Here is a 57,671-nt window from a genome sequence, read left to right on the forward strand (position 1 = left end):
GTCCTCGGCGCTCCAGCCCTTGAGGGCGGCGCGGATCTGGCCGAGCACGAAGTCGACGTGGGTGCCCGCCTTGCGGATCTCGAGGTCCTCGCCGCAGCAGAGGATCGGGGTCATGCCGGCGTCGAGGACCTTGCGGGCCTTCTCGCCGACGAGCTCGTCGGACTCGTTGTGGTACTCGCGGCGCTCGGAGTGGCCCATGACGACGTAGGTGCAGCCGAGCTTGGTGAGCATCTCGGTGGAGATCTCGCCGGTGTAGGCGCCGTTGTCGTGCACGGAGACGTCCTGGGCGCCGTACTTGATGTCGAGGTCGTCGGCGTCGACGATCGTCTGGACGGTGCGGATGTCGGTGAACGGCGGGATGACGAGGACCTCGCACTTGGCGTAGTCGTGGTCGGCGTCCTTGAGGGCCATCGCGAGGCCCTGGACGAGGTGGTTGGCCTCGAGGTGGTCGAGGTTCATCTTCCAGTTGCCCGCCATGAGCGGGATGCGGTTCGACATGGGAACTCCTTGTGGTCTGTGGTGTGGTGACGTGCGGGCGCCCGGCCGCTGCGAGGGCGGCCGGGCGGGTCCGGTCTCAGTCGGCGAGGACGGCGATGCCCGGGAGGGTCTTGCCCTCGAGGAGCTCGAGGGAGGCGCCGCCACCGGTGGAGATGTGGGAGAAGGTGGACTCGTCGAAGCCGAGCGTGCGCACGGCCGCGGCGGAGTCGCCGCCGCCGATGACGCTGAAGGCCTCGGAGTCGGAGATCGCCTGGGCGACGGCCTTGGTGCCGGCGGCGAAGGCGGGGAACTCGAAGACGCCCATGGGGCCGTTCCAGACGACGGTCTTGGAGGAGGCGATGGCGTCCGCGTAGAGCTTCTGCGTCTTCGGGCCGACGTCGAGGCCCATCTGGTCGGCCGGGATGGCGTCCGCGTCCACCGTGGTGGCGGGGGCGTCGGCCTTGAACTCGGGGGCGACGACGACGTCGACGGGGACGAGGAGCTCGACGCCCTTCTCCTTCGCGGTCTCCAGGTAGCCCTTGACCGTGTCGATCTGGTCCTTCTCGAGGAGGGAGGTGCCGACCTCGTAGCCCTGGGCGGCGAGGAAGGTGAAGGCCATGCCGCCGCCGATGAGGAGGCGGTCGGCCTTGCCGAGGAGGTTGGCGATGACGCCGAGCTTGTCGGAGACCTTGGAGCCCCCGAGGACGACGGTGTAGGGGCGCTCGGGGTCGTTGACGGCCTTGGAGAGGGACTCGATCTCCTTGCCGACGAGGAGGCCGGCGGCGGCGGGCAGGATCTGCGCGACGTCGTAGACGGAGGCCTGCTTGCGGTGGACGACGCCGAAGCCGTCGGAGACGAAGACGTCGGCGAGGGAGGCGAGCTCCTTGGCGAAGGCGGCGCGCTCGGCGTCGTCCTTGCTGGTCTCGGCGGCGTTGAAGCGGACGTTCTCGAGGAGGACGATCTCGCCGTCGGCGAGCTCGGAGACGGCCTTCTTGGCGGACTCGCCGACGGTGTCCTCGGCGAGGGTGACCTTCACGCCGGTGACCTCGGCGAGGCGCTCGGCGACGGGGGCCAGCGAGTAGTCGGGGTTGACCTGGCCCTTGGGACGGCCCAAGTGCGCGACGATGATGATCTTGGCGCCGGCGCCGATGAGCTTCTTCAGCGTCGGGAGGGCGGCCTGGATGCGGCCGTCGTCGGTGATGTTCTTCTCGGCGTCGAGCGGGACGTTGAAGTCGGAGCGGACCAGGACGCGCTTGCCCTTGAGGTCGCCCAGGGACTCGATGGTCTTCATGAAACCTCTCATCGGTGGTGGTGGATGCTGCTGCGGGACGGGGCGTGACCGCGGCGTGGCGCCGTGCTGACGGGGCCCCGTGACGACTGACGCCCGCGCACGCAGTGGCGTGCGCGGGCGTCGGTCTCGTCAGGTGCTCGCGGCGGAGTCGCTCACGGGAGTGCCGGGGGCTCTCTGCGCGCGGGCCTCAGGACGGGCTCAGGCCAGCTTGGAGCCGACGAGCGCGGTGAGGCGGACGAGGGAGTTGGAGTAGCCCCACTCGTTGTCGTACCAGGAGACGACCTTGACCTGGTCACCGGTGATCTTGGTGAGCTTGGAGTCGAAGATCGAGGTGTGGGGGTCGCCGACGATGTCGGTGGAGACGAGGTCCTCCTCGGAGTACTCCAGGACGCCCTCGAGCTCGCCCTCAGCGGCGGCCTTCATGGCGGCGTTGATCTCCTCGACCGTGGCCGGCTTCTCCGGGATGAAGGTGAGGTCGACGACGGAGCCGGTCGGGACCGGGACGCGCATGGCGTAGCCGTCGAGCTTGCCCTTGAGCTCGGGGAGGACCAGGGACACGGCGCGGGCGGCGCCGGTGGAGGTCGGGACGATGTTGAGGGCCGCGGCGCGGGCGCGACGGAGGTCCTTGTGCGGGGCGTCGTGGATGCGCTGGTCGCCGGTGTAGGCGTGGACCGTCACCATGAGACCGGACTTGATGCCGAAGTTGTCCTGCAGGACCTTGGCGAACGGCGCGAGGCAGTTCGTGGTGCAGGAGGCGTTCGAGATGATGTTGTGCTTGGCCGGGTCGTAGTCCTTGTCGTTGACGCCCATGACGAAGGTGGCGTCCTCGTTCTTCGCGGGGGCGGAGATGACGACCTTCTTGGCGCCGGCGTCGATGTGGGCCTTGGCCTTGGTGGCGTCGGTGAAGAAGCCGGTGGACTCGACGACGATGTCGACGTCGAGGTCGCCCCAGGGGAGGTTGCCCGGCTCGCGCTCGGCGAGGACGCGGACCTTCTTGCCGTCGACGATGATGTTCTCCTCGTCGTAGGAGACCTCGGCGTCAAGGCGGCCCGTGATGGAGTCGAACTTGAGGAGGTGGGCGAGGGTCTTGATGTCGGTCAGGTCGTTGACGGCGACGATCTCGAAGTCCGCGCCCTGCTTGCGGGCGGCGCGGAAGAAGTTGCGGCCGATGCGGCCGAAGCCGTTGATACCAACGCGGGTGGTCACTTTGTGTCCTCCTAGTGCGCCGGGAACGGCGCACGTATTCGTAGCTCTGTGCACACGAGGTGTGCCCCGGAGCGGACGCGGATCGTGGAGTGCCTCGTTGCCGGGAACCACTCGGACCCTGTCCTCTCCGACACCCCGAGTCTAGCGTCACGTCGCGGCCCGGTGCGAGCCGCGAGCACGCCACGGGCGAACAGAGCGGGGGCGTGCGGGCCCGCAGCGCGGTGCGTGTGGCCGACGCTGCCACACCATCGGGACCGTGGTCCCACGGCCGGGCTCGCGACGGCGCCGCCCGGGAGGCCCGTCGACCCCGGGGGCGTTCCGCCGCGGGCCGGGACCGGGCCCGGGAGGGGCGTCCCGGCGGGCTCGGGCGGAGTCCCCCGCCGGCCGTCGCCCGGCGGGCTCAGAGGTCGAGCATGTCCTGGGTGAGGACGGACTCGGTGTCCGGGACGCCCGTCTCGTGCGCCTTCTTGTCCGCCATCGCCAGGAGCCGGCGGATGCGGCCGGCGACGGCGTCCTTGGTGAGCTGGGGGTCGGAGAGCTGGCCGAGCTCCTCGAGGCTCGCCTGCTTGTGCTCGATGCGCAGCCGGCCCGCCTGGACGAGGTGCTCGGGGACCTCGCCGCCGAGGATCTCGAAGGCGCGCTCGACGCGCGCCCCCGACGCCACCGCGGCGCGCGCCGAGCGGCGCAGGTTGGCGTCGTCGAAGTTGGCGAGGCGGTTCGCGGTGCCGCGGGACTCACGGCGCGAGCGGCGCTCGCCCCAGAGCTTCTGGGCCTCGGTGGCGCCCATCCTCTCGAGGAGGACGCCGATGGCCTCGCCGTCGCGCACGACGACGCGGTCGGCACCGCGGACCTCCCGTGCCTTGGCGGTGATGTCGAAGGTGCGCGCGCGGCCGACGAGGGCGAGGGCCGCCTCGGAGCCGGGGCAGGTGACCTCGAGGGAGGAGGAGCGTCCGGGCTCGGTGAGGGAGCCGCGCGCGAGAAAGGCACCGCGCCAGGCGGAGGCGGCCACGTTGCGGCCGCCCTGGACGACGGAGACCGGCATGCCGCGCACGGGGCGCCCGCGCCCGTCGACGAGGCCGACGAGACGCGCGAGGTCCTGGCCGCGGTCGCCCACGCGCAGGACGTAGCGGTTGCCGCGGTGCAGGGAACCGCCCTGGACGACCATGACCTCGGGCTCCATCCCGTAGAGGTCTTTGAGCTCGCGGTGCAGGCGCCGGACGGCGCCGCCGTGGTCGAGCTCGGCCTCGACGACGATGCGCCCGGAGACGATGTGGAGGCCCCCGGCGAAGCGCAGCATCGTCGCGACCTCCGCGCGGCGCTGGGCCGCGTTCTCGGTGCTCACGCGCGCGAGCTCGTCCTTGACGGTGACCGTCAGCGACATGTCCTGGTCTCCTTGCACTTCCTGGCTGGTGGGTCGCCCGTCAGGGGCGGGCGTCCGCGGGGGCGTCCTCGTCCACGTCCCCGACGACGCCCTCGAGGGCGTCGCGGAAGGCGGCGGCGAGTCGCAACGGGTCATGGTGGCACAGCCCGTCCCCCGTGCGCACCTGCCGCAGGAGGACGACCGCGCCCATCGAGGCGGCGACGGCCTCGAGGTCGTCGACGTCCTCGACCGTGGACGGGTCGGCGATGACGACGTCGAGGCGCAGGTCGGGGGCGTACTCGCGCAGCACGCGCAGGTGGTCGGCGGCCGTCATGCCGTCGGTCTCGCCGTCCTGCCGGTCCAGGTTGAGGACGACGGCCTTCCGGGCGCTCGTGGAGACGAGGGCCCGCTGCATGGACGGGAGGATGAGGTGGGGCAGCACCGAGGTGTACCAGGAGCCGGGGCCGAGGACGACCCAGTCGGCGTCGTCGATGGCGCGCAGCGCCTCGGGGTGGGCGTCGGCCTCGGCGGGGACGATCCCGACGTTCTCCATGCGCCCGTGGGTCATGGCGACGGCCACCTGCCCGGTGACGCGCTCGCGTCCGTCGCCGTCGACGATGTCGGCCTCGATGACGAGGGGCTCGGCGCTCATGGGCAGGACGCGGCCGTGGATGGACAGGAGACGGCCCACCCAGTCCAGGCCCTCGACCTCGTCGCCGAGGAGCTGCCACAGGGCGAGGATGAGCAGGTTGCCGAGGGCGTGGTTGTCGAGCTCGCCCTCGCCGTCGAAGCGGTGCTGGAGCACGTCGCGCCAGGTGAGGCCCCACTCGGAGTCGTCCGTGAGGGCGGCGAGCGCCATGCGCAGGTCGCCGGGCGGGAGGCAGTCGAACTCGCGGCGCAGACGGCCGGAGGAGCCGCCGTCGTCGGCGACGGTGACGACGGCGGTGATGCGGTGGGTGACGTGGCGCAGGGCCTGGAGGCTGGCGGCGAGGCCGTGCCCGCCGCCGAGGGCCACGACGGCGGGGCCCTCCTCTCCGCGGCGGGGCCAGCCGGAGGCGTCGAGCGTCGTCGCTCGGGGTGCGGTCATGGGGCGTGTCACTCCCGTCCGAGGTCGCGGTGCTGGGTGGAGACCTTGAAGCCGGCCTCGCGGAGCCGCGCGGAGATGCGTTCGGCGGAGGCGACCGAGCGGTGCTTGCCGCCGGTGCAGCCCACGGCGATGGTGACGTTGGGCTTCAGCTCGTCGATGTAGCGCGGCAGGATCGGGATGAGGAGGTCCGCGTAGGAGTCGACGAACCTCGCGGCGCCCTCCTGCCGGAAGACGTACTCGGCGACGGGCGCGTCGCGGCCGGTGAGGTGGCGCAGCTCGGTGACCCAGTAGGGGTTCGGGATGAAGCGGACGTCGAGGACGTCGTCGGCGTCCATCGGCAGGCCGTACTTGAAGCCGAAGGACATGACCGTGATGCGCAGGGCGAGCTCGGACTCGGTGGCGACGAGCTCGCGGACGCGACGGGCGAGGTCGTGGACCGAGTAGTCGCTCGTGTCGATGATGTCGTCGGCGGTGCCGCGCAGGCCGGCGAGCAGGGTGCGCTCGTGCTCGATGCCGTCGAGGATCGAGCCGGTGCCCTGGAGGGGGTGCGGACGGCGTGAGGACTCGAAGCGGCGGACGAGGGCCTGGTCGGAGGCGTCCAGGAAGATGAGGCGGACGTTCGTGCCGGCCTCGCGCACCTCGGTGAGGTAGCGCATGAAGTGGCTGAAGAACTCGCGGCTGCGCACGTCGACGACGGCGGCGAGCCGGTGGACGCCGGCGCCGACCGTCGTCATCATGCCGGCCAGGGCCGGGAGGAGCTGCGGGGGGAGGTTGTCGACGACGTACCAGTCGAGGTCCTCCAGGGCCATCGCGGCGCGGGAGCGCCCGGCTCCGGACATGCCCGTGACGATGATCATCTCGGGGCGCTGGGCCGGCGGGACCGGCGGGGTGGCCTCGTCGATGGCGGGGATACCGAAGGGCACGGTGTCCGTGCGCGGCCCGTCGTCGTCGGGAGAGGAGGCCCCGGAGCGGTCCGCGAGCCGGTCCTGGATGCTGCGTCGTGCGGGTGCGTGGTCCTGGGCGTCCATGGGCCAAGCATGTCACGGCATCGGACGGGGCACGGCGCTCTGGTCGCTAGCCTGGGGCCGTGAGCACCGCGACGCCCTCCGTCCCTGTTCCCTCCTCCCCCGTGCCGGCCGTCTCCCCTGGCACCCCCTGGACCTCCTCCGCGACCCGGGTCGCCCTCCTGGGCTCCGGCGAGATCGGCAAGGAGGTGGCGATCGCCCTCATGCGCCTGGGCGTCGAGGTGACCGCGATCGACCGCTACGACGGGGCCCCCGCCCAGCAGGTCGCACACAACGCCCTCACCGTCGACATGTCCGACACCGTCGCCCTCACCGCGGCGATCCGCTCCACCGGCGCGAGCGTCGTCGTGCCCGAGATCGAGGCCCTGGCCACCGACGCCCTCGTCGCCCTCGAGGAGGCCGGCGAGGTCCGCTGCGTGCCCACCGCCCGGGCCGCCCGCCTCACGATGGACCGCGAGGGGATTCGTCGCCTCGCCGCGGAGGAGGTGGGCGTGCCGACGAGCCCCTACGTCTTCGCCTCGAGCCTGGAGGAGCTGTGCGCCGGCGTCGAGCAGGTGGGCGTCCCCTGCGTGGTCAAGCCGGTCATGTCCTCCTCCGGCCACGGCCAGTCCGTCGTGCGCAGCCCCGACGACGTCGAGCGCGCCTGGACCTGCGCCGCCGAGGACGGCCGCGTCGACCGGGGACGCGTCATCGTCGAGGGCTTCGTCGACTTCGACACCGAGATCACGCTCCTCACGGTCCGCTCCCGCGACCCCGAGACCGGGGAGACGGTGACGAGCTTCTGCGAGCCGATCGGGCACCAGCAGGTCGACGGCGACTACGTCGAGTCCTGGCAGCCCCAGGCGCTCCCGCCGGCCGCCCTCGAGCGGGCGCGCGAGGTCGCCGGCGCCGTGACGGAGGCCCTCGGCGGCTGGGGGATCTTCGGCGTCGAGCTCTTCATCGTCGGCGAGGACGTTCTCTTCTCCGAGGTCTCCCCCAGACCCCACGACACCGGACTCGTCACGCTCGCGAGCCAGCAGCTCTCCGAGTTCGAGCTCCACGCCCGCGCGCTCCTGGGCCTGCCGGTGGACACGGCGCTGCGCAGCCCCGGTGCTTCCGCCGTCATCAAGTCCGTGGTCGAGTCCGCGCCGGGCGAGGGCGTCGTCTACGAGGGCGTCGCCGAGGCGCTGGCGGTGCCCTCCTCGGACCTGCGCATCTTCGGCAAGCCCGTCGCCCACGTGGGCCGGCGCATGGGCGTGGCCGTCGCGACCGCCGACGACGTCGAGACCGCCCGTGAGCGTGCCCGGACCGCGGCGGGTGCCGTCCGGGTCGTCAGGGCCTGAGCGCAGCCGGATTCAGATCGGGCCGGGACCGCGAGAGGCGGTCCCGGCCCGACCAGCCTCCGGCGTCCCGCGCGCCGATCAACGGCTCAGCGTCGCTCCGCGCGAGGCGATGACGTCCCGGTACCAGCCGAAGGACTTCTTGCGGTACCGGGCCAGGGTGCCGGAGCCGTCGTCGTTCCTGTCGACGTAGACGAGCCCGTAGCGCTTCGACATCTGCGAGGTCGACATGGAGACCTCGTCGAGGCAGCCCCAGGCGGTGTAGCCGAGGACCTCGACGCCGTCCTCGATCGCCTCGGCGACCTGGACGAGGTGGTCGTTCATGTAGCCGATGCGGTAGTCGTCCTCGACCGTCGGCTCGCCGTCCGTTCCGGTGACGAGGACGTCCCGGGCGCCCAGACCGTTCTCGACGACGAAGAGCGGCTTGCCCCAGCGCTCCCAGTACTGGTCGAGGACGAGTCGCAGGCCCACGGGGTCGATCTGCCAGCCCCACTCGGAGGCCTCGAGCGTCGGGTTCGGGACGCCGCCGATGAGATTGCCCTCCCCCGCTGCCACGTCCTGCGTCACGGTGGCGCAGGCGGACATGTAGTAGCTGAAGGAGACGAAGTCGACGGTGTTCTCCGCGAGGAGACGGCGGTCCTCCTCGGTGACGTCGAGCGCGACGCCCTTCTCGCGCAGGGAGCGCAGGAAGTAGCCGGGGTAGGCGCCGCGCACGTGGACGTCGCCGAAGGCGAGGTTCTGCTGCTCGGCGGCGCGGGCGGCGAGGACGTCGCGCGGCTCCGGGGTGAGCGGGTAGAAGGGCACCGCGAGGATCATGCAGCCGACCCGGATTCCCGGGTCGATCTCGTGGGCGGCGCGGGTGGCGGCGGCGGAGGCGACGAGCTCGTGGTGCATCGCCTGGTAGAGGTCCTTCTCGGAGAGCTCGGCGAGGGGCGTGTTGACGCCGCCGGACATGAAGGGGAAGTGCAGGAGCGAGTTGATCTCGTTGAAGGTGAGCCAGTAGCGGACGCCATGCCCGTAGCGCTCGAGGACCGTGCGTGCGTAGCGCTCGTAGAAGCCGATGAGGCGGCGGTCGGTCCAGCCGTCGTAGGCCTCGGCGAGGTGCAGCGGGGTCTCGTAGTGGCTGAGCGTGACGACCGGTTCGATGCCGTGCTTCTCGAGCTCGTCGAGGACGCGGTCGTAGAAGGCGAGGCCCTCCTCGTTGGGCTCGGCCTCGTCCCCGTCGGGGAAGATCCGGGACCAGGCGATGGAGAGGCGGAAGGCCTTGAAGCCCATCTCCGCGAGCAGCGCGATGTCCTCGGCGTAGCGGTGGTAGAAGTCGATGCCCTCCAGCTTGAGGTTCTCGGGCGTGGGGCCGTCGACGCGGGGGCTGGTGCCGCCATCGGGCAGGACGTCCTGGACGGACAGGCCCTTGCCGCCCTCGGCGTAGGCGCCCTCGATCTGGTTGGCGGCGGTGGCGCCGCCCCAGAGGAAGCCCTCGGGGAAGCGCGGACCGGTGGGCGGTGTCGTGGTCATGAGGTCCTCTCCTCGTCGCCGGGGGCGTCGTGCGTGGCGGGTTCGGGGTGGTCGACGGCGATGACGGCCTCGCCGGCAGCCAGCGTCCCGGGATCGCGGATGACGGAGACGCCGTCGACGTGCTCCCGGCTGATGACGAGGATGGCGGTGGCGGTCGAGAGCCCGGCGGGTGGCGCAGTGCTCGAGGGAGCGGACGTTGTCGGCTCCCCCCCCGACCGCGCGCAGGAGGGCGTCGGCGGTCGCGTCCGCGCGCGGCTGCTCGCCGCGGCCGCTCAGCCCTGCCAACGCCCTCCTCCGTTCCGCCGCGGGGTCAGTCCTCGACGCCGACCATGACGGCGGAGGCCTTGATGACCGCGGAGGCCTTGGCGCCCTCGACGAGGCCGAGCTCCTCGATCGAGGCGTTCGTGATGGAGGAGGTGATGACGACGCCCGGGGCGACCTCGATCTTGACGACACCGTTGACGGCGCCCTTCTCGACGGCGACGACGGTGCCGGGGAGCTGGTTGCGTGCGGAGAGCCTCATGCTTCTTATCGATTCTCGTCGGCGCGCTCGGCGCCGGCCGACGTCGTGGGGTTGAGGTGCTCGTGGATGGTACCGGCCAGCGCGGGACCGATGCCCTTGACGGCGGCGATGTCCTCGACGCTCGCCGCGCGGATCCGCTTGACGGAGCCGAGCTCCTTGAGGAGCGCGGCCTGCCGGGCGGGCCCGAGGCCCGGGATCTCGTCGAGGACGGAGCGGGTCATGCCCTGCGAGCGCTTCTTGCGGTGGTGCGTGATGGCGAAGCGGTGGGACTCGTCACGCAGGTGCTGGAGGAGGTAGAGCGCCGGCGAGGTGCGCGGCAGGACGACGGGGAACTCGTCCCCCGGGACCCAGACCTCCTCGAGGCGCTTGGCCAGGCCCACGAGGGGCACGTCGACGCCGAGCTCGTCGAGGACGGCGCGGGCGGCGTTGACCTGGGGCAGGCCGCCGTCGACGACGACGAGGCTCGGCGCGTAGGAGAAGCGCTTGGCGCGACCGGTGGTCGGGTCGACCGGGCCGGAGACGATGGGGACGCCGTCGTCGTCGACCGGGCCGGAGGCGGGCACTCCCCCGGCGAGGATCGCCTCGGCGGCCTCGCGCCCCGCCTCGCCGGCCTCGGCGCCCTGCTCGGCGAGGAGGCGCTTGAAGCGGCGGGTGAGGACCTCGTGCATCGCGGCGGTGTCGTCGGTGGCGCCCTCGCCGTTCTCGCCGCGGACGATGAAGTGGCGGTAGTCGGACTTCTTCGGGGTGCCGTCCTCGAAGACGACCATGGATCCGACCTGGTAGGTGCCCTGGGTGTGGGAGATGTCGTAGCACTCGACGCGCAGGGGCGCCTCGGGCAGGTCCAGGGCCTCGGCGAGCTCGTCGAGGGCCTGGGAGCGCTGGGTGAGGTCGCCGGCGCGGCGCGTCTTGTGGAGGCGCAGGGCCTCCTCGGCGTTCTTGCGGACGGTGGCCATGAGAGCGGCCTTGTCCCCGCGCAGGGGTACGCGGAGGTCGACCTTGGCGCCGCGCAGGCCGGTGAGCCAGGCGGCGACGGCAGGGGCGTCGTCGGGCATGACGGGCACCAGGATCTCTCGTGGGACCGCCGTGGTGGCGGTGTGGGCGACGTCGTCGACGCTCGTGGCGCCGCTGGAGTGGTCGGCGCGGTGACGCCCGTCCGCCCCGGCCTGGCCGGAGGTGCGGGCGAGCGGGGCCGAGGGGGCACGGCCACCGACCCCGAGGGAGGTCGTGGGGCCGGAGCGTTCGGGGGCGCCGACGGCGGCGGGGGCCTGGCCGGCGCCGGTGTCGCGGGCGGACTCCTCGCCGGACGGGTCGAGGAGGTCGGCGTAGACCTGCTGGAGGAGGCGCTCGACGAGGTCGGCGTCCGTCGTGTCCTCGGGGGTGTCGACGACCCAGCCGCGCTGGCCCCGCACGCGCCCGCCGCGGACGTGGAAGACCTGGACGGCGGCGGTGAGCTCGTCGCGGGCGAGGGCGAAGACGTCCGCGTCGGTGGCGTCGTCGAGCACGACGGCGTTCTGCTCGATGACCTTCTTGAGGGCCGCTGCGTCGTCGCGCAGGCGGGCCGCCTTCTCGAAGTCGAGGGCACCGGCGGCAGCCTTCATCTCGGACTCGACCTCGCGCAGGTAGGGACCGGTGCGGCCGGCCATGAAGGCGCAGAGGTCTTCGGCGAGGACGCGGTGGTCCTGGGGGCTGATGCGGCCGACGCAGGGGGCGGAGCACTTGTCGATGTAGCCGAGGAGGCAGGGGCGTCCCGAGGCGTGGGCTCGCTTGAAGACGCCGGAGGAGCAGGAGCGCACGGGGAAGACGCGCAGGAGCTGGTCGAGGGTCTCGCGGATGGACCAGACCTGGACGAAGGGGCCGAAGTAACGCACGCCGGGCTTGCGGGCGCCGCGGACCACCTGGGCGCGCGGGTAGGTCTCGTTCATGGTGACCGCCAGGTACGGATAGGACTTGTCGTCCTTGTACATGACGTTGAAGCGCGGGTTGAACTCCTTGATCCAGGAGTACTCCAGCGCGAGGGACTCGACCTCGGTGGCGACGACGGTCCACTCGACCGCGCAGGCCGTGGTCACCATCCTCTGGGTGCGCGGGTGGAGAGCCGCGAGGTCCTGGAAGTAGTTGGACAGCCGCTGGCGCAGGTTCTTGGCCTTGCCGACGTAGATGACGCGGCCCTCGCCATCGATGAAGCGGTAGACACCGGGCGAGGTGGGGATCTCCCCGGGCGCGGGGCGGTACGTCGAGGGATCGGCCATGGGGCGAGAGTAGGGCGAGGCCCGGGCGGCGGGCACATCCGGTCGCCGATGGCGGACGGGAGGACGTGCGCTTCGTCGTCGCCTCGGGCAACCAGGAGGCTCAGCTCCTCAGCTTCTTCGAGAACGAGGAGGACGGGGTGGCGTTGGCGCCCGACGCGGTGCAGTCCGAGAACGGATCGATCGTGGGGGTGGGCGACGAGCGTCTCCTCGAGTCCTCGGTGGACGGGTCGACGCTCGCGCACCTCATCGGGGTCCTCGAGGACGCCGACGCGCGCGGCGGCGCATCCTGGGTCGCCTCCGGACCGGACGGCGCCTTCATCCGGTCCTGCGAGCCGGCGGAGATGCGCGACTACCTCGCCTTCTACTTCCCGCAGTACGAGGCCGTCGGCTCGGCCTCGGACCTGGCCGGGCGGCGCGTTGACAAGGTCTCCATAGTCCAGCGCGAGGGTATCGACCCGGCGCTCGTCGAGGAGCTCGTCACCGCGCCGGGCGGTGCGATGGTGCCGGTGACCTCGGGGCACGACTCGGTGGACGTCATCATGCCCGGGCGGCACAAGGCCTTCGGTCTCGACGTGCTCCTCGAGCACAGGGGGCTGGGCCGCGAGCAGGCCGCGGTCTTCGGGGACTCGGCCAACGACGTCGAGATGCTGCGTGCCGCGGGCACGGGCGTGGCCATGGCGAACGCCTCCCAGCCCGCGCTCGAGGCGGCGGACCTGCTGGCGCCGTCGAACGCCGAGGACGGCGTGCTCGCCGTCCTCGAGCACTGGCTCGGCTGAGCGCGGCGCCCGGACACCGGAGCACGAGGCTCCAGCGGTCTCAGCGCCGACGGAGGCTCAGTAGCCCTCCTCGTCCTCGAGGCGCTCCGCGTCCATGCCGGGCACCTCCTCGACGGGGCGCTCGATGCGCTCGCCGTTCCGGGTGCTCGGGACGAGGTCGGTGAGGAACATGAACCGGGTGAAGGGCGTGCCGTCCTCGGCGGTCTCCAGCGCCTCGAAGGACGCCTCCCGCATCTCCTTCGCAAGGGCGGAGAACCGTTCCACGAACTTTCCCGCCACGTCTCGCGGGAGCCAGAGCAGGCCGTCGATGTGCATCTGAGGGGACAGCTCGGCGTGCTGGGCCGCGAAGACAGTCTCCGCGTGCTGGGCATAGCTCGTGCGCGTGACTGCGGCCGCCGCCGCGGCGAGGGAACCCGTCTCGCTCTCCGTCCGGATCCCGCGCTGAGGCGCCGCGTACCAGTGATCACGCGCCGTCGAGCCCTCCGGCCCGTCGACGTCGACGACGTATCCGGCGTCGCGGAGCTTGCGGACGTGATAGCTGATCGAGTTGGCCGGCTGCTCGAGGATCTCGGCGAGGTCCGCCGCACGGAGCGGGCGGTTCGCGTCCCACATCTCGTCGAGGATCTGGAGCCGGAGGGGGTGCGCCACCGCGCGCATGACGGCGGGGTCGGAGACGTGGCGTGCCATGCCGTGAGTGTAGGGACCATTGACACGGCCCGCCAAGACACGCTGCGCGACTGCTGTTGCGCAATGCCTGTAGCGGGTGCACGATGCTGCCCATGGATGACACCGCCCCGGCACCTGCCGTCGACCCTCCCGCGACACCACCCAGCCTGTGGCGGTCGAGGACCTACCGGACCTGGCTCGTGGCGACGACGGCGGACCGCTACGGCGGTGCGGTCCAGGCACTCGGGCTCACCCTGCTGACCTACTCCCTCACCGGATCGACGACGCTGGCGGGCACGCTCGGGACCATCAAGATGGTCATCGCCTACGGCTTCGCCCTTTTCGGTGGTCTCATCACGGACCGTGCCGACCGGCGCACGCTCATGGTCCTGCGGGCGGTCCTCAACGGAACCGTCTGGGCCGCTTTCGCCGTCCTCGTCGCGATCGACCGCATGACGTTCCCGCTCCTCGTCGTCTTCACCGTCGTCGGCACGACGCTCGGTGCGCTCATCGGCGGCGCCGGCGAGGCGGCTCTCCGGTCGCTCGTCACCGTCCAGCAGTACCCGCGCGCCTCCGCCGTCAACCAGGCGCGGGACGCCTCCGCGGACGTCCTCGGAGGGCCGCTGTCCGGCGCGCTCTTCGCGGCCGGCCACGCCCTCCCCTGGGTCGTGGGCTCGTTCGGTTACCTCGTCCTCGGCCTCGCCGCGTGGCGACTGCCGCCCCTGAAGCCCGCAGCTCCGCCCGAGGACGGCGTGGGCGCCCACGGTGGTTCGGAGCGGCCGCAGGTTTCGGGGATCCGGTGGCGAGGCCTCCGCGTCCTTCCGGTGCTCCGCGACGCCACCGAGGGATTCCGGTGGGTCCTCGACCGTCCACGCATGACGGCGCTCGTCGTCATCTCGCTCATCAACAACGTCGGCACCTTCCTCGTCTTCACCACCTTCGAGCTCGGCCTCCTTGCCGAAGGTGCCTCGTCCGCGCAGGTCGGTCTCCTCTCGACGGCAGAGGCCATCGGCATCCTCATCGGCTCCCCCGTCGCAGGACGGCTCACGGACCGGGTCGCGACCGGCCGACTCGTCGTGCTCAGCCAGGCGTGGATCGTGGCCTCGTACTCCGTCGCGCTCGTCAACCAGTCCTTCGCGGTCGTCCTCGCGGCATGCTTCCTTGAGACCCTCATCCTGCCGACCAACGGTGCGGCGACGAGCGGCTTCATCTTCGCCATGGTCCCGCCTGACCTCCAGGGGCGAGTCGACTCGGCCCAGGTGCTGCTCGTCGGGGTCCCCGTCGCCTTCACATCGGTCGCCGCCGGAGCGCTGGTCGCAGGTCCAGGCATCGCAGTGGGGATCGCCGTCGGCGTCGGGCTGTGCGCACTCTCCCTCGCCGTCGCCCTGTTCTCCCGAACCGTGCGCAGGATCCCGGTTCCGGCGCAGTGGACGTCGCTCGTCGAGGACCGGGTGGAGCACCATGAGTAGCAGCTCGCGCCCCCAAGTGCCCGAGACCTCGCCCTGCTCCCGGCGGCCGTCGTCGTCGACCGGTTCCCCCGCAAGGACCTCCTCGTCCGGTGCTCGACATCCCGCGGACGTCATCGAACGGGTGAGCTCGGCACTCCAGCTCATCAATATCGGGCCCGCCGCCCTCGCCCCTCTGCTCGCCACGACAGGGCTCGAGCGCCTCGGCGCGACGGGAGCGCTCGCCGTCACCGCGGCGACCGCCGCCGCTGGCGTCGTCGTGCTGGGGACCGCCCCACGGCTTCGCCGGCTCGGGATGCCGACGGAGTGGTGACCATCGGTGGTGGAGCACCGTGGCCCGAGCACGACGAAGGGCACGGCTCCACGGAGCCGCGCCCTTCGTTTTGGTGGGCGATACTGGGATCGAACCAGTGACCTCTTCCGTGTCAGGGAAGCGCGCTCCCGCTGCGCCAATCGCCCGAGGTGGGTACCGGATTCGAACCGGTGTAAACGGCTTTGCAGGCCGGTGCCTAACCTCTCGGCCAACCCACCAGTGAGACGACCGGGAAGCTGGGAGGCCCCGGCCCCTCGGAGCGGATGACGGGACTCGAACCCGCGACCCTCACCTTGGCAAGGTGATGCTCTACCAACTGAGCCACATCCGCATGCGTTCCAAGTGATTCATCCGAACCGCTCGGTGCTGGGAAACAATAACACCCGTGTCACCCGGCGCCGCAAATCAGCCTCCGGTGATCCACCTCACCGGGTCCTCATTTGCCGGATGCCGAGGGCCCTGGATAGCCTGTCCCCCGCACCGGGCGATTGGCTCAGGGGTTAGAGCGCCTCGTTCACACCGAGGAGGTCACTGGTTCGATTCCAGTATCGCCCACCTGGTGAGAAGGCCGGGACCACGTGGTCCCGGCCCTTTCTCGTGCCCGTGAGCCGGCACGGCCCGACGAGTCCGGCTCAGAGCCGTGTGCCGTCCGGGATCTCGCCCGGGGCGCCCTCGGTGGTCACGTGCGCGTCACCGGTGGCGACGACGTCGGCGCCGAAGGTCCAGTCGCCCTCGACGGTGAGGCTCGTGGCGTCCTTGACGGACGGCGCGCCCTTCGGGAAGCGGGCCTCGAAGTCCTTGATCTTCTTGTAGGCGGACGGGTCGAGGCTCACCGTGCAGGCCTTCTCCGGGACCATCTGGAGCAGGCCGTCCTCGTCCACCTCGTAGGTGTCCGAACGGAGCAGCAGCAGGTCGTTCGTCGTCTTGACGGGGAGGAAGCGGCTGCGCGGCACCTCGACGGCCGTGGCGCCCTCGAAGGCCTCGACGGCGGCGCCCATCGCCGTCTCGAGCTGGAGGACCGGCGTCGAGGAGGAGTCCGCCGGGTCGACCGTCTTGGCGTTCTTGATGAGCGGCAGGCCGAGGATGCCCTTGCGCTCGATGAGCGTGTCGCGCAGGACGACCAGGTCGAACCAGAGGTTGTTCGTGTGGAAGAACGGGTGGCGGAACTGGTCGGTGAAGTAGTGCATCTCGTCGGCCGGGGTCTGCGCCGTGTCGCGCAGGATGATGCGGCTGTCGGACTTGCGCACCGCGAGGTGGCCGCCCTTGACGTCCGCCGGGGTGCGGCGGCACATCTCCGGGGCGTACGGGGCTCCGGACGCCGCGAACCAGCCGGCCAGACGCGCCGAGGGGGCGGCCCCCAGGTTGTCCGAGTTCGAGGTCATCGCGTAGCGGAAGCCGCGCTCGATGAGGGCGTCGAGGACGCCGGAGGCGACGAGCGCCGTGTAGATGTCGCCGTGGCCCGGCGGGCACCACTCGAGCGACGGGTCCGCCTCCCATGTCACGGGGGTGAGGTCGTCGGCGCGGAGCTTGGGCTCGCGGTTCTGGAGGAAGTCGAGCGGGAGGCCGTCCACCGCGATACCCGGGTGCCCGGCGAGGGCCGCGAGGGTGTCCTCGCGGGTGCGGAAGGAGTTCATGAAGATGAGTGGGAGCTCGACGCCGTAGCGCTTGCGGGCTGCCATCACCTGGTCGACGAGGAGGTCGAGGAAGGACTTGCCGTCGCGGACCGGCAGGAGGGACTTGGCCCTGTCCATGCCCATCGAGGTGCCCAGTCCCCCGTTCAGCTTGATGAGGACGGTCTTGGACAGGGCCTCGCGGGCCTGCTCGTCGCTGATCTCGACGTCGTCGATGGAGTCGACCTCGGTGAGGGGCTCGATCGTGTCCTCGGGGATGAGGCCGGTCGCGCCGTCCTCGAGGGCCTTGTAGTAGTGGCTGAAGACGTCGATGGCCTGCTCGGCGACGCCGGCGTCGCGCATTTTGCTCTGGGCGGCAGTGAGTCCGTTCTCGCTCATGGCCACAGGGTACGTGCTCCGGCTGTTCGCCCGCTGAGACCCGACGACGTCGGCGGCCCCCCCTGAGCCGGGCTCCCCAGGGGCCGTGACCGGACTGTTGTCCACACGGGGCGTTCTCCCCCTGTCCGGCGGCGACGGCTCCCCGTAGCCTCCCGGCAAGGACGCACCCCACGCCCAAGGAGCCCACGATGACCCCGAGTCCCGCCTCCCCCGCGACCGGAGACCTCGACGAGATCCTGAGCCGCCTCTCGGTCATGGAGCAGAAGATCGACTGGATCGCCCACCGAGTCGCGCGCCCGGCCGCCGCCGACGCCGAGCACGAGGTCTCATGGCGTCCCCTCGCCACCGCCGTGGACCGTCCCGGTGAGGAGCCCACGCCGGCTGTTGGGCCGACGGGCCGTCGGGTCGCGCCCTCCCCGCGGCCCGCGGCGGCCTCCCAGCGCGCGCCGCAGTCGCTGGCCGCCCCGGCCCCGTACACCGGCGCGGAGGTCGCCCCGGCCCCGTACACCGGCGCGGAGGTCGCCCCGGACACCCGGAGCACCGTCCGGCAGGCCTACGCCGCCGCGCTCGCGCCGGGCGCGCAGACACCCCGTCCCGCAGCTCCCGCTGCAGTCCGCCTTGCCCCGGCCACTGCAGGCGCCGGCGCCCCCGTCGCGCGGCCCACCGCGTCGGGCCCGGAGTGGTGGGAGCGTGCCCGCCGCGAGGGGAACGTCGGCCGCTACCTCCTCTCGGGCGCCGCGGCGCTCCTCGTCCTCCTCGCCGCCGTCACCCTCCTGGCCCTCGTGTGGTCCTCGATTCCCGACGTCGTCAAGGTCGGCTCCCTCGAGCTCGTCGCCATCGGCCTGGTCGTCGGCGGCACGGTGCTCTCCTCGCGCCGTCCCGGCCAGCGCGTCGCCGCCGCCACGCTCACCGGCACCGGCGGGGCTCTCGGCTACGTCGCCGTCATCGGCGCCGTCCTCCTCCCTCTCGGCGTGCCCGTGCTCGCGGCCTTCGCGCTCCTGGCGGTGTGGGGCGCGATCCTCCTGGTCATCGCCCAGCGCTCCGAGCAGGCCCTCACCGCCGCGATCTCGAGCGTCGGCGCGATGGTCACCACCGGCTTCGCCTCCTGGTTCGTCGACGCGCGCGGCGGCGACGCCGTCGGCACCTGGGCGGCGGTCGTCGTCTACCTCGTCGTGCTCGCGGTCCTCGGCAGCGTGCTCACCCGCCGCTCGGGCCCCCGCCCCTCCGAGGGCGCACCGGCCCTCGCGGCGATGGCGGCCACCTGCTTCACCGCCCTCGTCGTGCCGGGCCACGTCCTGCGCACCGAGCCCGGGTGGCTCGGCCTCCTCCTCGCGCTCCTGCCCGTGGTGCTCGTGCACGCCCAGGTCCTCGAGGCTGCCCCCTCCCTGCGCGCCAGGGGCATCGCCTTCGCCGGGGTCCTCGACCTCGCGGTCAGCGGCTGCGCCCTCCTCATGGTCGCCGTGCGCGCCATCGGCGGCGGGCACGACCCCATGACCGTGCTCGGTGCCGGGCTCGCCCTGCTGCTGGCGGTCGGTGCGGCGCTGCTCCTCCCCCGCGGCACGGCGGGGCTGCGTCGCAGCGCGGGCCTGACCGCCCTCGTCGTCACCGGCCTCGTGGGGCTGTGCGCGACCGCGCTCGAGCCGAGACTCGTCCTCCTCGCGCTCGCCGCCTTGGTCCCGACGACGCTCGTGCTCGCCCGACTCGGTTCAGCGGTCAGCGTCGTCGTCGGCCCCGTGTGGGGCGCCGGTCTGCTCCTCACGCCGCACACGAGCACGACCGGCGACGTCCTCGTCCTCGTGAGCGCGCTGCTGAGCCTCGTCCTGGCGGTCGTCGCAGAGCACGAGCTCGCACCGCTCCCCGACGGGCCCGCCCGCGCACGTCCCGACGGGCAGCCGGCGACGACCGGTGCCGGGAACGCTCCCGCCACGGGGACGGCGTCTCCCGCGGCACTCCGCGCCGGGACGCTCACCGCGGCCGCCTGGCTGGCTGCTGTCACGATCGTCCTCACCGTGCCCGTCAGCCTCACCGTCATGCTCGACCGCGCCGGCGTCCTGGGAGAGGACGACGCCGCCCCGCTGGCGGTCCTGCTCATCAGCCTCGCCACCGCCGGCGTCCTCGCCCTCGGCCTCCTCTCAGGCGGGGCGAGCCCCATGGGCCTCCTCACCGGTGTCCTCGCCGGCACCCGCCCCGGCGTCCGCGTCGTCGACGGTCGTGCCCTCGCGGCTCCCCAGGTCCCTGCGACCGGCGTCGTCGGAGCCCTCGCGCTCGGCGCGCTGGCCCTCACCGACCTCGCCGTCGCGGACGCGGGGGACGACCTCGTCTGGTCGGCGCTCCTCGTCGTCGTCGCCGCCGGGCTCACCGCGATGGCGGCCCGCTTCCTCATCCCGTGGGCCGACGAGGGCGCCGTCACGCTGGCGCTGGCCGGGCTCGCCTCCGTCGTCCTGTGGTGGTCCGTCTGCCTGCTCACCGGGCAGAGCCTCACGAGCGTGCTGCTCACCATCGTCATCCTGCTCACCGGCGCCGTCTGCGTCGTGGGCGGCTTCCGGGTCCGCGCGACGCTGCTGCGCCACTACGGCCTCGTCCTCGTCCTGCTCGCCGTCCTCAAGCTGGCCCTCCTCGACGTCGGAGCGCAGTCCTCCATGAGCCGTGTCGTCGCGCTCCTCGTCGCCGGCCTCATCTGCTTCGGCCTGTCGCTGGCCTACAACAAGGCCGCCGGGGACCTCGTCGGACCTCAGCAGTCCCAGACCCCTCTGAGCGCCGGGCGGGCGAGCGCCGACGCCGCAGGAGCGCCCGGGCCCGTTGCCGCCCCCGGATACCCGCAGGCGCCCACCGCGCAGGCCCCGCCGGCCTGGCGGCTGCCGAGCACCGGCACCGGTCAGGGCGACGAGCGCTTCCAACCGCCGAACCGCTAACCGGTCCAACACCCGGACCACGGGCACCCGCCACCGCGTGCCCCTGGCCAGGAACGGCGAGCCGCCCGGTGGAGGGATGGGACTCCTCCCGCCACAGGGCGGTTCCCCGGCTGCGTGACTGGGCGCCTCAGCGGCCGGCGCGCTGCCTGGCCCGCTCGAGGACGGGCGCGAGAAACTGCCCGGTGTACGACTCGGGCACGGCCGCGACCTGCTCCGGCGTGCCGGTGGCGACGACGGTGCCGCCGCCCTTGCCGCCCTCGGGGCCCATGTCGATGACGTAGTCGGCGTTGGCGATGACGTCGAGGTTGTGCTCGATGACGACGACGGAGTTGCCCTTGTCGACGAGGCCCTGGAGGACGTCGAGGAGCTTGCGGATGTCCTCGAAGTGCAGGCCCGTCGTCGGCTCGTCCAGGACGTAGATCGTGCGCCCCGTGGAGCGGCGCTGGAGCTCGGTGGCGAGCTTGACGCGCTGCGCCTCACCTCCGGAGAGCGTCGTCGCGGACTGGCCGAGTCGGACGTAGCCGAGACCCACCTCGACGAGGGTGTTGAGGTGGCGGGCGATGATCGGCGTCGCCGCGAAGAAGTCGGCGGCCTCGTTGATCGTCATGTCGAGGACGTCGGCGACCGTCTTGTCCTTGTAGCGGATCTCGAGGGTCTCGCGGTTGTAGCGCGCCCCGTTGCAGACCTCGCAGGGGACGTAGACGTCCGGAAGGAAGTTCATCTCGATCTTGAGCGTGCCGTCGCCCTTGCAGGCCTCGCAGCGCCCACCCTTGACGTTGAAGGAGAAGCGCCCGGGGCCGTAGCCGCGGACCTTCGATTCCGGCACGGAGGCGAAGATCTTGCGGACGTGGTCCCACACGCCCGTGTAGGTCGCCGGGTTCGAGCGCGGGGTGCGTCCGATGGGCGACTGGTCGACGTGGACGACCTTGTCGAGGTTGTCCAGGCCCTTGACGGTCTTGTGGCGGCCGGGGACGCCGCGGGCGCGGTTGAGGCGGTTGGCGAGGACCTGGTAGAGGATCGAGTTGACGAGGGAGGACTTACCGGAGCCGGACACGCCGGTGACGGCGGTGAGAACGCCGAGGGGGAAGGTGACGGTGACGTCCTTGAGGTTGTTCTCGCGGGCACCGACGACGGTCACCTCGCGGCCCTTCTCGCGCTTGCGGCGCGTCGCGGGCACGGTGATCTCGCGCCGGCCGGCGAGGTAGTCGCCCGTGAAGGAGCCCGCGGCGTCGAGCAGGCCGGCGACGTCGCCCGCGTAGACGACCTCGCCGCCCTTCTCCCCCGCGCCGGGGCCGATGTCGACGACGTAGTCAGCGGAGCGGATCGTGTCCTCGTCGTGCTCGACGACGATGAGGGTGTTGCCGAGGTCGCGGAGCTTCTCGAGGGTCTCGATGAGGCGCGCGTTGTCCCGCTGGTGCAGGCCGATGCTCGGCTCGTCGAGGACGTAGAGGACGCCGACCAGGCCCGAGCCGATCTGGGTGGCGAGCCGGATGCGCTGGGCCTCGCCGCCGGAGAGGGTGGCGGCGCCGCGCGAGAGGCTGAGGTAGTCGAGGCCGACGTCGACGAGGAAGCCGAGGCGGGCGTTGATCTCGGTGAGGACGCTGGACGCGATCTTCTTGGCCTGGCCGGTGAGGTCGAGGTCGCGCAGGAAGTCGCGGGACTCGTTGATGGGCAGGTCGGAGAGCTGCGCGATGGACAGGTCGCCGACGCGCACGGCGAGCACCTCGGGCTTGAGACGCGTGCCCTCGCAGGCGGGACACGGGACCTCGCGCATGTAGCCCTCGTAGCGCTCGCGCGAGAGGTCCGACTCGGTCTCGTCGTGCTTGCGCATGACGTAGTCGAGGACGCCCTCGAAGCCGGTGGAGTAGACGCGCTCGCGTCCCCAGCGGTTGCGGTACTTGACCTTGACCTCGTAGTCCTTGCCGCGCAGGATCGCCTCCTTCGCGCGCTCGGGAAGGGCCCGCCACGGGGTGTTGACGTCGAAGGCGAGCTCCTCGCCCAGCGCCTTGAGAGTGCGCGTGAAGTGCTTCTGGTGACCGGTCCACGGGGCGATGGCGCCCTCGGCGAGGGTGAGCTCCTCGTCGGGGACGACGAGCTCGGGGTCGACCTCGAGCCGGGTGCCGATGCCGGTGCAGACGGGGCAGGCGCCGTAGGGCGCGTTGAAGGAGAAGGTGCGGGGCTCGATCTCGTCGAGCTGGAGAGGGTGCTCGTTGGGGCAGGCGCGCTTCTCGGAGTAGCGCTGCTCGCGCTCCGGGTCGTCGGCCTCGAGGTCGACCTTGTCGATGATGATGAGGCCGTCGGCGAGCCCGAGGGCGGTCTCGACCGAGTCGGTGAGGCGCTGGCGGATGTTCTCACGGACGACGAGGCGGTCGACGACGACCTCGATGTCGTGCTTGAGCTTCTTGTTGAGGGCGGGGACCTCGCCGAGCCGGTGGGTCTCGCCGTCGACGCGGACGCGGGAGAAGCCGCGGCCCTGGAGCTCCTCGAAGAGCTCGGTGTACTCGCCCTTGCGGCCGCGCACGACGGGAGCCAGGACCTGGAAGCGGGTGCCCTCCTCCATGGAGCGGACCTGGTCGACGATCTGCTGGGGCGTCTGGGAGGCGATGACGGCGTCGCACACGGGGCAGTGCTGGACGCCGGCGCGCGCGTAGAGGAGACGGAGGTAGTCGTAGACCTCGGTGACCGTGCCGACGGTGGAGCGCGGGTTGCGGGAGGTGGACTTCTGGTCGATGGAGACGGCCGGGGACAGGCCCTCGATGAAGTCGACGTCGGGCTTGTCCATCTGGCCGAGGAACTGCCGGGCGTAGGAGGACAAGGACTCGACGTAACGGCGCTGGCCCTCGGCGAAGATCGTGTCGAAGGCGAGGGAGGACTTGCCGGAGCCGGACAGACCGGTGAAGACGATCATCTCGTCGCGCGGGAGGTCGAGGCTGACGCCCTTGAGGTTGTGCTCGCGGGCGCCGCGGATGATGAGGGAGTCATTCACAACGCGTGAGTCTAGGTGGGCCCCTGGTCCCGGTCATACAGGTGTTCGACGATGGCGGGCGAGTGATTCGCCACGTGCGCGGGCCCGCGCCGATAGGCTGCCGTCATGAGCAAGATCTTCGCTGTCGAGTACCACTACGTCACGGACAAGGACGACGAGATGGCCGTCGTCCGCCCGGCCCACCGCGCCTTCAACGGCGAGCTCGCGGAGGAGGACCGCCTTCTGGCCGCCGGCCCCTACGTGGGCACGCACGACGCGCTCATCATCGTCCGCGCCGAGGACGCCGAGGGCGCCCTGGCCCTCCTCGACGAGGACCCCTTCCACAAGAACGGTTTCATCGCCGAGCGGATCCCGCACGAGTACAAGCCGGTCATCGGCATCCTCAAGTGAGCCGCTGACGTGCGGTGCTGACGACGACCGTCGGCGCCGCACGAACGGACGGGAGCCCGCCGTCGTCCCCTGAGGACGCCGGCGGGCTCCCGCGCGCTCTGCGGTGGGTGCCAGCCGGACGCTCAGCGCCTGCGGGCGGTCCGCTTCTCCTCGTGCTCACCGACGCGGTCCTCGAGACGCAGGACCCATCGTGCGACGGCGAGGGCCTGGATGCCGGCGACGGCGGCCCCTCCCCCGACGGCGATCGCCGTCCAGGTCCGCCACGTCGGCCAGGCGAGGAGGAAGAACTCACGGACGACGGGGATGAGGACGCCGAGGACCGCGGCCCCGGCCATGAGGAGGATGAGACCGAGCCTCCAGCCCAGGAGCGGCTTCGCGGTGAGGGTGAGGAGCCACAGGCCCGCGATGACGAGGACGAGCGTGGCGCCCGTCGTCACCTGCTCGTCGGCGGCGCCGGTGATCTCGAGCCACTGGCGCGTCGCCAGCGTGGCGGCTCCCGCCACGAGCCCGGCGGGCACGGCCAGACCGAGCACGCGCGGCAGGAAGCCGGCGCGGTAGCGCTGCGAGTTGGGCGCGAGAGCGAGGACGAAGGCCGGGATGCCGATCGTCAGCGAGGACACGATGGTGAGCTGGCGGGGCTGGAAGGGGTAGCTGATGGCGGTGATGGCGACGACGACGGCGATGAGGCTCGCGTAGACGGTCTTGGCGAGGAAGAGGCTCGCGATGCGCTCGGTGTTCGCCATGACGCGGCGTCCCTCGGCGACGACGCCGGGCAGGGCGGAGAACTCGCCGGACAGGAGCACCATGCGGGCGACGGCCTTCGTGGCGGGGGCGCCGTTGCCCATGGCGATGCCGAGGTCGGCCTCCTTGAGGGCGAGGGAGTCGTTGACGCCGTCGCCGGTCATGGCGACGGTGCGTGACCGGTGGTGGAGGGCCTGGACGACGGCCTTCTTCTGCTCGGGGGTGACGCGTCCGAGGACCTGGGCGCCGTCGAGGGCGGCGGCGAGGCGCTCGAGCTGCTCGGGGTCGGAGACCTCGGTGGGCAGCTCGCGGGCGTCGAGCGCGACGGGGGCGGCGCCGTCGGGGCCCTGGACGCCGGCGCGGCGGGCGACGGCGGCGACGGTGACGGGGTTGTCGCCGGAGATGACCTTGACCATGACGCCCTGCTCGCGGAAGTACGCGAGGGTCTGCTCGGCGTCGGGGCGGACCTCCTCCGTGAGCTCGACGAGCCCGGCGGCGGTGAGCCCGCCGGGCAGGGCGGCGTCGCCGTCGGGGGCGGTGCCGAAGGAGGTGCCGCCGTGGGCCAGGGCGACGACGCGGACGCCGTCCTCGGACAGGGCGCGGGCGCGGTCCAGCAGCACGTCAGCACCGTCGGCGGCGTCGAGCACGATCTCGGGGGCGCCCATGACCCAGGCCTCGCCGTCGAGGACGGTCCCGGACCACTTGCGGCGCGAGGAGAAGGCGACGGCGGAGTGCGTGCGGGGCAGGACGGCGGAGACGCCGGGCAGGAGGCGGAGCTCGGTGGATCCGGTGACCTCGGTGCCGGTGAGGGCGGTGAGGACGGCCTCGGCGGTGGCGTTGGGCTCGCTGCCGCCGGTGAGGGCGAGGAGGGGCTCGCGCAGGTCGCCGGCGAGCCGGAAGCCCGCGTCGCGCTGCTCGTCCTGCTCTCCCGGGCCCGGGCCCAGGGGCTCGCCGTCGGCTCCGAGGACCCCGCGCAAGGTGATGCGTCCGGTGGTGAGGGTGCCGGTCTTGTCGAGGCAGAGGGTGTCCACGCGGGCCAGGACCTCGACGGCGGGCAGCTCCTGGACGAGCACGTCCTGGCGCGCGAGCTTGAGGGAGGCGGTCGCGAAGTTGACGCTCGTGAGGAGCACGAGGCCCTGCGGCACCATGCCGACGACACTGGCGACGGCGGCAACGAGCGCGACCCGCCACTCCCCTGAGGACAGTGACTGCGAGACCGAGCCGTTCAGGCGCATCTGGGACCACAGGACGAGCAGCCCGACGGGCACGATGACCCAGGAGATCCAGGTGAGGATGCGGTTCGTCCCCTCCTGGAGCTCGGAGCGGACCACGGAGTAGCGGCGGGCCTCCGTGGCCAGCCGGTGGGCGTAGGCGTCGGCGCCGACGGCGGTGGCGCGCACGAGGGCGCTGCCGGAGGTGACGGTCGTGCCGGACATGACGGTGGCGCCGACCTCGGGGCGCACGGAGTCGGACTCGCCGGTGAGGATCGACTCGTCGACCTCGAGGCCGTCGACCTGGAGCACCGCGGCGTCGGCGGGCACCTGTTCCCCCGCCTTGAGGCGGAGGACGTCGTCGAGGACGACGGCGCCCACCTCGACGTTGCACTCCTCTCCGTCGCGGATGACGTGGGCCACGGGGGCGTCGAGCACGGAGAGGCGATCCAGGGCGCGCTTGGCGCGGATCTCCGCGAGGGTGCCGGTGGCCGTGTTGAGGACGAGGACGAAGCCGAAGAGCGCGTCGGCCCAGTGCCCGAAGACGAGGGTGAGGACGAGGGCCGTCGTGATGATGGCGTTGAAGATCGTGAAGACGTTGGCCCGCAGGATCTGGCCGCCGGAGCGGGACGTGCGGGTGCGGAACTCGTTGGTGCGCCCCTCGCGGACGCGCTCGGCGACCTCCGCGCTGCTCAGACCCGACGTCGGGCGCCCGTGCGTCACTCGCTCCTCCTCGTGTGGATGCCGCTCGTCACGGCGACGAGCACCAGCGTCACGATGATGACCCCGAGGGACACGGTTGTCGAGGGCTCCGGGATCGCGAGGATCGGCTCGCCGCCGTTGAGCCAGGAGAAGTCATTCTCATGGAGGGCGTGGTTGATGAGCTTGAAGCCGATGAAGCCGAGGATGACGGCCAGGCCGTAGGGCAGGTAGACGAGGCGCTCGAGGAGCCCGTCGATGAGGAAGAAGAGCTGCCGCAGGCCCAGCAGGGAGAAGGCCGTGGCGCTGAAGACGAGGAAGGGCTCCTGGGTGAGGCCGAAGATCGCGGGGATCGAGTCGAAGGCGAACATGAGGTCCGCGGTGCCGAGCGCGATGACGCAGATGAACAGGGGCGTGATGCGGGTGCGGCCGGCGTGGCGGTGGACGAGGCGGTTGCCGACGAAGCCGTCGGTGACGGGGACGACCTTGCGGATGAGACGGGTGACGCCGTTGTCGACGTACTCCATGCCGTCGTCGGGCTCGTCCTCCTCGTGCACGGCGTCGATGATCTGCTTGACGGCCGTGTACAGCAGGAACGCGCCGAAGAGGTAGAAGATCCAGGTGAAGCGCTCGATGAGGGCGGCGCCGAGAAGGATGAAGACGAGGCGCAGCACGAGCGCGATGACGATGCCGAGGAGCAGCACCTTCTGCTGGTAGTCCCGAGGCACGCGGAAGGCGCTCATGATGAGGATGAAGACGAAGAGGTTGTCGACGCTGAGCGACCACTCGGTGAGCCACCCGGCGAAGAACTCCTGCCCGGGGACCGCGCCGTAGATCGCCCAGATGACGACGCCGTAGGCGGCCGCGAGGCCCATGTAGCCCAGCGTCCACAGCGTCGCCTCCTTCATGGTGGGCGGGTGCGGGTTGCGGGCGTGCCCGAGGAAGTCGACGGTGAGGAGCCCGAGGACGATGGCGGCGAGGCTGATCCAGGCGATGGGGTGGACGATCATGGGTGCTCCTGACGGAGGCGGGGCGCCGGTGGCGTCAGGTTGCTCCAGGGACGGGTGGTGGTGGCTGGCGGGGCTCTGCGCCACCACCGGGTACGCGGCCCGGCGGTGGCGCCCGCCTCAGCCGGTGGGCTCGGCCTCGGTGCCGACCGTCCGGCGGGCGGGTGCCGGCCGGGAGGAGAGCAGCGAGGCGATGACGGTGATGACGATGGTGAGGACGATGAAGCCGAGCGAGACGGCGATGGAGGGCTCGGGGACGAGGTCGACGTGCCGGCCGCCGTTGATGAAGGGCAGCTCGTTGGTGTGCAGGGCGTGGTTGACGAGCTTGAGACCGATGAAGCCGAGGATCGCCGCGAGCCCGTAGTGGAGGTAGACGAGGCGGTCGAGCAGACCGTCGATGAGGAAGTAGAGCTGACGCAGGCCGAGCAGGGAGAAGGCGTTGGCGGCGAAGACGAGGTACGGCTCGGCGGTGAGCGAGTAGATCGCGGGGATGGAGTCGACGGCGAACATGACGTCGGCGGTGCCGATGGCGATGATGCACAGGAGCATCGGGGTGATCATGGTGCGGCCGGCGTGGCGGTGGATGACCTTGCCGCCGACGAAGCCGTCGGTGATGGGGACGACGCGGGAGATGAGCCGGACGAAGGCGGAGGGCTCGTAGTCGTCGGCCTCGTGCTCGTCGGGGGTCTCGACGCCCTCACGGGCCTGGGAGATCGCGGTCCACAGGAGCCAGGCGCCGAAGAGGTAGAAGACCCAGGAGAAGTTCTCGATGAGGGCGGCGCCGACGAGGATGAAGACCAGGCGCAGGACCAGGGCGATGACGATCCCCGCCAGGAGGACCTCCTGCTGGTACTTCCTGGGCACCTTGAAGGCGGAGATCATGATGACGAAGACGAAGAGGTTGTCGACGCTGAGCGCCTTCTCGGTGATGTAGCCGGCGAAGTACTCCTGGCCGAACTGCCCGCCCCACACGGCCCAGACGATGCCGCCGAAGACGACGGCCATGGCGATGTAGGCGATCGACCACCAGGCCGCCTCCTTCATCGTGGGCTCGTGGGGTGTGCGCACGTGGCCGACGACGTCGACGGTGATCATGGTGAGGATGATCGCGGCGAGCGCGATCCATCCGAGGGCGTGCACGTCCATGCGGGTGCTCCTCCGGTACGGGTCGGGTACCGAAGGTCTCCTCCCGCCATGCCCGCACCGTCTGCGCGGTGCCGATCTGGCCTGCGACGCCGGGGGCCTGCGCGCCGGGCCGGTGCCGGGTGCCAGGTCCGCCGTGATGACGACGTCGCCGTTGGTGGGAGTACTCCCCTCCGAGTGGTCGCCCTGAGTCTAACGTCCCAGGGCGACCTGTCGAGTCGGCGGGTCGGATGGTGCCCGGGCCGGTGTCCCTGCCGCGGGGAGCGCCGGGAGCCTCACGACGTCGCGCGCATGTCGCGCAGCTCCTTCTTGAGGTCCTGGATCTCGTCGCGCAGGCGGGCCGCGAGCTCGAACTGGAGGTCCTCGGCGGCCTGGTGCATCTGGTCGGTGAGGTCACCGATGAGCTGGACGAGGTCCGACTCGGCGGCGCCGGCGAGCTTCTCGCGGACGGTCGTCTCCGCGGCCTTCTTGCGGCGGGACCTGACGGCGCTCTCCTCGTGGCCTCGGTAGCCGCCGGCGAGGAGCTCCTCGGTGTCGACGTCCTCTCGGGCGAGCATGTCGGTGACGTCGGCGATCTTCTTGCGCAGCGGCTGCGGGTCGATGCCGTGCTCGGTGTTGTAGGCGAGCTGCTTGGTGCGGCGCCGCTCGGTCTCCTCAATGGCCTCCGCCATCGCCGGCGTGACCTTGTCCGCGTACATGTGGACCTCGCCCGAGACGTTGCGGGCGGCGCGGCCGATCGTCTGGATGAGGGAGCGGGTGGAGCGCAGGAAGCCCTCCTTGTCCGCGTCGAGGATGGAGACGAGGGAGACCTCCGGAAGGTCGAGGCCCTCGCGCAGGAGGTTGATGCCGACGAGGACGTCGAACTGGCCCAGGCGCAGCTCGCGCAGCAGCTCGACGCGGCGCAGGGTGTCGACGTCGGAGTGGAGGTACTCGACGCGCACGCCGCGGTCTGCGAGGTAGGTCGTGAGGTCCTCGGCCATGCGCTTGGTGAGGGTCGTCACCAGCACGCGCTCGTCCTTGTCGGTGCGGCGGCGGACCTCCTCGAGGAGGTCGTCGATCTGCCCCTCGGTGGGCTTGACGACGATCTTGGGGTCGACGAGGCCGGTGGGACGGATGATCTGCTCGACGACGCCGTCGGACAGGTTCATCTCGTAGTCGCCCGGGGTGGCGGACAGGTAGACGGTCTGGCCGATGCGGTCCTCGAACTCGCCGAAGGTGAGGGGGCGGTTGTCCAGGGCCGAGGGCAGGCGGAAGCCGTGGTCGACGAGCGTGCGCTTGCGGGAGGCGTCGCCCTCGTGCATGGCGCCGATCTGCGGGACGGTCACGTGCGACTCGTCGATGACGAGCAGGAAGTCCTCGGGGAAGTAGTCCAGGAGCGTGTTCGGCGGGGTGCCCGGGGATCGTCCGTCGATGTGCATCGAGTAGTTCTCGACGCCGGAGCAGGTGCCGATCTGCTTGAGCATCTCCAGGTCGTAGGTGGTGCGCATGCGCAGGCGCTGCGCCTCGAGGAGCTTGCCGTCGCGCTCGAGGACCTGGAGGCGGTCGGCGAGCTCGTCCTCGATGCCCTCGATGGCGCGGCCGAGGCGCTCGGGGCCGGCGACGTAGTGGGAGGCGGGGAAGATGAAGACCTGGTCCACCTGGGCGATGACGTCCCCGGTCACCGGGTGGAGGGTGGCGAGGGACTCGACCTCGTCGCCGAAGAACTCGATGCGGATCGCGAGCTCCTCGTACATGGGGATGATCTCGACGGTGTCCCCGCGCACGCGGAAGGTGCCGCGCGTGAAGTCGATGTCGTTGCGCGTGTACTGCATGCCGACGAAGCGGCGCAGGAGGTCGTCGCGGTCGATCTGCTCCCCCACGGACAGCGGCGTCATACGGTCGACGTACTCCTGGGGCGTGCCCAGGCCGTAGATGCAGGACACCGACGACACGACGACGACGTCGCGGCGCGTGAGGAGCGAGTTCGTGGCGCTGTGGCGGAGGCGCTCGACCTCGTCGTTGATGGAGGAGTCCTTCTCGATGAAGGTGTCCGTCTGCGGGACGTAGGCCTCGGGCTGGTAGTAGTCGTAGTAGGAGACGAAGTACTCGACGGCGTTGTTGGGCAGGAGCTCGCGGAACTCCGCGGCCATCTGCGCGGCGAGGGTCTTGTTCGGCTCGAGGATGAGGGTGGGGCGCTGGACCTGCTCGACGAGCCAGGCCGTCGTCGCCGACTTGCCGGTTCCCGTGGCGCCGAGGAGGACGATGTCCTTCTCCCCCGCGCCCAGTCGCTCGGTGAGCTCCTTGACGGCCGTGGGCTGGTCGCCGCTGGGCTGGTAGGGGCTGATGACCTCGAAGGGCTTCTCGGCACGGCGGAGGTCGGTGACGGGGCGCATGGTGTCAGGCTACGCGGCGCCCACGACGCGCTCCCAGGGCGCGCACCACAGGCGGTTGCGCCGTCAGGGAAGGGCCGGGGCGATCCGGTTCTCCCAGACCCAGTCGACGCCGGCGGTGAGGTCGGCCCGGGTGCCGTTGTTGAGGAGGAGGACGTCGGCGAGGGCGCGCCGCTCCTCGTCGCTCGCCTGGTTCTCCATGCGGGCGAGGGCCTCGTCGCGGGCGAGGCCGCGTCCCTCGAGCCGCTCGAGGCGCAGCGGCAGCGGGGTCTCGACGACGATGACGGCGTCGAAGAGGTCGGCGATGCCTCCCTCTGCCAGGAGCGGGACGTCGTAGACGGCGACCTGCCCGGAGGGGACGCGGTCGATGCGCTCGGCGGCGGTCACCGCGATGATCGGCAGGGTGATCGACTCGAGCCTCGCGCGGGCCCCGGGATCGGCGAAGACGATGCCGGCGAGGGCCTGGCGGTCGAGGGCGCCGTCGTCGGTGAGGACGGTCGGGCCGAAGGCCTCGGCGATCGCCGCGAGTCCCGGGGTTCCAGGCTCGACGACCTCGCGGGCGAGGCCGTCGGCGTCGACGACGCTCGCGCCGTGGGCCTCGAGCATCCTGGCGACGGAGGACTTCCCGGAGCCGATGCCGCCGGTGAGGCCCACGCGTAGGGGGCGGTCCGTGCGCGGGACGGCGAGGCGTCCGAGGCCGGTCCGAGCAGCGGCGCGGCGACGGGCCTGGTCGGCGAGCTCGACGACGAGGCGCGTGAGGACCTCGGTCGTCACCTCGACGCCGAGGGTCTCGAGGGAGGGCACGTGGACGAAGCCGACGTACGGGGTGTCGTCGCCGGAGCCCTCGCTGAGTGCCTGGGCGGTCTCGAGGGCCGCGTAGAGGGTGGCGTTGCAGACGTAGCGGCCGGCGTCGTCGGAGGACTCGACCGGGAGGCCGGCGGCTCGCAGCCGGCCCACAAGGGCCTCGGACTGCCAGGTGGAGCGCAGCGTCTCGGCTCCGCCGGGGGTGAGCCGCTCCCCCGCGGGCCGGTGGCCGGCGTTGTCGGGGATGCGGGCGTCGGCGATGTTGCGGGCCGTGGTCTCGAGGCTGACGGCCTCTGCCGCGGCGTTGACGCCGACGTGGAGGACGACGTCGGGGCGCAGGCTCTCGATGAGCTCGCGGGAGCGTGCGGCGGCACCGTCGAAGGTGACGGGCAGCTCCTCGGTCCTGAGCTCGGCGGTGCCTCCCGCCAAGGGGATCCGGGCGGGCAGGCGCTTGACGGCCTCCCAGGAGGCGTTGACGTCGGCGCCGCCGAAGGGCTCGAAACCCGTGACGAGCACGGTCATCCTGTCAGGCACCAACCGGGACTGCGCCGGCGACTGAGACTGCATACCCGGCAGGTTAGTACCGCGTTTTGCCCACCGCGACCCGGTGCGACCGCGCCGGGCCCGCTACTCGGGCGAGCCCTCGACGAGCTTGAGGCCGACGACGCAGCCGACGAGCCCCATGAGCAGAAGGATCTTGATGACGGAGGCGGACTCGGCGCCGGTGGCCATGGCCCAGGTGACCGTGACGGCGGCGCCGACCGCGGTCCAGACGGCGTAGCCGGTCCCGACTGGCACGTCCTTCAGGGCGATGGAGAGCCCGCCCATCGAGATGAGGCAGGCGACGGCGAAGACGATGGTCGGTCCGAGGCGGGTGAAGCCCTCGGAGCGGTCCATGGCGGTGGCCCAGACGGCCTCGAAGAGTCCGGAGCCGATGAGGATGAGCCAGGGCACGACGCCCTCCTTCCACCGGCCCCATCGCCCGGGGCTGGGCGTCGTGGCGGCCGGCACCTGCGGGGCCGTCCCCGCCCGGTTCCCGTGGCCGCGGGTCGTCCCGCGGCGCGCCGATCCTATCCGGGACGCGGCTCGGCCCCGCACCCTCCAGGGGTGCGGGGCCGACCGGTGGGCTCCGGGCGTCGCGGCCGTCGCGCCGCCGAGTAACGCCCGCGAGTCTGGGGGTCAGTCCGACAGGGCGTCCATGACCTGGGCCAGGGTGCCGGTCGGGATCTGGCCGGGTGCTGAGGCGGCGCCCGCGGTCCCGAAGGTGGCCGCCGAGCCGAAGGTCCGGCCGGCGACGCGGGAGACGACGCCCGTGGCGCCCATCGACATGGTGATGATGGGCGTGTCCGGGTTGGCCGCGTGGAAGTCCCACGTGGCGCGCAGGAGGGTGAGGACGTCCGCCGGGTCCTGCGGCATGACCGCGATCTTCGGAACGTCGGCGCCCATGTCGCGCATGCGCTCGAGCCGGCCCACGATCTCCTCCAGCGCCGGGGTGGCGTGGAAGTCGTGGTTGGACGCGATGACGACGGTCGAGGCGGTGTGCGCCGCCTCGATGACGGCGGCCACCTGCTCGGCGTCGCGGAAGGCCTCGACGTCGACGAGGTCGGCGCCGCCCGCGGCCACGACGGCGCTCAGCAGGGCCGCGTAGTCGGCGTCGTCGATGGCGCGCTCGCCGCCCTCGGCGGCGGTGCGGAAGGTGACCAGGAGGGGCAGGCCCCCCTGTCCGTCGGCGGCGAGCTCGTCGAGGGCGCCGCGCAGGCGCTGCGCGCCGTCGATGACGGCGGCCTGGTAGGCGTCGAGGTCGGTGAGGTCCTGGCGGAAGTAGTCGATCCGCCACTCGACGAGGTCGACGTCCTGACCGACGAGGGCGCCGACGGCGTCGAGGGCGCCGTCGAGGTCCTTGGCGGTGATGGGGACGATGATCTTGGGACGGCCCGAGCCGAGCTCGGTGCCGCGCACGGAGATGGTCATGAGGTGCTCCTGGCCCGTCAGCGCGTCGAGGCGGCGGCGCCGCGGAAGACGGCGGCGTGACGGATGTTGACGAGGATGCCGAGGACGAGGCCGAGCACGGTGACGCCCGTGCCCATCCACACCACGGCGAGGATGTTCAGGTTGAGGATGCCGGATAAGAGCGGCAGGAGGAAGGAGGCGAGCGAGCTGGCCGTGAACACCATGCCGGTGGTCTTGCCCTTGCCGCCCGGGAAGAACTCCGCCATGACGTTGATGAGGAGCTGGAGGAGGCCGCCCGAGGCGAAGAAGCCGATGAGGAAGGCGGAGACCTGGAAGGCGCCCGACGTCGAGAAGAAGGCGAGGCCGAGTTGGCCGAGCACCGTGCCCAGGGGGCCGATGACGAGGAAGCACACGGGCTTGATCGCCTTGGCGACGAGGACGGCGGTGACGAACACGCTGATGAGCGAGCCGAGGGCGTAGGTGCTCGTCAGGCCCGCCGCCGCGACGTCGGACATGCCCGCGAGGGACTTGCCGAAGTCGGGCAGCGCGTTCTGGGCGAGCCAGAAGCCGCCGAGGGTCGTGAAGCCCATCGCGATGATGGCGACGCCCTCGACGGCGAGCTTGGACACCGGGGCGGAGGCGGGCTCGTCGGTGGTGGAGCTCGCGGCGTTCTCGGCGGCGAGGCGCTCGAGCTCCGCGGCCTCCTCGGCGGCGATGGCCTTGTAGTCCGGGAAGGGCACGAGCAGCATGAGGACGAACAGCGCCAGTATGATGGCGGCGGCGACGAGCAGGGCGATGTTCCACTGCAGGCTGCGGGTGATGATCATGCCGATGATGACGGGCAGCAGGTACTGGCCGCCGGCGATGAAGGCCTTGACGGCGACGTTGGCCGAGCCGGCGACGCGCGGGAAGACCTCCATGAGGGTCGGGTAGGCGCCGCCGTCGACGACGGAGTTGGCGCAGCCGAACAGGAAGCCCAGGAGCGAGGCGACGATCCAGCTCGGGACGAAGGCGAGCCCGAAGAAGAAGGCCGCGTACATGAGCATCGCGATGATGAGCGAGGGCCGACGGCCGGAGCGGTCCGCCAGCCAGCCGCCCAGGTACTGGGTCAGCAGCTTCCCGAGCCCGATCGCGGAGATCGCGTAGGCGACGCCGGCCCCGGTCTCGTTGCTCCAGTGCTCGAGGAAGAAGGGCTTGTGCTGGGAGATCATGGTCACGGCCATGCCGTGCATGAAGTAGGACAGGTAGACGGCCAGTGCCGTCGACAGGTAGCGCTTGTCTCGCATGTGCGGGGCTCTCGGGTTCGGGGGTGGCGCGGGAGGGGCGCCGGGTCAGCTCTCGTCGGCCATGTGCTCGCGCACGTAGTCGAGGGGCATGTCCTGGCCGGTCCACATCTTGAAGGAGGCGGCGCCCTGGTTGTACATCATGTCCAGACCGTTCATGTACTGGCAGCCGGCGGCCTCGGCCTGCTCGAGGAAGTGGGACTTCTTGGGGGCGTAGACGACGTCGGAGACGAAGAGGTCGGGGCGCAGGACGGAGGTGTCCGGCAGGGCCGAGATCCCCTCGAGCGTGCCCATGCCGACGTTGGTGCCGTTGGCGAGGATGCCGGAGGAGGCGACGGAGGTGCGGAAGGCGTCGAGGTCGTCGAGGTCCTGGATGGAGACGTCGCAGCTCGTGTTCTGCTTGATCGTCTCGATGGTGCGCTCGCCGAGCTCGTAGAAGCGGTCCTTCTTGTGAGGATGCGGATCGCCTTGGCGCCGTCGAGGGCGGACTGGACGGCGATAGCGGTGGTCGCGCCCCCGGCGCCCATGAGGGTGATGGTCTTGCCGGCGACGTCGATGCCGTGGCCCTTGAGGGCGTCAACGGCGCCGGGGAGCTCCTCGTCGTTGACCTCGAAGCACAGGTAGGCGTAGTCGGGCCCGAGCTTGGACAGGGCGAGGTTGTGCATCCGGGGGCTCTTGGAGTGGCGGATCGGGTAGGCGATGAGCCTCAGGAGCTCGGTGTGGCCGGTGATGCGCTGGTGGACTTCCTCAGACACGGCGTCTGCCTTCCTTGGCTACTGCTGGATCCTGCGTGACCGTCCCCATAACGGTTGAGACCAGCACGCGGGCACGGGACCTATGAGCCGCACGGATGAATCGCGTGGCTCACGCTCTAGGTGCTGGTCAGGCCGGGTTCGCGGCGGCACCGGGCGATCCCCGGCGGTCGCGGTCCGGGCTCCACACCACGCACTGCACCCAATCGGAGAGTCTCGTGACCGACTACCCCACCCTGTTCAGTCCCCTCACCGTCAAGACGCTGACGGTCAAGAACCGCTTCGTCATGCCGCCGATGGGCACGAACTTCGCCGACACCGACGGCCAGATGCCCGACGAGCACATCTCCTACTACGAGCAGCGCGCCCGTGGCGGCACCGGCCTCATCACGGTGGAGAACATCAACGTCGACTACCCGATGGGCTCCAACGGCACCACCCAGCTGCGCATCGACCACGACCGATACATCCCGACGCTCTACCGTCTCACCGAGCGCCTCCCCTCCTACGGCCCGATGGTCTCGATCCAGATCAACCACGCGGGCGCCTCCGCCATGGACGAGCGCATCGGCGCCCAGCCGATCTCCGCCTCGCGCATCCCGTCCAAGGTCGGGGCAACCCGCCCCGCCCGGCCACGGTCGAGGAGCTCCACGACATCGTCCGCAAGTTCGGCGCCGCCGCCCGCCGCGTCCAGCAGGCCGGCTTCGACGCGATCGAGGTCCACGCGGGCCACTCCTACTTGCTCAACCAGTTCCTCTCGCCCTACTACAACAAGCGCGAGGACGAGTACGGCGGCTCCCCGGAGAACCCCGCCCGCCTGGCCAAGGAGGTCATCGCCGAGGTCCGCAAGAACGTCGGCCCGAACTCCCCGATCTCCGTGCGCCTTCAAGGAGAAGTTCGGCACGCCGGTCATCACCACCGGCAGCATCCGCCACCCCGAGGTCGCGGAGCGGATCCTCGCCTCCGGCGACGCCGACTTCGTGGGCGTGGGCCGCGGCCTCGTCGGGACCCTCGAGCCGCGAGGTGCGGCCGATGGCGTCAGCCCTCGTGGCGCTCGATGGCGTGGCCGAGGGTGTGCCCGTAGTTGAGGAACTCGCGCAGGCCGGACTCGCGCGGGTCCTGCCCGACGACGTCGGCCTTGACGCGCACGGCCCGCTCGACGACCTCGGCGAACTCCGTGGTCGTCGTGTCGAGCACGCGGGCCGGGTCAGCCTCGATGATCTCGAGGATGCGGGTGTCGGAGATGAGCCCGGCCTTGACGACCTCCGCCAGGCCGGAGGCGACCTCGGCCTCGGGGAGCGCGGTGAGGAGGTCGAGGTCGGCGACGACGGCGCGGGGCGGGTAGAAGGCGCCCGCGAGGTTCTTTCCGGCGCCGGTGTTGATGCTCGTCTTGCCGCCGACGGAGGCGTCGACGACGCCCATGACGGTGGTGGGGACGAGGACGAGCTCGATCCCGCGCTGCCACGTGGCCACGGCGAAGCCCGCGAGGTCGGTGACGGCCCCACCGCCGACGCCGATGATGACGTCGGATCGGGTGAGGCCCTCGGCCCCGAGCTCCTCCCAGCACTCGGAGAGCGCGGCGGCCGTCTTCGCGTCCTCGCCCGCGGGCACCTCGAGGAGCCGCACCGAGCGGCCCGCGTCGGCGACGACCTCGGCGATGCTGCTCGCGACGCCGGCGGTCCCGGGCTCGTGGACGATGAGGGCGCGCTCGGCGCGGTCGGGGAGGACCACGGCGACGCGGCCGAGGATCCCGCGCCCGAGCTCGACGTCGTAGGTGGAGCGCTCGCCGCTCACGCGGATGACGGCGGAGGTCCCGGGGACGGCCGAGCCAACGGCGAGGACCTCCGGGTCCAGCCCGTGGTGGGCGACGAGCTTCTCGGCGAGGGCGTCGGCGATCTCGGAGGGCAGCACGCCGTTGGTGTCGACGTCCCAGGCCGTGACGGCGGCGAAGGCCTCCTGGCGTGCGGCCGTGACGGCGATCCACTTCTCCGTGGCGTCGTCGCCGGCGAGGAGCGGACGCCCCTCTGCCCCGCCGATGCGGTCGCCGATGTGCTCCTTGTCCACCTCGAGGCGGACGACGACGTGGTTGCGGAGGAGCTCGCGGGTGGAGGCGGTCGTGATGGCTCCGCCGCCGAGCGCGAGGACGCCGTTGAAGGCGGACAGGAGGTGGGCGATCGAGCTCGCCTCGACGCTGCGGAAGTGCGGCTCGCCGTAGGTCTCGAGGACGTCGGGGATGGAGAACTGGGTGATGTCCTCGATGAACTCGTCGGCGTCGAGGAAGGGGACGTCGAGGCGCTCGGCGATCTTGCGACCGACGGTCGTCTTGCCGGCGCCCATGGGGCCGACCATGACGGCGAGGGGGCCCGCGCTACGGGTGGCGGCTCGGCGCTCGGTGATGGTGACGGACATCGTCATCCTCCTGCTACGTGCCGCGTCCGGGGACCGGGGACGCGGGGTCGTGCCCACCGGGTCGTCGGTCACGGCTCCACCCTGTCACGTCCCCGGGACCGTCCCGGTCGCGTCTCAGCGGGCGTACGACGGCGCCCCGACCACCGCGGGGTGGTCAGGGCGCCGTCAGGAACGGTTCAGGCTGTCACGCTCAGTTGCCGGTCAGCTTCTCGCGGAGGGCGGCGAGCGCCTCGTCGGAGGCGAGGGTGCCGGTGGCCTCGGCCGGGGCCGAGGAGTACGAGGTGGACTGGGCGGCGCCGGCGTCGCCGGTCTCCGTGTCCTCCTCGAGCGCCTTGGCGACCTGGGCCTTGTGGGCCTCCCAGCGGGCGTGGGCGGCCGCGTAATCGGCCTCCCAGGCCTCGCGCTGGGCGTCGTAGCCCTCGAGCCACTCGTTGGTCTCCGGGTCGAAGCCCTCGGGGTACTTGTAGTTGCCGTTCTCGTCGTACTCCGCGGCCATGCCGTAGAGCGACGGGTCGAAGTCCTCGGAGGCCGGGTCGACGCCCTCGTTGGCCTGCTTGAGGGAGAGCGAGATGCGGCGACGCTCGAGGTCGATGTCGATGACCTTGACGAAGACCTCCTCGCCGACCTTGACGACCTGCTCGGGAACCTCGACGTGGCGCTGGGCCAGCTCGGAGATGTGGACGAGGCCCTCGATGCCGTCCTCGACGCGGACGAAGGCGCCGAAGGGGACGAGCTTGGTGACCTTGCCGGGGACGACCTGGCCGATGGCGTGCGTGCGGGCGAAGGCCTGCCACGGGTCCTCCTGCGTCGCCTTGAGCGACAGGGAGACGCGCTCACGGTCGAAGTCGACGTCGAGGACCTCGACGGTGACCTCCTGACCGACCTCGACGACCTCGGACGGGTGGTCGATGTGCTTCCAGGACAGCTCGGAGACGTGGACGAGGCCGTCGACGCCGCCGAGGTCCACGAAGGCGCCGAAGTTGACGATCGAGGAGACGACGCCGGTGCGGACCTGGCCCTTCTGCAGGGTCTGCAGGAAGTTGGTGCGGACCTCGGACTGGGTCTGCTCGAGCCAGGCGCGGCGGGAGAGGACCACGTTGTTGCGGTTCTTGTCCAGCTCGATGATCTTGGCCTCGAGCTCGCGGCCCACGTAGGGCTGGAGGTCGCGGACGCGACGCATCTCGACGAGGGAGGCGGGGAGGAAGCCGCGCAGGCCGATGTCGAGGATGAGGCCGCCCTTGACGACCTCGATGACGGTGCCCGTGACGACGCCGTCCTCCTCCTTGACGCGCTCGATGGTGCCCCACGCGCGCTCGTACTGGGCGCGCTTCTTGCTCAGGAGCAGACGACCCTCCTTGTCCTCCTTCTGGAGGACCAGGGCCTCGATCTCGTCGCCGACGGAGACGATCTCGTCGGGGTCGACGTCGTGCTTGATGGACAGCTCGCGAGCGAGGATGACGCCCTCGGTCTTGTAGCCGATGTCGAGAAGGACCTCGTCGCGGTCCACCTTGACGACGGTGCCCTCGACGATGTCGCCGTCGTCGAAGTACTTGATGGTCTCGTCGACGGCGGCGAGGATCTCCTCGGTCGAGCCGATGTCGTTGACGGCGACCGGGGCGGGGCTGGGCGTGGTGGTGGTCATTGAGTGGTTGCTCCGAAAGTGGACAGGTGGGTCGGGCGGATAGAGTCCGTGCGTCCCACGCCCCGACGACCAGCCCGGACTGGTCCCCGGCGCGGCGGGTTCGACGACCGGTTCCACCGGAAGGCGGTGCGGCGTCGGTACCCAGAGGCGCACGCCTCGGACTCTACCAGGACGTGCCCAGTTCGTGACCTGTGGGAGGTCACGGAGATCCCGGGACGGAGCCGTGGAATCGCTCACGTCGGCCTCCGGCGCGAACCGGCGCCCGTCCCAGGCCGGCGCTCCCGGCGACGCCCGCAGCGCTTCCCCCGGGGCCTCCCGCTCAGTGCGCGGCGTCGCGCCAGGTGGCGCCGCGGCCGACGGACACGTCGAGGGGGACGGAGAGCTCGGCGGCGGCGCCCATGCGCTCCCGCAGGAGGTCCTCCACGGTGCCGGCCTCGCCGGGTGCGACCTCGACGAGGAGCTCGTCGTGGATCTGGAGGAGGACGCGCGACGCCAGGCCGGTCTCCGCGAGGCCCTCGGCGACGTCGATCATGGCCTTCTTGACGATGTCGGCGGCGCTGCCCTGGATGGGGGCGTTGAGGGCGGCGCGCTCGGCCGTCTCGCGGCGCTGGCGGTTGTCGCTCGTGAGGTCGGGGAGGTAGCGGCGGCGCCCGAACATGGTCTCGGTGTAGCCGTCGCGGCGGGCCTGCTCGACGACGGCCTCGAGGTAGTCGTGGACACGGCCGAAGCGCGAGAAGTAGGCGTCGCGCAGGGCGGCGGCCTCGGCGTTGTCGATGCCGAGCTGCTTGGCCAGGCCGAAGGTGGACAGCCCGTAGGCGAGCCCGTAGCTCATGGCCTTGACGTGGCTGCGCTGCTCGGCGGTGACGTCCTCGACGTCGATGCCGTGGACCAGGGCCGCGACGTAGCGGTGGAGGTCCTCGCCGGAGCGGAAGGCCTCGATGAGGGCCTCGTCGCCGGACAGGTGCGCCATGATGCGCATCTCGATCTGGGAGTAGTCGGCGGTGACGAGGCACTCGTAGCCCTCGCCCACGGTGAAGGCCTCGCGGATGCGTCGGCCCTCCTCGGTGCGGGCGGGGATGTTCTGGAGGTTGGGGTCGATGGAGGACAGGCGGCCGGTGGCGGCGACGGTCTGCTGGAAGGTCGTGCGGATGCGCCCGTCGGGCTGGACGGACTTGCGCAGCCCCTCGACCGTCTGGCGCAGCTTGATGGCGTCGCGGTGCTCGAGGAGGTTCTCGAGGAAGGGGTGCCCGGTCTTGGCGTAGAGGTCGGCGAGCGCCCCGGCGTCGGTCGTGTACCCGGTCTTCGTCTTGCGGGTGCGCGGCATGCCGAGCTCGTCGAAGAGGACGGTCTGGAGCTGCTTGGGGCTGGAGAGGTTGAGCTCGTGGCCGGCGGCGGCGTAGGCGCCCTCGGCGGCGTGGGTGACGCGGGCGTCGAGCTCGGTCTCGCGCTCGCGCAGGACGTCCTCGTCGACGGCGATGCCGGCGTGCTCCATCTCGGCGAGGGTCGCGGCGACGGGCATCTCGAGGTCGGTGAAGAGCTCGGTGGCGCCGCGCTGGTCCATCTGGGCGTCAAGCGCCTCCTGGAGCGGGAGGAGCGCGGCGGCGCGGCGTGCGGAGGCGAGGGCCGCCGTCGGGACGGCCGCCTCTCCCCCGCCGAGGGCGTCGAGATCGAAGGCGGACTGCGCCTCGGAGGGCTCGTCGGTGACCGTGAGGGAGGCGAGGTCGAGGCCCAGCCAGCGGTCCGCGAGGGCGTCGGTGGAGTAGTCGCGCTGCTCGGGGCGGCACAGGTAGCCGGCGAGCGAGGGGTCGGCGACGACGCCGTCGAGGTCGAGGCCGCGTCCGGCGAGGGCGTGCCAGGCGCCCTTGGCGTCGGCGACGACCATGGGACGGGCCGGGTCGGCGAGGAGGGCGGCGAGTGCGGCCTCGTCCTCCGGGGAGACGAGGGCCGTGTCGACGGCGACGGCGTGCTCGCCGTCGGACAGGGACACGAGCTCGGCGGAGCCGCGGCCGGGGCGCAGGTCCCCGGCGACGTCGAGCCCGAGGAGGACGGCGTCCTCGCCCTCGGCCGGTGCGGGCAGGTGCTCCTCGAGCCAGCGGGCGAGGCCACCGGGTGCGAGGCCCAGCTCGCCGGAGCCGCCGAGTACGGCGACGTCGAGGGCCTCGAGGCGGGCCAGGGGCGAGTCGTCGCCGAGCTCGGAGTCCGCGCGGGCCTCGGCGCCCTCGGAGGTGTCGGCGAAGGTGAGCGTGCGCAGGGCCCGCTGGTGGAGGGTTCGGAACTCGAGGGCCTCCATGACGCGGGCCAGCTCGCGGCGGTCCGCGCCGACGAGGCGCAGGTCCCTGGCGGGGTCGACCCCGAGGTCGAGGTCGGTGAGGAGGCGGTTGAGTCGCCGGTTGCGGATGACGTCGTCGAGGTGGTCGCGCAGGGACTGGCCGGCCTTGCCCTTGATCTCGTCGGCGTGGGCGATGACGCCCTCGAGGCCGTCGTAGAGGTTGATCCACTTGGCGGCGGTCTTGGGTCCGACTCCGGGCACGCCGGGAAGGTTGTCGCTCGTCTCGCCGACGAGGGCGGCCAGGTGCGGGTAGCGCTCCGGTGGGATCCCGTAGCGCTCCTGGACCTCCGCGGGTGTCATGCGGCGCAGCGTGGACACGCCCTTGATCGGGTAGAGCACCGTGCAGTGCTCGGTGACGGTCTGGAAGGAGTCGCGGTCCCCGGAGCACACGAGGACCTCCATGCCGGCGTCCTGGCCGCGGCGGGCGAGGGTGGCGAGGATGTCGTCGGCCTCGTAGCCGGGGGCGGTGAGGGTGCGCACGCCCATGGCGGCGAGGAGCTCCTCGATGAGCTCGACCTGCCCGATGAAGGGCCGCGGGGTCTCGTCGCGGGTGCCCTTGTACTCGGCGTACTCCTCAGTGCGGAAGGTGCCGCCGGGCAGGTCGAAGGCGACGGCCACGTGAGTGGGCTCCTCCTGCTCGAGCAACGAGAAGAACATGGAGGTGAAGCCGTGGACTGCGTTCGTGGCCTGCCCGGTCGACGTCGTGAACGAGTCCACGGGGAGCGCGAAGAAGGCGCGGAAGGCCATGGAGTGGCCGTCGATGAGCAGGAGCCGCGGGCCGTCGGCGGCCGCGGCGCCGGAGGCGCTGGCGGACGGGGTGGTGCTGGCGGGGGTGCTGGAATCCGTGGTGCTCACCGTGCCAGCCTACGGGCATGAGCGAGCAGCACCTCCCCGCCACCCCCGACGGCTCCCCCGTTCCCGGGCCGACCGCGCGCACCGCGGACGCGCCCGTCGGCTTCCCGGCGCGCGGCGCGCGTCCCTTCCCGGACACGCACCCGGCCGGCTCGGCGGTCTCCGCGCCCGCTGCTCCCCCGGTGCCCGGCGGGCTCGAGGACTGGGAGCAGGGCACCCTCATGGCGACCCTCGGCATGGAGGTCCTCGAGCGCTCCGCGGACCGCACCGTCGTGACGATGCCCGTCGAGGGCGCCCGCCAGGTCATCGGGATCCTCCACGGCGGCGCCTCCGCGGCGCTCATCGAGACGGCCGCCTCCGTGGCGGCGCGGCAGGCGGCACCCGCAGGGACGGTGTCCGTCGGCGCGGAGCTCCAGGTGAGCCACCTGCGGCCGGCGACGGCGGGACGGGTGACGGCGGTGGCCACCCCCGTCCACCGGGGGCGGCGCACCGCCGTCTACGAGGTGTCGGTCCTCGACGAGGACGGCCGTCGGGTCGCGCGCGGGACGCTGCGCAGCCTGTTCACGGACCGGGGCTGAGCCGCCGGGATCGTCCGCCTCAGCACTGAGGCGGACCGCCCGACCGGAAGCGCGGCGCCCGACCGGAGCGTCAGTCCTCCTTCGTGGAGGTGCCGACCTGCTCGATGACGGCGTCGGCGACCTCGCGCATGGTGAGGCGGCGGTTCATGGAGGTCTTCTGGAGCCAGCGGAACGCCTGCGGCTCGCTCAGGCCCATCTTCTCCATGAGGAGGCCCTTGGCGCGGTCCACGCGCTTGCGGGTCTCGAAGCGCTCCTGGAGGTCGCTGATGTCGTTCTCGAGGGACTGGATCTCCTCGTGGCGGGACAGGGCGATCTCGACGGCGGGGATGAGGTCCGCCGGGGTGAAGGGCTTGACGACGTAGGCCATGGCGCCGGCGGCGCTCGCGCGCTCGACGAGCTCCGTCTGGGAGAAGGCCGTGAGCATGACGACGGCGGCGCCGACCTTGTCGACGATCTGCTCGGCGGCGGTGATGCCGTCCATGACGGGCATCTTGACGTCCATGACGCACAGGTCCGGCTCATGCTCCTCGGCGAGGCGCACGGCCTCCTCGCCGTCGGCGGCCTCGGCGACGACCTCGAAGCCGGCGTCGGTGAGGGTCTCGACGATGTCGAGGCGGATGAGGGTCTCGTCCTCGGCGACGAGGACCCGGCGGGAGGAGGTGGAAGACTCGTTGCTCACGACCCGATCCTAGTATGCTCGGCGCGGTCGCGAGGACCGGGGCGGCGTCGCGAGACTCACGCCCGGGGACCGCGCGATGCACGCCCCCGTAGCCCAACTGGCAGAGGCATCCGACTCAAAATCGGAGTGTTGTGGGTTCGAGTCCCACCGGAGGCACGACGACGCGGAAGGGGCTCCGCACCGGATGGTGCGGAGCCCCTTCGTCGCGTCCCGAGGCTGGACGGGTGCCGACTCAGGCCCTGGTGGCCCGGTAGTCGACCTCCTCGCCGACGGTGTGGACGCGGATCGAGTTGGTCGAGCCCGGCGTGCCCGGCGGCATGCCGGCGACGATGATGACCGAGTCGCCGGGCTGCGCGAGCTGCTTGGCCTGGAGGATCTCGTCCACCTGGGCGACCATCTCGTCCGTGTGACGGACCTCCGGCACGGTGTAGGTGCTCACGCCCCAGGAGACGGCGAGCTGACGGCGGGTCGACTCGAGCGGGGTGAAGGCCAGCAGCGGGATGGGCGAGCGCAGGCGGGACAGGCGGCGGGCCGTGTCACCGGACTGCGTGAAGGTGACGAGGTAGGTCGCGTCGAGCTGCTCGCCCATCTCGGCCGCGGCGCGGGTCAGGGCGCCGCCGCGGGTCTGCGGGTAGGAGCCGAGCTCGGCGATGCGCTCTCCGCCGTTCTCCTCGACGTTCTCGATGATGCGGGCCATGGTGCGCACGCACTCGATCGGGTAGGCGCCGACGGAGGTCTCGCCGGAGAGCATGACCGCGTCCGCGCCGTCGAGGATGGCGTTGGCGCAGTCGGAGGCCTCGGCGCGCGTCGGGCGCGGGTTCTGGATCATCGACTCGAGCACCTGGGTGGCGACGATGACCGGCTTGGCCTGGCGGCGGGCGAGCTCGATGGCGCGCTTCTGAACGAGCGGCACGGACTCAAGGGGCATCTCGACGCCGAGGTCGCCGCGGGCGACCATGATGCCGTCGAAGGCGGAGACGATGTCGAAGAGGTTGTCGACGGCCTGCGGCTTCTCGATCTTCGCGATGACCGGGATGCGCACGCCCTCCTCGTCCATGATCTGGTGGACGTCCTCGATGTCCTTGGAGTCGCGGACGAAGGACAGGGCGATGAGGTCGGCGCCGATGCGGCAGGCCCAGCGCAGGTCCTCGCGGTCCTTCTCCGACAGCGCGGGGACGGAGACGGCGACGCCGGGGAGGTTGAGGCCCTTGTGGTTGGAGACGTAGCCCGGCACCTCGACCTTGGTGATGACGTCGGTGTCGGTGACGGCCGTGACGCGCACGGCCACGTTGCCGTCGTCGATGAGGAGGCGGTCGCCGGGGCGGCAGTCGCCCGGCAGGCCCTTGAAGGTGGTGCCGACGCGCTTGACCGTGCCGAGGACGTCCTCGGTGGTGATGGTGAACTCGTCGCCCTTGTTGAGCATGACCTTCTGGTCGTTGACGAAGTTGCCGAGGCGGATCTTCGGGCCCTGGAGGTCGACGAGGATGGCGACCGGGCGGCCGGAGGCGGCGGAGGCCTCGCGGATGCGGTCGATGACGACCTCCTGGTCCTCGGCGCGCCCGTGGGAACGGTTGATACGGGCCACGTTCATGCCCGCGTCGACCAGCGCCTGAACCTGCTCGGGGGATTCGGTCGCGGGTCCCAGTGTGCAGACGATCTTCGCTCTTCGCATGGGCCAGATCCTACGGGATGGTCCGTCTGCGAACGAGTCCCCACAGTGGTCTCACGCCCTGTTGGGAGGAGGGTCACGCGGTGTTCACCGTCGGCATCGTCCTCCCTCCCGCCGACCGGGCGCCGCTCCCCCACGGATCCATCGGCGCCGCGCGAGTTGCCCCGGGAACGCGCCGTGCGCACGGCGCGGCGGTGGCGCGGGTCGGGAGGGGACGCCTCCCGACCCGGCGGCATCACGGCTGGTAGGAGACCTCGGTCGGGGTGATCGGGCTCGGCAGCTCGGTGGTCCCCCGCAGGTAGCGGTCGACGCTCGCGGCTGCCGAGCGGCCCTCCGCGATGGCCCACACGATGAGGCTCTGGCCGCGGCCGGAGTCGCCGGCGACGAAGACGCCGGGCACGCCCGCGTTCCAGTCCTCATCGCGCTCGATGCGGCCGCGGGCGTCCAGGGTGAGGCCGAGCTGCTCGACGAGGCCGGTCTCGGGGACGCCGGTGAAGCCCATGGCCAGGAGGACGAGCTGAGCCGGGATGACCCGCTCGGTGCCCTCGACGGGGACGGGGCGGCCGCCCTCGAAGGCGACCTCGGTGATGCGCAGCGAGCCGACGCGGCCCTCTCCGTCGTCGAGCATCTCCACGGTCGAGGTGGCCCAGACGCGCTCGCCGCCCTCCTCGTGAGCCGAGGCGACCTTGAACAGGCGCGGGTAGGTCGGCCACGGCTGGTTGGCGGGGCGCTCAGCCGGCGGGGCGGGCATGATCTCGATGGAGGTCACGGACCTGGCGCCCTGGCGGATGGCGGTGCCGAGGCAGTCGGCGCCGGTGTCGCCGCCGCCGATGATGATGACGTCCTTGCCCTCGGCGGAGATGGGCGTCGGGCCCTCGCCGTGGACCTCGCGGGTCGCGGCGGTGAGGTAGTCGAGCGCCTGGTAGGTGCCCTCCAGGTCGCGGCCCGGCACGCGCAGGTCGCGGCGCTTGGGGGTGCCCATGGCGAGCACGACGGCGTCGAAGGACTCGAGCAGCTCCTGGCCGCTCAGCTCGCCGCCGACGACCACCGAGCTGCGGAAGCGGGTTCCCTCGGCCTCCATCTGGGCGAGGCGGCGGTCGAGGACGGACTTCTCGAGCTTGAACTCGGGGATGCCGTAGCGCAGGAGGCCGCCGGGCTTGTCGTCCTTCTCGAAGACGGCGACGGTGTGCCCGGCGCGGGTCAGCTGCTGGGCGGCGGCGAGACCCGCGGGGCCGGAGCCGATGACGGCGACGGTCGAGCCGGTGAGGAAGGCGGGGACCTGCGGCCTGATGAGGTCCTCGTCGAAGCCGGCGTCGGCGATCGAGTGCTCGATGTTCTTGATGGTGATGGCCGGCTGGTTGATGCCGAGCGTGCACGCGTACTCGCAGGGCGCCGGGCACAGCCGCCCGGTGAAGTCCGGGAAGTTGTTCGTGGCGTGGAGGCGCTCGACGGCGCCGGCGGTGTCGCCCTTCCAGGTGAGGTCGTTCCACTCGGGGATGAGGTTCCCGAGCGGGCAGCCCTGGTGGCAGAAGGGGATGCCGCAGTTCATGCAGCGCGAGGCCTGGCGGCGCAGCTGGGCCTCGTCCTGCGTCCTGCGGTCCTCGACCTCCTTGAAGTCGAGGATGCGGACGTCGACGGCACGGTACTTCGGCAGCTCGCGCTCGGTGATCTTCAGGAAGCCGCGGGGGTCAGCCACGGGACACCTCCAGGATGCTGTCCCACACGGTGGGGTCGGACGGGGTCAGGCCGGACGCCGCGGCGTCGGCGAGGATGCGGCGGACGGCCGCGTACTGGCGCGGGAGGACGCGCGTGAAGCGCGACCGGAGCTGATCGGGGTCGTCCAGCAGGCGCTGCGCGACGGCGGAGCCGGTCTCCTCGACGTGCTCGCGCAGGACGGTCGTGAGGACGTCGACGTCGGAGTCGTCGAGCTCGGAGAGCTCGATGGCGCCGGAGGACAGGACCTCGGCGTTCATCTTGGCGCGGTCGAGGTCGAGGACGTAGCCGGTGCCACCGGACATGCCCGCGGCGACGTTGCGGCCGGTGGCGCCGAGGATGACGGCGGTGCCTCCGGTCATGTACTCCAGGGCGTGGTCGCCCGCGCCCTCGGCCACCAGCGTGGCGCCGGAGTTGCGGACGGCGAAGCGCTCGCCGACGCGGCCGCGGATGAAGAGCTCGCCCGCGATGGCGCCGTAGCCGATGACGTTGCCGGCGATGACCTGCTCCTCGGCGACGAAGGACGCGTCCTTGGAGGGGTGGACGGCGACGCGTCCGCCGCACAGGGACTTTCCGACGTAGTCGTTGGCGTCGCCGGTGAGGCGGATCGTCACGCCGTGCGGCAGGAAGGCGCCGAGGGACTGGCCGGCGGAGCCGGAGAGGTTGATCTCGACGGTGCCGTCCGCGAGGCCCTCGTCGCCGTACTTCTTGGCGATCTCGTGACCGAGCATCGTGCCCACCGTGCGGTCCGTGTTCTGGATCGGCTGCGTGATGGAGACGTGCTCGCCCTTGGACAGGGCCGGGGCCGCCAGCTTGATGAGCGTGCGGTCGAGGACGGACTCGAGGCCGTGCTCCTGGCCCTTGACGTGGTGGAGCGAGGAGCCGGGGCTCGGCTGCGCCATCGTGAGGACGGGGCTGAGGTCGAGGCCCTCGGACTTCCAGTGGGAGACGGCCTTCTCGGTGTCGAGCAGGTCGGCGCGGCCCACTGCCTCCTCGATGGAGCGCAGGCCCAGGCTGGCGAGGATCTCGCGGACCTCCTCGGCGATGTACCGGAAGAAGGTCACGATGAACTCGGGGCGGCCCGAGAAGCGCTGACGCAGGACCGGGTTCTGCGTGGCGACGCCGACCGGGCAGGTGTCGAGGTGGCACTTGCGCATCATGATGCAGCCGGAGACCACGAGCGCCGTCGTCGCGAAGCCGAACTCCTCGGCGCCGAGCAGTGCCGCGATGACGACGTCGCGGCCGGTCTTGAGCTGGCCGTCGCACTGGACGACGATGCGGTCGCGCAGGTCGTTGAGGACGAGCGTCTGCTGGGCCTCGGCGAGTCCGATCTCCCACGGGGCGCCCGCGTGCTTGACGCTCGTGAGCGGGGCCGCGCCGGTGCCGCCGTCGAAGCCCGAGATGAGCACGACGTCCGCCTTGGCCTTGGACACGCCCGCGGCGACCGTGCCGACGCCGATCTCGGAGACGAGCTTGACGTGGACGCGGGCCTCCTCGTTGGCGTTCTTGAGGTCGCTGATGAGCTGGGCGAGGTCCTCGATGGAGTAGATGTCGTGGTGGGGCGGCGGGGAGACGAGGCCGACGCCCGGGGTGGACCGGCGGACCTCGGCGACCCACGGGTAGACCTTGTGGGCCGGGAGCTGACCGCCCTCGCCCGGCTTGGCGCCCTGGGCCATCTTGATCTGGATGTCCTCGGCGAAGGTGAGGTACTCGGCGGTGACGCCGAAGCGGCCGGAGGCGACCTGCTTGATCTTGGAGCAGCGCTCGGGGTCGTGGAGTCGCTCGCGCGACTCGCCGCCCTCACCGGTGTTGGACTTCCCGCCGAGGCGGTTCATCGCGATGGCGAGGGTCTCGTGGGCCTCGCGGGAGATGGAGCCGTAGCTCATGGCGCCGGTCGCGAAGCGCTTGACGATCTCCTCGACGCTCTCGACCTCCTCCAGCGGCACGGGCTCGACGTCCTCGGTGCGCATGCGCATGAGGCCGCGCAGCGTCATGAGCTGCTCGGACTGGTCGTTGATCTCGTCGGTGTAGCGGCGGAAGACCTCGCGCTGCTCGGTGCGCGTCGCGTACTGGAGGCGGGAGATCGTCGCGGGGTTGAAGAGGTGGTCCTCGCCCTCGCGGCGCCACTGGTAGTCGCCGCCCGTCTGCAGCGTGCGGTGGGCCGGGGAGATGCCCGACGGCGGGTAGGCCTGGAGATGACGGGCCAGGACCTCCTCGGCGATGACGTCGAGGCCGATGCCGCCCAGCGGCGTGGGCGTGCCCGTGAAGTACTCGTCGACGAGCTCCTGGGACAGGCCCACGGCCTGGAAGACCTGGGCACCGCGGTAGGAGGCGACGGTGGAGATCCCCATCTTGGACATGACCTTGAGGACGCCGTGGCCGAGGGCGTGGACGAGGTTCTCGACGGCCTTGTCCGGCTCGACCTTGATGGCGCCCGAGCGGGCGAGGTCCTCGACGGACTCCATGGCGAGGTACGGGCACACGGCGGCGGCGCCGTAGCCGATGAGGAGGGCGACGTGGTGGACCTCGCGGACGTCGCCGGCCTCGACGACGAGCCCGACCTGGGTGCGCGTGTGCTTGCGCAGGAGGTGGTGGTGGACGGCGCTCGTGAGGAGCAGCGAGGGGATGGGGGCCATCTCCGCCGTCGACTCGCGGTCCGACAGGATGACGAAGCTCGTACCGGCCTCGGCGGCGGCGTCGACCTCGGCGAAGATCTCCTCGAGGCGCTCGCGCAGGGCGGCCTCTCCCCCGCTGACGCGGAACAGGCCCTTGATCTTCGTGGCGGTGAAGCCCTTGGCGGCCTTGGCGCGCCCGATGTGGGTGAGCTGGGCGAGCTGGTCCGAGGTGAGGACCGGGAAGGGGATGACGAGCTTGCGCGCGTGCTCCGGGACGTCCGCGAGGAAGTTCGGCTCGGGGCCGATCGCGGCGGACATCGAGGTGACGAGCTCCTCGCGGTAGGAGTCCAGCGGCGGGTTCGTCACCTGGGCGAAGAGCTGTGTGAAGTAGTCGAAGACGAGGCGCGGGCGGCTGGAGAGCACCGCGATGGGGGTGTCGGTTCCCATGGATCCGATCGCCTCGGCGCCGCCCACGGCCATCGGGGTCAGGAGCGTGGAGAGCTCCTCGTGGGTGTAGCCGAAGGTCTGCTGGCGGCGCAGGACGGAGGAGGCGGAGTGGCCGACGTGCTCGCGGGCCGGGAGGTCCTCGAGGCGGACCATGTTCTCGGCGAGCCACTCGTCGTAGGGGGCCTCGGCGGCGAGACCGGACTTGATCTCGGCGTCGGGGACGATGCGGCCCGAGTCGAGGTCGACGAGGAACATGGTCCCCGGCTCGAGGCGCCCGCGGGCGGCGATGTTGGACTCATCGATGGGCAGGACACCGGTCTCGGAGGCGAGGACCACGGTGCCGTCCTTCGTGGCGGTCCAGCGGCCGGGGCGCAGGCCGTTGCGGTCCATGACGGCGCCGACCTGGCGGCCGTCGGTGAAGACCATGGCGGCTGGCCCGTCCCATGGCTCGACGATGTTGGCGCTGTACTCGTAGAAGGCGCGGACCCTGGGGTCCATCGTCGTGTTCTTCTCCCAGGCCTCGGGCACGAGCATGGCCATGGCGTGGGGCATGGAGCGGCCGGCGAGGGTGAGGAGCTCGAAGACCTCGTCGAAGGAGGCGGAGTCGGAGCCGCCCTGGGTGCACACCGGCAGGAGGGGCTCGAGGTCGCCGAGGAGCTCGGAGCTCATGAGGCCCTCGCGGGCGGCCATCCAGTTGCGGTTGCCGCGCACCGTGTTGATCTCGCCGTTGTGGGCGATCATGCGGAAGGGCTGGGCGAGGGGCCACGACGGGAAGGTGTTCGTGGAGAAGCGCGAGTGGACGAGCGCCACGCGGGTGGCGACGCGCTCGTCGGTGAGGTCCGGGAAGAAAGGGGCGAGCTGCTCGGTGGTGAGCATGCCCTTGTAGACGAGCGTCCTGGAGGACAGGGAGGCCATGTAGACGCCGGCCTCCTTCTGAGCGCGGCGGCGCAGGCGGTAGGCGAGGCGGTCGAGGGCGACGCCGCTGGCGCGTCCGGCCCGGTCGGTGACGACGAGGTGGCGGAACTCCGGCATGGCGCCGCGGGCGGTGGGGCCGATCATGGAGTCGTCGGTGGGGACGTCGCGCCAGCCGACGACGCGCAGGCCCTCCTCGCGCGCGAGGCGCTCGATGGCGGCGACGGCCTGGGAGCGGGCCTGGGCGCCCTCGTGCGGGCCGGGGAGGAAGACGAGACCGACGGCGTAGGCGCCGGCCTTGGGCAGGGAGGCGACCTCCTCGCGGAAGAAGGCGTCCGGCACGGCCATGAGGATGCCGGCGCCGTCGCCGGTGTTCTCCTCGGCGCCGACGGCGCCGCGGTGGTCGAGGCGGGCGAGGACGTGGAGGGCGTCGGAGACGACGGAGTGGGCGGGGGCGCCGTCGAGGCGCGCCACGAAGCCCATGCCGCAGGCGTCGTGCTCATGGACGGGGTCGTAGAGGCCCTGCCTCTGGGGTGCCGCCGTGCCGGCGGCGGACTGAGCGGTCTGCTGCATGGAGCGCGTCCTCTCTCGGTGGGTCGGCGCCCGCGCTCGTGACCGAGATGCGGGACAACCGTGTCTCGTCAGAGCCGACGCTCCCAGCGACGGGTTACGCCTCTATTTCATGATCGGCGCGTTGCGAATCCGCGGGTGCATCGGTGCCATCGCCATTATCCCGCCTGATCGTGTCAGGTGCGTGTCGGTGTGTGGCCACCAGGTAGCCCGCCAGACCCGTCAGGAAGACGATGAGCGAGGTCCAGTCGTTGAGACGCAGTCCGAGGATCCGCTGCGCGTCGTCGATCCGGAGGGCCTCGATCCAGCCGCGGCCGAGCGTGTAGACCATGAGGTACGCCCAGATGAGGCGGCCGCCGGTGGCGCCGTCGCGCCGTCGCAGACGGCGGTCGAGCCACAGGAGGAAGGCCGCCCCCGCGAGGTTCCAGAGGAGCTCGTAGAGGAAGGTCGGGTGGAAGAGCGTCCCGGCCGCGTAGCCGTCCGGCAGGTGCGCGGTGTCGATCTCGAGGCCCCAGGGAAGGGTGGTGGGACGTCCGAAGAGCTCCTGGTTGAAGTAGTTGCCGAGCCGGCCCACGGCCTGCGCGATGAGGAGGGCCGGGGCGACGGCGTCGGCCATGGGGGCGAGCCTGAGCCCGCGGTGGTGCAGGAGCCAGGCGCCGGAGGCGACGCCGAAGGCCACGCCTCCCCAGATGCCCAGTCCGCCGTGCCAGACCTGCGGGATGAGGGCGAGGTCGCCGTCGGGGCCGAAGTAGGCGTCCGGGGAGGTGATGACGTGGTAGAGACGGGCGCCGACGATCCCGACGGGCACGGCGAGGATGGCGATGTCGAGGGCGACGTCCTGGTCGCCGCCGCGGGCCCGGTAGCGGCGGTCGGTGAGCCACACGGCGATGAAGACGCCGGTGAGGATGCACAGGGCGTAGGCGCGGATCGGGATCGGCCCGACGTACCAGACGCCCCGGGACGGGCTCGGGATCGCGGCCGGCAGGCTCGCCAGCCCCTCCAGAACGGTGGTGGCGGCGTGCACTCAGAGGGCCTCTCGGTGGGTGGAGTTGAGCAGGGCGGGGTGCGAGCCGGCGGCGACGAGCTCGGCGACCATCTGCTGGGGGTCGGCGGAGCGGATGACGGCCTCCCCCACGAGGACGACGTCGGCGCCGGCGCGGGCGTAGGCCATGACGTCGTGGGGGCCGGCGACCCCGCCCTCGGCGACGCGGATGGTGGCGGTGGGCAGCACCTCGGCGACCTGCTCGAAGAGGGAGCGGTCGACCTCGAGGGTGTCGGGGTCGCGGGCGTCGACGGCGACGCAGCGGGCCCCGGCCTCGACGGCCGAGAGCGCCTCGCGGCGGGAGTGGGCCTCGACGACGGCGAGCATGCCGAGGGAGTGGGTGCGCTCGATGAGGGACTCCAGGACGAGCGCCTCGAGGCGGGCGTCGAGGGTGAGCATGTCGGCGCCGTGGGCGCGGGCCTCGTGCACCTGGTAGGGGGTGACGACAACGTCGTTGACGAGGACGGGGACCTCGACGGCGGTCCGCACGGCGTCGAGGTCCGCGAGGGCGCCGTGGGAGCGGGTGGGCTCGGTGACGACGGAGACGCTCGCCGCTCCCCCGGCCTCGTAGAAGCGGGCGAGGACGGCGGGGTCGCCGACGCCGGAGAGGTCGGCGAAGGTGGCGGTGGCGCGCTTGACCTCGGCGATGACGGAGACGGCACGGCCCGGCTGGCGCAGGACGGCGGCGGCGTCGACGGCTCCGGGGGCGAGACGGACGGCCTCGCGGAGGTCCTCGAGGGGGACGCGCTCCTGCCGGAGGGCGACCTCGGCGCGCGAGGCGTCGGCGAGCTCGTCGAAGCGGATCACGCGCCACCACCTTTCCGAGGCGAGCCGGTCGGTCATCGGTCGGCGGCCCGCCGTGTGCGGGCGCCGGCACGGTCCCGTGCTGCCTCGCGCGGGCGGTCGTGCGGGTCTCATGGTCTACGCCGCCGTGTTACGGGGCAAATCCGCCCGGGCGCCGGACCCCTCCACGGGGTCCGGTACCCGGGCCGGTGGCGGGTGCGAGGAGGCGGGTCAGTCGCGCTCGCCCTCGCGGCGCGCGAGCCGGTAGAGGGCGACGAGCATGACCACGAAGACGAGGACGCCGAGGCCGGTCCCGGGGCCGGACCACCAGTCCGGCATGACGACGAGTGGCGCCTCGTTCCCCGTGGCGCCGACGATCGCGGCGAAGACGACGCCCCACAGGGACTCGCCGACGATGAGTCCGGTCGCCATGAGGGTGCCCATGCGCATGACGCGCTCGGGGTGTGCGGAGCGCTCGGCTGCACGGTTGTGGATGACGCCGAGGATGGCGCCGAGCGGGATGAGGACCGTGACCGCGCTGGGCAGGTACATGCCCATGCCGACGGCGATGGCCGGGAGCGACATGCGCTGGGTCGTCCTGGTGAGGACCTCGTCGATGATGATGACGACGACGCCGATGAGGGCGCCGAGCCCCAGCAGGCCCCAGTTGATCGAGCCGCCGAAGACGCCGGTGACGAGGGAGGAGATGAGGCTCGCCTGCGGGGCGGCGAGCGCGTTCTCCCCCGCGCCGGGGGCGCCAGCGAAGCCGAAGGCGGTCTGCATGAGGTCGAGGACGGGCGGGATGACGATCGCGCCGAAGAGGACGCCGATGAGGAGAGCGACCTGCTGCTTCCAGGGGGTGGAGTCGACGAGCTGGCCCGTCTTGAGGTCCTGGAGGTTGTCGTTGGAGATCGTCGCGATGCCGAAGACGACGGCCGCGGTGAACAGCGTGTAGGCGACGAGCGAGGTCGTCTGGGAGTCGCTGGAGGCGCCGAAGACGAGCTTGACGACGAGCGCGGCGAGGATCGCGACCAGGATGCCGACGCCGGAGATCGGCGAGTTGGACGCGCCGATGAGACCGGCCATGTAGCCGCACACCGAGGCGACGGCGAGGCCGGTGAGGAGGATGAACGCGATCGAGACGAGGACGAGGCCGAGCGCGGAGGAGGCGATCGCGGTGCCGTGGACGAACAGCCACAGGAGGGCCCCGATCGGGAGCATGCAGGCGAGCGTCGTGATGACGACCACGCGCATGGACAGGTCCTGCTCGGTGACGGGCAGCTCCTCGCCCTTGCCGCGGCGGGCGGAGGCGGCGAGGGACTCGCGGATGCCGGAGACGATGGGCCCGAGGATCTTGATGAAGGTCCACACGGCGGCGATGGCGATGGTGCCGGCGCCGACGAAGCGGACGTCCGAGGCGAAGGTCGTCGAGACGAGGTCGGAGAGGTCGGTGCCGCTCAGGCCCGCGGCGTGGCCGGAGGTGCGCAGCGGCAGGAGGATCCCGTAGGAGATGCCGAGGCCCACGAGCATGGCGACGCCGACGCCGAGGCCGACGAGGTGGCCGACGCCGATGAGGGCGAGCGACAGCGAGGTGCCCAGCGTGGTGGCGCCCGCGCCGAGGCGGAAGGTGGACGAGACCTCGGTGCCGATGGCCTTGAGGGCGTTGAGCACGACGTAGCCGGCCGAGCAGAGGCCGCCCCAGATGATGACGCGCAGGCCGCGGGCGGACTCCTCGGCGCCCTCGTGGGTGTCGCCGACCTTGAGGACCTCGGCCCCGGCGACGCCCTCGGGGTACGGGAGGTCGGAGTGGGTGACGAGGGCGCGGCGCAGCGGGATGGAGTACATGACGCCGAGGACGCCGCCCAGGGCGATGACGGCGACGGTCGTCCAGTACGGGAAGCCGTTCCACCAGCCGACGATGATGAGGCCGGGCAGGATGAAGATGATGGCGGAGAGCGTCCCGGCCGCCGAGGCGATCGTCTGGACGATGTTGTTCTCCTGGACCGTGTGGTCCTTGAAGCGGCGCAGGACCGCCATGGAGATGACGGCGGCGGGGATCGACGTGGCGAAGGTGAGGCCGACCTTGAGGCCGAGGTAGACGTTCGCGGCCGTGAAGACGATCGTGATGACGCCGCCGATGAGGACGCCGCGGAGAGTGAGCTCCTTGACGGCGCCGCGGCCGGCGGCGGGGGCCGCGGCCGCGGGTCCGGTGGTGCCGGGGCCCGCCGGGGTGGCTGATGAGGACATGGTGCGCTCTCAGGTAGTGGGTGGAGTGACGCGTCCGGATACTCGTGGGACCCGGGCAAGCAGATCGCACCGTAGCACCAGCGGTCGGGACGTCCGCGTCCACCGCCTGGGACGACGTCGTCGCCGACCGCCGCGGGCACGACGTCGCGGACCGCCTCAGGCCCGGGCGCGCAGCTCCTCGGGGCGCTCGCCGACGGTGGCCCCGAGGTCGCCGCCGGCCTCGAAGCAGGAGCGGGCGCCGGTGTGGCACGCTGCGCCGACCTGGTCGACCTCGATGAGGAGGGCGTCGCCGTCGCAGTCGAGGGAGACGGCCTTGACGAACTGGTAGTGACCGGAGGTGTCGCCCTTGCGCCAGTACTCCTGGCGCGAGCGGGACCAGAAGGTGACGCGACCCTCGGTGAGGGTGCGGCGCAGGGCCTCGTCGTTCATCCAGCCGACCATGAGGACCTCGCGGCTGTCGTGCTGCTGGACGACGGCGGCGACGAGCCCCCTGGGGTCGCGCTTGAGCCGGACGGCGAGCTCTGCGGGCAGCGGGGAGTCGGCGGGAGTGGTCTCAGTGGTGGTCACGGGCGGGGATTGTGCCACGGCCCGTCAGCCGGGGCCGGACGGGTCCGAGGAGACGCCGGCGACGGTCGGCGGGAAGACCCAGGTGACGAGGCCGGGGGCTCAGCGGACGGGATGGCCGGCGGCGCGCAGGGCTTCCTTGGCCTCCCCGATGGTGAGGGTCCCGTAGTGGAAGACGCTCGCGGCGAGGACGGCGTCCGCGCCGTGGCCGGCGGCGGCGGCGAAGTCGGCGGGCCTGCCGGCGCCGCCGGAGGCGATGAGGGGGACGTCGACGCGGGAACGGACGTCGTCGATCATCTCGAGGTCGAAGCCGCCGGTGACGCCGTCGGCGTCCATGGAGTTGAGGAGGATCTCGCCGGCGCCGAGGCCCGCGGCGCGGACCGCCCACTCGACGGCGTCGATGCCGGTGGAGCGCGAGCCGCCGTGGGTGGTGACCTCGTAGCCGGAGGGGGTGGTGACGCCCTCCGGGCAGCGCCGGGCGTCGACGGACAGGACGATGACCTGGTTGCCGAAGCGGGTGGCGACCTCGGTGAGGAGCTCGGGGCGGGCGATGGCGGCGGTGTTGATGCCGACCTTGTCAGCGCCGGCGCGCAGGAGGGCGTCGACGTCGTCGACGCTGCGGACGCCGCCGCCGACGGTGAGGGGGACGAAGACCTGCTCGGCGGTCGAGGCGACGACGTCGAGCATGGTGGCGCGGCCCTCGGAGGAGGCGGAGACGTCGAGGAAGGTGATCTCGTCAGCGCCCTCGGCGTCGTAGCGCTTGGCGAGCTCGACGGGGTCGCCGGCGTCGCGCAGGCCCTGGAAGTTGACACCCTTGACGACGCGCCCGTCCTTGACGTCGAGACAGGGGATGACGCGGACGGCGACGCTCATGGGGGCTCCTGGTGTCGGGAGGGTGCGGCTGCACGGGGAGAGTAGCGCGGGTGCCCGTGACGGCGCCGTGTCGTCCGCGTGCGCCGGTAGCCTGCGGGAGTGATCGTCCTGTCCCCCGCCCTCGCGCCGCGCCGCCTCGCCGGATGGGCGGAGGCGCCGTCGCCGAGGGGCTCGCGCGGCCGGGTCCTCGTGCTCGACGGGCTCACGGGCTCGGGGAA

At 71.8% G+C, this 57,671-nt stretch carries 42 protein-coding genes, 5 tRNA genes and 2 pseudogenes (2 of these 49 running past the window's edge); 12 read left to right on the top strand and 37 right to left on the bottom strand.

The window, feature by feature from the left end:
- The 6 genes from tpiA to rapZ all read right to left on the bottom strand — a co-directional run.
- A protein-coding gene (gene tpiA / locus AXF14_RS10965; RefSeq protein ID WP_067943186.1) for a triose-phosphate isomerase crosses the window boundary here: on the bottom strand, window positions 1-498 show its 5' portion. It extends 282 nt beyond the left edge of the window; 498 of the gene's 780 nt are visible here — the first part of the coding sequence; its start codon is at window positions 496-498; its stop codon lies off the left edge, out of view.
- 76 nt (window positions 499-574) lie between these two features.
- Window positions 575-1,768: a phosphoglycerate kinase gene (locus AXF14_RS10970; RefSeq protein WP_067943189.1), complete on the bottom strand. Its 1,194-nt coding sequence runs from the start codon at window positions 1,766-1,768 to the stop codon at window positions 575-577.
- 198 nt (window positions 1,769-1,966) lie between these two features.
- Window positions 1,967-2,974 carry a type I glyceraldehyde-3-phosphate dehydrogenase gene (gene gap / locus AXF14_RS10975; protein ID WP_067943191.1) on the bottom strand — a complete coding sequence of 336 codons (1,008 nt, stop codon included), beginning with the start codon at window positions 2,972-2,974 and terminating at the stop codon, window positions 1,967-1,969.
- 400 nt (window positions 2,975-3,374) lie between these two features.
- A complete protein-coding gene (gene whiA, locus AXF14_RS10980; protein WP_067943193.1) occupies window positions 3,375-4,355 on the bottom strand; it encodes a DNA-binding protein WhiA in 981 nt (326 codons plus the stop codon).
- Between the two features lie 40 nt (window positions 4,356-4,395).
- Entirely contained in the window at window positions 4,396-5,421 is a 1,026-nt protein-coding gene (locus AXF14_RS10985; protein WP_067943195.1) for a gluconeogenesis factor YvcK family protein, read from the bottom strand.
- A gap of 8 nt (window positions 5,422-5,429) precedes the next feature.
- A complete protein-coding gene (rapZ, locus tag AXF14_RS10990) occupies window positions 5,430-6,449 on the bottom strand; it encodes an RNase adapter RapZ (RefSeq protein ID WP_084355533.1) in 1,020 nt (339 codons plus the stop codon).
- Between the two features lie 59 nt (window positions 6,450-6,508).
- Between rapZ and purT the strand changes: the two genes are divergently transcribed.
- Window positions 6,509-7,768 carry a formate-dependent phosphoribosylglycinamide formyltransferase gene (gene purT / locus AXF14_RS10995; RefSeq protein WP_067943197.1) on the top strand — a complete coding sequence of 420 codons (1,260 nt, stop codon included), beginning with the start codon at window positions 6,509-6,511 and terminating at the stop codon, window positions 7,766-7,768.
- 78 nt (window positions 7,769-7,846) lie between these two features.
- On the opposite strand, the gene AXF14_RS11000 is transcribed toward purT, so the two are convergent.
- The 3 genes from AXF14_RS11000 to uvrC form a co-directional block, all read right to left on the bottom strand.
- Window positions 7,847-9,280, bottom strand: a complete 1,434-nt coding sequence (locus AXF14_RS11000) for a glycoside hydrolase family 1 protein (RefSeq protein WP_067943201.1) — start codon at window positions 9,278-9,280, stop codon at window positions 7,847-7,849.
- 310 nt (window positions 9,281-9,590) lie between these two features.
- Window positions 9,591-9,803 carry a TOBE domain-containing protein gene (locus AXF14_RS11005; protein ID WP_067943203.1) on the bottom strand — a complete coding sequence of 71 codons (213 nt, stop codon included), beginning with the start codon at window positions 9,801-9,803 and terminating at the stop codon, window positions 9,591-9,593.
- Window positions 9,804-9,808: 5 nt separating this feature from the next.
- Window positions 9,809-12,052 (bottom strand): excinuclease ABC subunit UvrC, encoded by a 2,244-nt coding sequence (gene uvrC / locus AXF14_RS11010; protein WP_067943205.1) that lies wholly within the window; start codon window positions 12,050-12,052, stop codon window positions 9,809-9,811.
- A 65-nt stretch (window positions 12,053-12,117) separates the two neighbouring features.
- On the opposite strand from uvrC, the gene AXF14_RS11015 reads away from it, so the two are divergent.
- Complete coding sequence (locus AXF14_RS11015) at window positions 12,118-12,828, top strand: HAD hydrolase family protein (protein ID WP_067943208.1); 711 nt, start codon at window positions 12,118-12,120, stop codon at window positions 12,826-12,828.
- 57 nt (window positions 12,829-12,885) lie between these two features.
- Here AXF14_RS11015 and AXF14_RS11020 read toward each other — a convergent pair whose 3' ends face one another.
- Window positions 12,886-13,515 (bottom strand): ArsR/SmtB family transcription factor, encoded by a 630-nt coding sequence (locus tag AXF14_RS11020; protein WP_067943210.1) that lies wholly within the window; start codon window positions 13,513-13,515, stop codon window positions 12,886-12,888.
- Window positions 13,516-13,607: 92 nt separating this feature from the next.
- On the opposite strand from AXF14_RS11020, the gene AXF14_RS11025 reads away from it, so the two are divergent.
- Window positions 13,608-14,963 (top strand): MFS transporter, encoded by a 1,356-nt coding sequence (locus AXF14_RS11025; protein ID WP_169798266.1) that lies wholly within the window; start codon window positions 13,608-13,610, stop codon window positions 14,961-14,963.
- Between the two features lie 121 nt (window positions 14,964-15,084).
- Window positions 15,085-15,273, top strand: a complete 189-nt coding sequence (locus AXF14_RS11030; protein ID WP_067943213.1) for a hypothetical protein — start codon at window positions 15,085-15,087, stop codon at window positions 15,271-15,273.
- A 71-nt stretch (window positions 15,274-15,344) separates the two neighbouring features.
- On the opposite strand, the gene AXF14_RS11035 is transcribed toward AXF14_RS11030, so the two are convergent.
- From AXF14_RS11035 to AXF14_RS11045, 3 genes are all read right to left on the bottom strand, one after another.
- Window positions 15,345-15,419 (bottom strand) — tRNA-Val (locus AXF14_RS11035).
- Window position 15,420: 1 nt separating this feature from the next.
- Window positions 15,421-15,491 (bottom strand) — tRNA-Cys (locus AXF14_RS11040).
- 40 nt (window positions 15,492-15,531) lie between these two features.
- Window positions 15,532-15,604 (bottom strand) — tRNA-Gly (locus AXF14_RS11045).
- Window positions 15,605-15,755: 151 nt separating this feature from the next.
- Between AXF14_RS11045 and AXF14_RS11050 the strand changes: the two genes are divergently transcribed.
- Window positions 15,756-15,828: transfer RNA gene (locus AXF14_RS11050), tRNA-Val, on the top strand.
- Between the two features lie 77 nt (window positions 15,829-15,905).
- On the opposite strand, the gene AXF14_RS11055 is transcribed toward AXF14_RS11050, so the two are convergent.
- Window positions 15,906-17,282 (bottom strand): UTP--glucose-1-phosphate uridylyltransferase, encoded by a 1,377-nt coding sequence (locus tag AXF14_RS11055; RefSeq protein WP_067944372.1) that lies wholly within the window; start codon window positions 17,280-17,282, stop codon window positions 15,906-15,908.
- Between the two features lie 188 nt (window positions 17,283-17,470).
- On the opposite strand from AXF14_RS11055, the gene AXF14_RS11060 reads away from it, so the two are divergent.
- Window positions 17,471-20,194, top strand: a complete 2,724-nt coding sequence (locus AXF14_RS11060; RefSeq protein WP_067943215.1) for a DUF2339 domain-containing protein — start codon at window positions 17,471-17,473, stop codon at window positions 20,192-20,194.
- Window positions 20,195-20,321: 127 nt separating this feature from the next.
- Here the strand turns inward: AXF14_RS11060 and uvrA are convergent, their stop codons facing one another.
- The gene (gene uvrA / locus AXF14_RS11065) at window positions 20,322-23,180 is read right to left on the bottom strand and encodes an excinuclease ABC subunit UvrA (RefSeq protein WP_067943218.1); all 2,859 of its coding nucleotides are present in this window, start codon (window positions 23,178-23,180) and stop codon (window positions 20,322-20,324) included.
- Window positions 23,181-23,285: 105 nt separating this feature from the next.
- Between uvrA and AXF14_RS11070 the strand changes: the two genes are divergently transcribed.
- A complete protein-coding gene (locus AXF14_RS11070; RefSeq protein WP_067943220.1) occupies window positions 23,286-23,570 on the top strand; it encodes a YciI family protein in 285 nt (94 codons plus the stop codon).
- 122 nt (window positions 23,571-23,692) lie between these two features.
- Here the strand turns inward: AXF14_RS11070 and AXF14_RS11075 are convergent, their stop codons facing one another.
- From AXF14_RS11075 to AXF14_RS14925, 10 genes and pseudogenes are all read right to left on the bottom strand, one after another.
- Window positions 23,693-26,245: an HAD-IC family P-type ATPase gene (locus AXF14_RS11075; protein ID WP_067943222.1), complete on the bottom strand. Its 2,553-nt coding sequence runs from the start codon at window positions 26,243-26,245 to the stop codon at window positions 23,693-23,695.
- Complete coding sequence (locus AXF14_RS11080; protein WP_067943224.1) at window positions 26,242-27,231, bottom strand: TerC family protein; 990 nt, start codon at window positions 27,229-27,231, stop codon at window positions 26,242-26,244. Before AXF14_RS11080 ends, AXF14_RS11075 begins: the two co-directional genes overlap by 4 nt.
- Before the next feature lie 117 nt (window positions 27,232-27,348).
- Complete coding sequence (locus AXF14_RS11085) at window positions 27,349-28,374, bottom strand: TerC family protein (protein WP_067943226.1); 1,026 nt, start codon at window positions 28,372-28,374, stop codon at window positions 27,349-27,351.
- Between the two features lie 272 nt (window positions 28,375-28,646).
- On the bottom strand, window positions 28,647-30,743 hold the full coding sequence (gene uvrB, locus AXF14_RS11090) for an excinuclease ABC subunit UvrB (RefSeq protein ID WP_067943228.1): 2,097 nt from the start codon (window positions 30,741-30,743) through the stop codon (window positions 28,647-28,649).
- 63 nt (window positions 30,744-30,806) lie between these two features.
- Window positions 30,807-32,066, bottom strand: a complete 1,260-nt coding sequence (gene coaE, locus AXF14_RS14805) for a dephospho-CoA kinase (RefSeq protein ID WP_084355535.1) — start codon at window positions 32,064-32,066, stop codon at window positions 30,807-30,809.
- 105 nt (window positions 32,067-32,171) lie between these two features.
- Window positions 32,172-32,498, bottom strand: a complete 327-nt coding sequence (locus tag AXF14_RS11100) for a DMT family transporter (RefSeq protein WP_067943229.1) — start codon at window positions 32,496-32,498, stop codon at window positions 32,172-32,174.
- A 225-nt stretch (window positions 32,499-32,723) separates the two neighbouring features.
- Window positions 32,724-33,515 (bottom strand): type I 3-dehydroquinate dehydratase, encoded by a 792-nt coding sequence (aroD, locus tag AXF14_RS11105; protein WP_067943231.1) that lies wholly within the window; start codon window positions 33,513-33,515, stop codon window positions 32,724-32,726.
- Window positions 33,516-33,532: 17 nt separating this feature from the next.
- The gene (locus AXF14_RS11110) at window positions 33,533-34,780 is read right to left on the bottom strand and encodes an MFS transporter (RefSeq protein ID WP_067943233.1); all 1,248 of its coding nucleotides are present in this window, start codon (window positions 34,778-34,780) and stop codon (window positions 33,533-33,535) included.
- A 45-nt stretch (window positions 34,781-34,825) separates the two neighbouring features.
- A complete protein-coding gene (locus AXF14_RS14565) occupies window positions 34,826-35,071 on the bottom strand; it encodes a hypothetical protein (protein ID WP_067943235.1) in 246 nt (81 codons plus the stop codon).
- 248 nt (window positions 35,072-35,319) lie between these two features.
- Window positions 35,320-35,532 (bottom strand): annotated as a pseudogene (locus tag AXF14_RS14925) (hypothetical protein); the annotation flags it as partial.
- Window positions 35,533-35,627: 95 nt separating this feature from the next.
- Here AXF14_RS14925 and AXF14_RS14685 point away from each other — a divergent pair.
- Window positions 35,628-36,098 (top strand): annotated as a pseudogene (locus AXF14_RS14685) (oxidoreductase); the annotation flags it as partial.
- A gap of 86 nt (window positions 36,099-36,184) precedes the next feature.
- Complete coding sequence (locus AXF14_RS14740) at window positions 36,185-36,613, top strand: oxidoreductase (protein WP_269465370.1); 429 nt, start codon at window positions 36,185-36,187, stop codon at window positions 36,611-36,613.
- On the opposite strand, the gene AXF14_RS11125 is transcribed toward AXF14_RS14740, so the two are convergent.
- The 3 genes from AXF14_RS11125 to polA all read right to left on the bottom strand — a co-directional run bounded on the left by AXF14_RS11125 (window position 36,568) and on the right by polA (window position 42,764).
- Window positions 36,568-37,938 (bottom strand): iron-containing alcohol dehydrogenase, encoded by a 1,371-nt coding sequence (locus tag AXF14_RS11125; RefSeq protein WP_067943239.1) that lies wholly within the window; start codon window positions 37,936-37,938, stop codon window positions 36,568-36,570. The two genes, AXF14_RS14740 and AXF14_RS11125, sit on opposite strands and share 46 nt — an antisense overlap.
- Window positions 37,939-38,128: 190 nt before the next feature.
- The gene (rpsA, locus tag AXF14_RS11130) at window positions 38,129-39,580 is read right to left on the bottom strand and encodes a 30S ribosomal protein S1 (protein WP_067943240.1); all 1,452 of its coding nucleotides are present in this window, start codon (window positions 39,578-39,580) and stop codon (window positions 38,129-38,131) included.
- Window positions 39,581-39,899: 319 nt separating this feature from the next.
- Complete coding sequence (gene polA, locus AXF14_RS11135; protein ID WP_084355537.1) at window positions 39,900-42,764, bottom strand: DNA polymerase I; 2,865 nt, start codon at window positions 42,762-42,764, stop codon at window positions 39,900-39,902.
- A gap of 17 nt (window positions 42,765-42,781) precedes the next feature.
- Between polA and AXF14_RS11140 the strand changes: the two genes are divergently transcribed.
- On the top strand, window positions 42,782-43,339 hold the full coding sequence (locus AXF14_RS11140; protein WP_067943242.1) for a PaaI family thioesterase: 558 nt from the start codon (window positions 42,782-42,784) through the stop codon (window positions 43,337-43,339).
- A gap of 70 nt (window positions 43,340-43,409) precedes the next feature.
- On the opposite strand, the gene AXF14_RS11145 is transcribed toward AXF14_RS11140, so the two are convergent.
- Window positions 43,410-44,018 (bottom strand): ANTAR domain-containing response regulator, encoded by a 609-nt coding sequence (locus AXF14_RS11145; protein ID WP_067943244.1) that lies wholly within the window; start codon window positions 44,016-44,018, stop codon window positions 43,410-43,412.
- 82 nt (window positions 44,019-44,100) lie between these two features.
- Between AXF14_RS11145 and AXF14_RS11150 the strand changes: the two genes are divergently transcribed.
- Window positions 44,101-44,174 (top strand) — tRNA-Leu (locus AXF14_RS11150).
- A gap of 76 nt (window positions 44,175-44,250) precedes the next feature.
- On the opposite strand, the gene pyk is transcribed toward AXF14_RS11150, so the two are convergent.
- From pyk to hisF, 8 genes are all read right to left on the bottom strand, one after another.
- The gene (pyk, locus tag AXF14_RS11155) at window positions 44,251-45,690 is read right to left on the bottom strand and encodes a pyruvate kinase (protein ID WP_067943246.1); all 1,440 of its coding nucleotides are present in this window, start codon (window positions 45,688-45,690) and stop codon (window positions 44,251-44,253) included.
- A 232-nt stretch (window positions 45,691-45,922) separates the two neighbouring features.
- Window positions 45,923-47,383, bottom strand: a complete 1,461-nt coding sequence (locus AXF14_RS11160; RefSeq protein ID WP_067943248.1) for a glutamate synthase subunit beta — start codon at window positions 47,381-47,383, stop codon at window positions 45,923-45,925.
- Window positions 47,376-51,947, bottom strand: coding sequence for a glutamate synthase large subunit (gltB, locus tag AXF14_RS11165; RefSeq protein ID WP_067943249.1), 4,572 nt, complete (start codon window positions 51,945-51,947; stop codon window positions 47,376-47,378). The genes AXF14_RS11160 and gltB overlap by 8 nt, the downstream gene beginning before the upstream one ends.
- A gap of 94 nt (window positions 51,948-52,041) precedes the next feature.
- Window positions 52,042-52,968: a prolipoprotein diacylglyceryl transferase gene (gene lgt / locus AXF14_RS11170; protein ID WP_236755609.1), complete on the bottom strand. Its 927-nt coding sequence runs from the start codon at window positions 52,966-52,968 to the stop codon at window positions 52,042-52,044.
- Window positions 52,969-53,793 carry an indole-3-glycerol phosphate synthase TrpC gene (locus AXF14_RS11175; RefSeq protein WP_236755612.1) on the bottom strand — a complete coding sequence of 275 codons (825 nt, stop codon included), beginning with the start codon at window positions 53,791-53,793 and terminating at the stop codon, window positions 52,969-52,971.
- Window positions 53,794-54,000: 207 nt separating this feature from the next.
- Window positions 54,001-56,016 (bottom strand): OPT family oligopeptide transporter, encoded by a 2,016-nt coding sequence (locus AXF14_RS11180; protein ID WP_067943253.1) that lies wholly within the window; start codon window positions 56,014-56,016, stop codon window positions 54,001-54,003.
- Between the two features lie 156 nt (window positions 56,017-56,172).
- Window positions 56,173-56,583, bottom strand: a complete 411-nt coding sequence (gene hisI / locus AXF14_RS11185; protein ID WP_236755619.1) for a phosphoribosyl-AMP cyclohydrolase — start codon at window positions 56,581-56,583, stop codon at window positions 56,173-56,175.
- Window positions 56,584-56,682: 99 nt separating this feature from the next.
- Window positions 56,683-57,453, bottom strand: a complete 771-nt coding sequence (gene hisF / locus AXF14_RS11190; protein WP_067943256.1) for an imidazole glycerol phosphate synthase subunit HisF — start codon at window positions 57,451-57,453, stop codon at window positions 56,683-56,685.
- Window positions 57,454-57,552: 99 nt separating this feature from the next.
- Between hisF and AXF14_RS11195 the strand changes: the two genes are divergently transcribed.
- A protein-coding gene (locus AXF14_RS11195; RefSeq protein ID WP_067943258.1) for a nucleoside/nucleotide kinase family protein crosses the window boundary here: on the top strand, window positions 57,553-57,671 show its beginning. It continues 469 nt past the right edge of the window; 119 of the gene's 588 nt are visible here — the first part of the coding sequence; it begins with the start codon at window positions 57,553-57,555; the stop codon falls past the right edge of the window.

The organism is Actinomyces radicidentis (assembly GCF_001553565.1).
Classification (GTDB): domain Bacteria; phylum Actinomycetota; class Actinomycetes; order Actinomycetales; family Actinomycetaceae; genus Actinomyces; species Actinomyces radicidentis.

What these genes read in the sequence shown, in the direction of transcription:
- AXF14_RS11025 (WP_169798266.1), top strand. Translation starts at nt 13,608, where the DNA reads ATGGATGACACCGCCCCGGCACCTGCCGTCGACCCTCCCGCGACACCA.
- AXF14_RS11110 (WP_067943233.1), bottom strand. Translation starts at nt 34,780, where the DNA reads ATGCGAGACAAGCGCTACCTGTCGACGGCACTGGCCGTCTACCTGTCC.
- coaE (WP_084355535.1), bottom strand. Translation starts at nt 32,066, where the DNA reads ATGACCGTGCTCGTCACGGGTTTCGAGCCCTTCGGCGGCGCCGACGTC.
- gltB (WP_067943249.1), bottom strand. Translation starts at nt 51,947, where the DNA reads ATGCAGCAGACCGCTCAGTCCGCCGCCGGCACGGCGGCACCCCAGAGG.
- hisF (WP_067943256.1), bottom strand. Translation starts at nt 57,453, where the DNA reads ATGAGCGTCGCCGTCCGCGTCATCCCCTGTCTCGACGTCAAGGACGGG.
- AXF14_RS14565 (WP_067943235.1), bottom strand. Translation starts at nt 35,071, where the DNA reads ATGGGCACGCTCGAGGGGATCTCGGCCCTGCCGGACACCTCCGTCCTG.
- whiA (WP_067943193.1), bottom strand. Translation starts at nt 4,355, where the DNA reads ATGTCGCTGACGGTCACCGTCAAGGACGAGCTCGCGCGCGTGAGCACC.
- AXF14_RS11070 (WP_067943220.1), top strand. Translation starts at nt 23,286, where the DNA reads ATGAGCAAGATCTTCGCTGTCGAGTACCACTACGTCACGGACAAGGAC.
- AXF14_RS11055 (WP_067944372.1), bottom strand. Translation starts at nt 17,282, where the DNA reads ATGAGCGAGAACGGACTCACTGCCGCCCAGAGCAAAATGCGCGACGCC.
- uvrB (WP_067943228.1), bottom strand. Translation starts at nt 30,743, where the DNA reads ATGCGCCCCGTCACCGACCTCCGCCGTGCCGAGAAGCCCTTCGAGGTC.
- rpsA (WP_067943240.1), bottom strand. Translation starts at nt 39,580, where the DNA reads ATGACCACCACCACGCCCAGCCCCGCCCCGGTCGCCGTCAACGACATC.
- AXF14_RS11180 (WP_067943253.1), bottom strand. Translation starts at nt 56,016, where the DNA reads ATGTCCTCATCAGCCACCCCGGCGGGCCCCGGCACCACCGGACCCGCG.
- AXF14_RS10970 (WP_067943189.1), bottom strand. Translation starts at nt 1,768, where the DNA reads ATGAAGACCATCGAGTCCCTGGGCGACCTCAAGGGCAAGCGCGTCCTG.
- aroD (WP_067943231.1), bottom strand. Translation starts at nt 33,515, where the DNA reads ATGACCATCTCCGTGCGCGGCACCGAGCTCGGCTCGGGCCGTCCCAAG.
- AXF14_RS10985 (WP_067943195.1), bottom strand. Translation starts at nt 5,421, where the DNA reads ATGACCGCACCCCGAGCGACGACGCTCGACGCCTCCGGCTGGCCCCGC.
- AXF14_RS11125 (WP_067943239.1), bottom strand. Translation starts at nt 37,938, where the DNA reads ATGTCCGTCACCATCACCGAGCGCCGAGCCGCCACCCGTAGCGCGGGC.
- AXF14_RS11000 (WP_067943201.1), bottom strand. Translation starts at nt 9,280, where the DNA reads ATGACCACGACACCGCCCACCGGTCCGCGCTTCCCCGAGGGCTTCCTC.
- AXF14_RS11020 (WP_067943210.1), bottom strand. Translation starts at nt 13,515, where the DNA reads ATGGCACGCCACGTCTCCGACCCCGCCGTCATGCGCGCGGTGGCGCAC.
- pyk (WP_067943246.1), bottom strand. Translation starts at nt 45,690, where the DNA reads ATGCGAAGAGCGAAGATCGTCTGCACACTGGGACCCGCGACCGAATCC.
- rapZ (WP_084355533.1), bottom strand. Translation starts at nt 6,449, where the DNA reads ATGGACGCCCAGGACCACGCACCCGCACGACGCAGCATCCAGGACCGG.
- AXF14_RS11005 (WP_067943203.1), bottom strand. Translation starts at nt 9,803, where the DNA reads ATGAGGCTCTCCGCACGCAACCAGCTCCCCGGCACCGTCGTCGCCGTC.
- AXF14_RS11140 (WP_067943242.1), top strand. Translation starts at nt 42,782, where the DNA reads ATGAGCGAGCAGCACCTCCCCGCCACCCCCGACGGCTCCCCCGTTCCC.
- AXF14_RS11085 (WP_067943226.1), bottom strand. Translation starts at nt 28,374, where the DNA reads ATGGACGTGCACGCCCTCGGATGGATCGCGCTCGCCGCGATCATCCTC.
- uvrC (WP_067943205.1), bottom strand. Translation starts at nt 12,052, where the DNA reads ATGGCCGATCCCTCGACGTACCGCCCCGCGCCCGGGGAGATCCCCACC.
- AXF14_RS11060 (WP_067943215.1), top strand. Translation starts at nt 17,471, where the DNA reads ATGACCCCGAGTCCCGCCTCCCCCGCGACCGGAGACCTCGACGAGATC.
- AXF14_RS11080 (WP_067943224.1), bottom strand. Translation starts at nt 27,231, where the DNA reads ATGATCGTCCACCCCATCGCCTGGATCAGCCTCGCCGCCATCGTCCTC.